Genomic DNA, 57019 nt, shown 5'->3' on the forward strand with positions numbered 1-57019 from the left:
GGCTGGCCTGCGCCGCCGATGAGATCTGGGCCGATACGACCTCGGTGGTGGGCTCTATCGGCGTGATCTCGTCAGGCTTCGGGCTTGATCAGTTCATCGGGCGCCACGGCATCGAGCGCCGCGTGCACACGGCGGGCGGCTCGAAAAGCTTCATGGATCCCTTCCGCCCCGAAAAGGAAGAAGACATAGCCCGGCTCAAGCGGCTGCTTGAAGATATGCATGACAGTTTCAAAGACTACGTCCGTGCCCGGCGTGGCGCGAAACTGGCCAGTGATCGCGACCTTTTCACCGGCGATATCTGGACCGGGCGGCAGGCGCTGGCCGAGGCGACCGGACTGATCGACGGCATCGGCCATGCCGTGCCCAAGCTCAAAGAGCTCTATGGCAAGAATGTCCGTACCGTGGCCTATGCCCCCAAACGCTCGATCTTCCGACGCTTTGGCGCAAGCCTTGGTACCGAGATGGGAGCGGGGGCTTCCGGCGCGCTGATCGACGCCGCCGAAGACCGTGCCCTCTGGGCGCGCTACGGGCTGTAGAGCGATGTTGATCAAAGGCATGACACTGTTTCTGGTGGTGATGATGGTGCTTGCGATGTTCGGCAAGCTCCGCGTCCCCGGACGCAAAGGCACGCCCCGGCTGGCCGCGCGCTGCCAGTCCTGCAAGCGCCCCCTGATCGGGCGCTCCCCCTGCGCGTGCAAACAAGGGAAGCGTTAATGATACTCGATCTCGTGTTGATCGCGATCGGGCTGGGTTTGCTCGTCGTGGCGGGTGACTTTCTGGTCAAGGGCGCCGTGGCGCTCTCTTTGCGGTTTGGCATTCCGGCGCTGATCGTCAGCCTGACGGTTGTCGCCTTCGGCACCTCCGCACCCGAGCTGATGGTCTCGATTGCAGCGGTACTCGATCATGCACCCAGTATCGCGCTGGGCAATGTCGTGGGCTCTAACATCGCCAATATCCTTCTGGTGCTGGGCATTCCGGCGATTATTTCGGCCATTCGCACGGATGAGCATGACACCCGCGAGAGCCTTGTCTTGATGCTCGCCGCGACGGTTTTGTTCATCGTGATCGCCCTGCTTGGGCCGATCCGCTGGCCGCAGGCGCTGATCTTGCTGGCGGGGCTGGGCGCGATCTTGTTCCGACAGATGCGCCAAGCCCTCTCGCACCGCGCCGAGCGCAATGGCACCTCCGATGGCGACGTGCTCGCAGACGACGGTCTTGAGGATGCCGATGCTGAGATGCCGGGCGTGCGCATCGTGCTTTGCCTGCTGGCGGGCCTGATCGGGCTGCCGCTCGGGGCCAACCTGCTGGTCGATGGCGCAAGCGATATCGCCAAGGCGCTGGGCGTCTCGGATGCGGTGATCGGGCTAACGCTGGTGGCCGTCGGCACATCGCTGCCCGAACTGGCCACCTCGATCTCCGCCGCCGTGAAAGGCCGCGCCGATGTGGCGCTTGGCAACGTGATCGGCTCAAATATCTTCAACCTGCTCTGCATCATCGGCGTGGCGGGGCTGTTTGGCACGATCCCGGTGCCGCTGCAAATGCGTCAGCTCGACCTGTGGGTGATGCTGGCCGCCTCGCTCTTGCTGGTGCCGTTCATTTTCGGCCACCGGGTGATCGGGCGTTGGATGGGCATCGCGTTCACCTCGGCCTATCTTGCCTATGTGCTGGCCCTGCTGATCGGAGGATATGTATGAAACGCGCATTGATCACCGGCGGTGCCAAGCGGCTGGGACGCGCGATGGCGCTCTATCTTGCAGGCCGCGGCATCGATGTCGCGATCCATTACAACGGCTCGGCCGAGGCGGCCGAGGCTACGGCGAAAGAGGCGCGCGCTCTTGGCGTGCGGGCCTCCGTCGTTCAAGCCGATCTGCTGGAGGAGGCCGCGACCGCGACGCTCATCGCGCGCGCCTCCGAGAGCCTTGGCGGTCCGCTGGACATCCTGATCAACAATGCCTCGATCTTCGAATATGACACGATCCACAGCGCGACCCGCGAAAGCTGGGACCGGCATTTCGACTCGAACCTGCGCGCGCCCTTTGTGCTGATACAGGATTTCGCCCAGCAGGCGCCGAAAGCCGAGATGCGCGACGGTGAGCCGCGCGCCCGGGCGCTTGTGCTCAATATGCTCGATCAGCGGGTGCGCAAGCTGACGCCGGAATTCATGACCTACACGCTGGCCAAGATGGGCCTGTGGACGCTGACCCGGACCGCGGCGCAAGCGCTCGCCCCCGATATCCGGGTCAATGCTATCGGCCCCGGCCCGACCTTACAGGGCGCGCGGCAATCTGAAGAGCACTTCACGCGCCAGCGGGCAGCGACGATCCTTGAGCGTGGTGCGAACCCCGAGGATATCTGCGCGGCTTTGGGATATTTCCTCGAGGCGCCAGCGGTGACGGGCCAGTTGATTTGCGCCGATGGTGGCCAACATCTTGGCTGGCAGACCCCTGATGTTCTGGGGCCGGAATGACGCGAAACGCGTGGACCCTACGGCAAGTTGTGCACCCTGGAAGAATCAGTCACATGGCCGTCACAAAAGTATTAATACTTTCAATCACTTGGCACGTATTGATTTTTTTATCTTTAAAAATCAAAAGGTTAAAAAGTCGCTCAAAATTTAGGCAAGCCATGGGAAACGTAAGGTACACTGAGCAAAAGCGCGTTCACGGGAATTTGCCAACAGAGTTATCCCCAGTTTTGGTGGACATGTTTTTCCTTGATCCGGCGCGTCTAAGGGTGCAGCCAATCCGAAGAATCGAAGCGTGCTCATGAACGACGATGATGACACACCCGAGATGACCCAGCCGCCCGCCGCGACCCGCCCCGCGCATGGGTTGACGGGCCATGCGCTGATCGCGGATTACCTCAAGCGGCTCGATGGATCGCCGGGCGTCTACCGGATGCTCAACGCCAAGGGCGAGATCCTCTATGTTGGCAAGGCGCGCAACCTCAAGGCGCGCGTGTCGAACTATGCGCGGCCCTCAGGGCATTCGGCGCGGATCGCGCGGATGATCCATGAAACCGCCTCGATGATGTTTCTCACGACCCGCACCGAGACCGAGGCGCTGCTGCTTGAGCAAAACCTGATCAAGCAACTCAAGCCGCGCTACAACGTGCTCGCGCGCGACGACAAGAGCTTCCCCAACATCCTGATTGCGACCGACCACCCCTTCCCCAAGATCTCCAAGCATCGCGGGGCGCGCAAGGATAAGGGCCATTACTTCGGCCCCTTTGCCAGCGCCGGTGCGGTGAACCGCACGCTCAACCATCTTGAGCGGGTGTTCTTGCTGCGCAACTGCTCGGATGCGATGTTCGACAGCCGCACGCGCCCGTGCCTGCAATATCAGATCAAGCGCTGTTCTGGCCCTTGCGTGGGCAAAATCTCGGAGGCCGATTACGACGCGCTTGTCGCCGATGCCAAGCGCTTCCTCGAAGGGCGCTCGACCACGATCCAGCGCGAGCTGGCCGAACAGATGCAAAAGGCCTCGGAAGAAATGGAATTCGAGCGGGCGGCCGCCCTGCGCGACCGGATCAAGGCGCTGACCAATGTCCAGCAAAGCCAGGGGATCAACCCGCGTGGCGTGGCCGAGGCGGATGTGATCGCGCTCCATTCCGAGGGTGGGCAGGCCTGTGTGCAGGTCTTCTTCATCCGCGGCAATCAAAGCTGGGGCAATCACGACTTCTACCCCAAGACGGGCTCGGGTGCCGAGGCCCCCGAGATCCTGCAGGCTTTCATCGCGCAGTTCTACACGCATCGCCCGCCGCCGCGCCTGCTGCTGCTCTCGCATCCGGTCGAGGATACCGAGCTGCTGGCGGAGTTCCTCTCCGAGCGCGCCGAGCGCCGCGTCGAGATCGCCGTGCCACAGCGGGGCGAAAAGGCCGAGCTGGTCGAGAATGCCGCGCGCAATGCCCGCGAAAGCCTTGGACGGAAGATGTCGGAAAGTGCGGCGCAGGCCAAACTGCTCGAAGGCGTGGCCGAGGCTTTCGGGCTCGACGCCCCTCCCAAGCGGATCGAGGTCTACGACAACTCGCATATCCAAGGTGCCCATGCCGTGGGCGGGATGATCGTGGCAGGCCCCGAGGGCTATATCAAAAGCCAGTACCGCAAGTTCAACATCAAGAATATCGACCTCACCCCGGGCGACGATTTCGGCATGATGAAAGAGGTTCTGACGCGCCGTTTCGCGCGGCTTTTGAAGGAAGATCCCGACCGCCAGACCGAGGCATGGCCCGACCTTTTGCTGATCGACGGCGGCGCGGGGCAGGTCTCGGCGGTGCATGAGATCATGGCCGAGATGGGCGTGACCGATATCCCGATGGTGGGCGTGGCCAAGGGCATCGACCGCGACCACGGCAAGGAAGAGTTCCACCGGACCGGCCAGCGCCCCTTCGCCCTGCCCCGCCAAAGCCCGGTGCTTTACTACATCCAGCGCCTGCGCGACGAGGCGCACCGCTGGGCCATCGGCACCCACCGCGCGAAACGCGCCAAGGCACAAATGGCTAACCCGCTCGATGAGGTGCCGGGGATCGGCGCGACGCGCAAACGCGCGCTGCTGTTGCATTTCGGATCGGCCAAAGCGGTCAGCCGGGCCGCTCCCATTGATCTGATGGAAGTCGAGGGAATCTCCGAGGCAATGGCCGAGACGATCCACAATTTCTTCAACGAGAAAGGCTGAGATGACCGATCACAGCCCGCCCGCCCGCGCGCTTACCCGCGTGACCGATCTGGAACGCTCCGGGCTGACCGAGCCGCAGGGGCGCGCCGATCTGGAGCGCGTGGCGCAAGAGTTTCGCATCCGAGTGACGCCCGAGATGCGCGGCGCAATCTCCACGCCCGCCGACCCGGTGGCCGCGCAATTCGTGCCCTCGGCACATGAATTGCATATCCGGCCCGAAGAGCTGGGCGATCCGATCGGGGATGACGCCCATTCCCCGGTGCCGGGCCTGACCCATCGCTACCCTGACCGGGTGATTTTGCACATCACGAAGACCTGCGATGTCTATTGCCGGTTCTGCTTTCGGCGCGAGACCGTGGGCGAGATAGGCCCGCTGCCCGAAGCTCAGTTGGACGCAGCACTTGAATACATTGCCGCCACCCCCGCGATCCGCGAAGTGATCCTGACCGGGGGCGATCCGCTGACGCTCTCACCGCGCAGATTAGGCGCGGTGCTCGATCGGCTGGGCGCGATTGCGCATCTCGACCAGATCCGGCTGCATACGCGGGTGCCGGTGGTTGCCCCCGAGCGGATCACGGAAGCGCTGTGCGAGAGGCTGCGCGCGGCCCCGACGGTCTGGATCGTGCTGCATACGAATGTCGCGCAGGAACTGACGGAGGCGGCCCGCGGTGCTATCGCGCGGCTGGTCGATCACGGCATCCCGTTGCTCTCGCAGACCGTGCTTTTGCGCGGGGTCAATGCGGATCCCGACACGCTTGAGGCGCTGATGCGCGCGCTGACCGCTCTGCGGGTGAAGCCCTATTACCTGCATCACTGCGACCTTGCGCGGGGCACTTCGCATTTCCGCACGACACTGGCGGAGGGGCGCGCCGTGATGGCCGAGTTGGCGCGGCGGTGCTCGGGCACGATGATACCGCGCTATGTGCTCGATATTCCGGGCGGATTTGGCAAAGTCGAGATCACCGCCGATCATGTCGCCCCGACTGGCACCGCAGGCCAATGGCGGATCACGGACCGTCAGGGCCGTGTTCACGATTACGCAGACCCGTCGCGCATATTCGATCCCGAGTGATGCAGCCTCTTCCGCTTTTCGAAACCTGCCGTTAGGTTGCCAGCCATGAGATGGAACCTACCGAATATCCTGACTGTGCTCAGATTGTTGGCAGCCCCCGGCGTGGCTGTCATGTTCTTGTATTTCCATCGCCCTTGGGCCGATTGGTTCGCTTTGGCCCTTTTCGTGGGAGCGGCGGTCACCGACTGGTTCGATGGCTATCTCGCGCGCGCGTGGAAACAGGAAAGCAAGTTCGGTGCGATGCTCGATCCGATTGCCGACAAGGTGATGGTGGTGATCGCGCTGGTCGTGCTGACGGGCTACTCGGGAATGAACCCCTGGCTGATCCTGCCAGCCACGGTGATCTTGTTCCGCGAAGTCTTCGTTTCCGGACTGCGGGAGTTTCTGGGCGCCGATGCGGGCCGCCTGCGCGTCACCAAGCTCGCCAAATGGAAAACCACCGCGCAGATGGTCGCGATTGCAGTGCTGTTTCTGGGCACCGGCCTAGCCTATCTCGAGCAAGGCCGCGCCCCGCGCGCCGGCGAGGGGGACATTCCGCTTGGCCTGAGCCCGGCAGATATCGCGACGCATATCGGACTGATGCTGATCTGGATCGCCGCGATCCTGACCGCGATCACCGGCTGGGACTATTTCCGCAAGGCCCTGCCCTATCTCAGGGAGCCCGGCGATGATTGACGTTCTCTATTTCGCTTGGGTCCGCGAGCGCATCGGCCTGCCGCGCGAGACGCTTGAGACGCAGGCGGCGACCGTGGCCGATCTGGTGACCGAGCTCAAGGCGCGCGAGCCGCGCTACGAGGCCGCCTTTGCCGATCTGTCGGCGTTGCGCGTGGCGCTCGATCAGGAGCTGTCGGAGTTCGACGCCCCGCTCAAGGGCGTGCGCGAGGTGGCGTTCTTCCCGCCGATGACGGGGGGCTGAGATGAAGATCTCGGTGCAAGCCGCCCCCTTCGATCTGGGCGCGGAACTGTCTGAGTTTGGCACCGGACGCGCCGATGTGGGGGCCGTCGTGAGCTTCACCGGGATCGTGCGCGACGATAGCGGGCAGATGCACGCGCTTGAGCTGGAGCATTACCCCGGCATGACCGAGGCCGCGATCACCCGGATTGCGCAAGAGGCCGTGGAGCGCTGGGATCTGGCGGATGCGCTGGTGATCCACAGGCATGGGCGGCTGGCGATTGGCGAGACGATCATGATGGTCGCGACCGCCGCGCGCCACCGCGCCGCAGCCTTTGAGGCGGCCGAGTTTTTGATGGATTACCTCAAATCCCGCGCGCCCTTCTGGAAGAAAGAGCACGGGCCCGGCGGCACCTCATGGGTTGAGGCCAAAGACACCGACGAGGCCGCGCTCAAACGCTGGTGATCAGCGCATCACCACCATCGGGCCAAGCGGACGCCCGGCCAGAATATGCAGATGGAAATGCGGCACTTCCTGCACGCCGTTCTCGCCCGCATTGGTGATCGCGCGATAGCCATCCCCGCCCTCGCCCGGCTCCACGCCAAGCGCGGTACAGATCCGGCCTGCGGTGCGGTGGAAATCGAGGATCTCTGCGTCGGAGGCGGCGTTGCAGAAGTGATCGAAGCTCACATAGGCCCCCTTGGGAATGACCAGCACATGCTCGGGTGCCTTGGGCGCGATGTCGCGAAACGCCAGCGTGTGCTCAGTTTCGAGAACGGTATTATTGGGGATCTCGCCGCGCAGGATCTTGGCGAAAATGTTCTGATCGTCGTAGCTATAGGCCATGGCGCGCCTCCTCAGTCCTTGAACAGATAGTCGAGCTGGGCCAGTTCATGGGCCACAGCGTCGGGGATGTCGAGAGCCCGCGCAAGGGCGCGGGCGTTGTCCTCGGGGCTGCCGTTTTCGCGCATCAGCTCATAATGCTCAAACCCGGCATCGCGCAGGCGCTCACGCTCAAAGGTCATATCGGCCCGGATCGTGGGGAGCACCTTGGCCAGCACATCGGAGGGGGTTTCCTCTCCGGCCAGACCGACCCGGCGCGCATGGCCCGCCAGATAGTCATCACTGAAGCTGCATTCGATCTCGAGAAGCCGCGTTTCGCATTTATCCCCGGTGAAATCCCGGATCACATCGAAGGCAGAGGGATCAAGGCAGATCAGCATCCGGTCCGAGCCCGCATGCTCGAACAGCATCCGCATCAGCACCCGCCGGTGACGGTTGCGCTTGTCCTTGGTTTTCTCGATCCCGCCCAGATCGGGCAGCTCGCACATCTCGTCAAAGACATATTCCATGGCGTGGATCGAGCTGTCGCGGGCGCTCAGCTCTGCCACCAGCCGCTTGGCCACATGCCATTTCTTGCACGCCACGATGAACAAGGTGCGCTCTCGACCCAAAGTCGATTCCGCCTCCCAGAACCGCGGGGCGAACCGGCGCCCGATACGCCCCCGGCCGGTGAGAAACTTATGCAGCGCGCGCCCCTCGTTCGAGATCGCGAACTGCACGTCCTCTTGGGCCCAAAGCGCGCCAAGCCGATTCCTGAGCTCACGCGCCTCAGGGCTGATCTTGCGCGCAAATAGGTAATCTTGACTCAAGAGCAGGTCGTAATGGTCGTTGTAGAAATTCGCGGGCATCCCGTAATCGGTGAACATCAGGAATGTCAGCGTGCGCGCGTGGATCTCGGCCTCGGGGACGACGTGGCGCACGATGGTCTGAAAGAAAGTCTCATCGGGGATCCATGTGGTGCGGAAGAACTTCATCACATCGGGTCGGCTGCGGATGAAATCGAGCACCCATTCAATGGTGCGCCGCCGCAAGCACCACCATTGCGAGCCGATCATCATCTGGATATCGGCGGGCACCTCGCGCGCCATCTTCAGACGCTGCTGCGCGCGGTAGCTTGCGTAGAAACGCTTGGGCTGGGTGCGTTCGTTGAACCAGTGCCGATAGATCAGCCGGTCTTCCTTCAACCCGGTCTTGATCCAGCCTGAGCTGAAGAAGTCGAAGCTCTCGATGTAATCGGCCTCTTCGGCATCGAGAAAATCATGCGCGTAGCGGGCTGTTTTGACCGGCATGCAATCGCCCGACAGCATGTAGAAATGCGTGGCGCGCGGAAAGTCTTCCTCCGCCGCCTTGAGCGCCTCGAGGGTCGCTGCCACAAGGCTCCACTCACCCCAGCCGCATTTTAACCGCTTGCGCGCGAAGGTCACGTTGGGGTTGTCTGACAGCGCCGCGCGCAGTTGGGCAAACTCGCTGGCCTTGGCGCTTGCATCATAGTGGATCGAAACAAAATCGCCGGTTTCCGTCAATCGCTGCGCTTGCGCGATCACCCCTTGGGGATCCTTATGTGTCAACAAAATAAACGCGATTCGTGCCATGCGAAAATCGGGGCCGTGGTTATTTGGGTCACTATCTGCCTTGTTAGCGTCAATTCACGTTGAAAAGACAGCGTTTCTTTGCTCTTAAGAGCATAATTATCGCGCTATGGCCGCCCTGACGGGCCCTGCGCAGTCGGAGGAAAGTGAATGGGGTTTCCCGGAACCTGGATGACGGAAAGCGAAAGCATGGTCTATCGCGTTGTCCCCAAATGCGCGTGCTCGTCGATTGGGCAGATCATGTATTACTCGGATCATGGCCGCTATTTCGACGGAGACATTCACGATTCAACTTCTGGCCTGCACAAATGGGCGCAACCGGAAAGCCAGACGCCGATCACTGAGAATGTCACCGGCCATAAAAGCTATGCCTTCACCTGCGTGCGCAATCCCTATGGGCGGATCCTCTCGTCCTTCTTCGACAAGATCGCGGGCATCCAGCGCAACGGGAAGCGCTATCGCGGCAATCTCGTCCCGAAGCTGGTGCAGAAATACGGGATCGAGGTCGGCTCGCCGGAGGATAACTTCGATTTCGACCAGATCGCCTCGTTCCGCCGCTTCTTGCTGTTTGCACGTGACACCATCCGCTGGCGCCGCCCGATGGATCCCGACATTCACTGGTCCGCCATGTCGGGTCATATCTCGACCTTCATCGTGAATGGTGGGCGCTACGACAACATCTTCTTCACCGAGAAATTCAACGAGGGCATGAAATCCGTGCTCGATGACATCGAGACCCCGGTGAAGATCGATATCGAGAGCGTTCCGCGCTTCAATGAATCCGAAGGGCACGGGCCCAAGCGGGCCCATAAGATCAGCGAATATTTCGACGATCTGTCGCGCCATCTGGTCTGGGAAATCTACAAAAAGGATTTCCAGCTGTTCCAATATGACTTCGATGATCCCGACAATAAAATGCCCATCGGTGAGGTCGATCTCGACGAGGTTCACGCCAAGCTTGGCGATTGAGACCTAATTCGGGGCTTGCAGATTGGCAGATGTACTCTACTTCGAGCGGGTCTGATTCACTCTAGCGGAGCCCTCCCCCATGTCGCTCAGCCCCCGCAAAGCCCGGGCCGTGATCCTGTCACTGGCCCTTGGAACCTTTGGCATCGGTGTGATCGAGTTCGCCTCGATGGGCCTATTGCCATTCTACGCCGCCGATTTCGGCATCAGCGAGGCCCGCGCGGGTCACGCGATCTCGTCTTATGCGCTCGGCGTGGTGATCGGCGCGCCGCTGCTGGCGGTGGCCGGCGCAAAGCTGCCCCGCAAGGGCTTCCTGATCGGGCTGATGGGCTTTTACGCCTTGGCCAATATCGTAGCCGGGTTTGCGCCGAACATGACGACCTTCACCATCGCGCGCTTCTTCTCGGGGCTGCCGCATGGCGCGTATTTCGGCATGGCGATGCTGTTTGCCGCCGATCTGATGCCAAAGGGCAAGCGCGCGCAGGGGATCGCGCTGGTGATCTCGGGGCTCACGGTCGCCAATATCATCGGCGTGCCACTGGCGGGGGCCATCGGGCAGTATTTCGGCTGGCGCTGGGGCTTTGCCATTGTCGCGGTGATCTGCGGCCTCTCGACGCTTCTGATCGCGCGCCACGCACCTGTGGTGCCGCGCGATCCTGATGCCAGCCCCATGCAAGAGCTACGTGCGCTTGCCAACCGCTCGGTCTGGCTGACATTGGCGGTGGGCTCGGTCGGGTTTGGCGGGGTGTTTGCGGTCTATTCCTACCTGTCGGCCACGATGATCGACACGCAGGCCGGGCCAAGCTGGACGATCCCGATCGCACTCTCGGCCTTTGGCATCGGCGGCACGCTGGGCAATATGATCGCGGGCCGCCTGTCGGACTGGTCGCGCTTTGGCGCGGGGGTAATCTTGCTGAGCGGTATGGCGGTGATGACCTTGCTCTATACGATCACCATCGGGCACTGGGAATGGATGTCGGTCGCGATGATCGCGATGGGCACCACCGCCGGGCTGATCATTCCGATGCAGATGCGGCTGATGGAGGTCGCAGGACGCGCCCAGACGCTTGCGGCGGCGCTCAATCACGCGGCCTTCAATTTGGGCAACGCGCTGGGGCCCTTCTTTGCGGGCCTTGCGCTGAGCGCGGGCTATGGCTGGCAGTCGACCGGGATCGTGGGCACCGCGATGGCCTTGGTAGGGCTTGCCTTCCTTGGCATCGCCTATCTCGACTCGCGCCGCCCCGAGCCCCTGCCCGCCTAGGCTTTCTCGATGCGCACCGGCACCCCTTTGGAGCCGGGCGTCTTCGAGAGCTGGTCGTGCAAACCCACCGGGATCAACACGTTGCATTCCGGGTAATAGCCCCCGACCGTGCCGCGCGGCATATCGAACTGGCACAGGCTCAGCCCCGTTTTGATCCGGTCCACGCCATCGCCCATATCGCCGCGCACGGTGATCTCATCGCCGTGCTTCAGCCCAAGATCGGCAATGTCGATCTTGTTCATCAAGAGCACATCGCGCGTGCCCTCGATCCCGCGAAAGCGATCCGAATAGCCGTAGATCGTGGTGTTGAACTGATCGTTCGAGCGCATCGTGATCATCCGGAAACGCCCCGGCGCATCCTCGAATCCCAGCGCGTTAAGCCGGTCCGGCGTGGTGAATTCCAGCTTGCCGCTTTCGGTCTTCCAGACGCGCTCATGGGCGGCATTGCCACGCCAGAACCCGCCCGGCTCATTCATCCGGGCGTTGAAGTCGCGGAAATCGTCGGGATATGTGGCCTCGATCAGATCGCGCACCACCGAATAATCCTTGATCCAGTCCAGCCAGCACAGCTTGTCATTGGGCGCGCAGGCCGCCTGCGCGATGCGACAGGTGATCTCCAGTTCGGATTTCAACGTCTTCGCCGCTGGCGGATGTTTGCCCAGCGAGCCATGGATCATCGAGAAGCTGTCCTCGACGCTCACATATTGGTTGCCGGTCTCTTGCTCATCGACCTCGGAGCGGCTCAGGCACGGCAGGATGTAAGCCACCTCGCCCGGATAGAGATGCGACCGGTTGAGCTTGGTCGAGACCATCACCGTCAGCTTTTGCTGTGGCCAGGCGGCCTCGATACGGTCGGTGTCGGGCAGCGCGCGCAAGAGGTTTCCGCCCATGCTCAGCGTGGCTGATACCTTGCCCTCCAGCATCGCCTGCGCCGCATCGACGATATGCATCCCGTCTTTCTGCGGCGGCTCGAACCCGAAGAGATCGCGCAGCCGATCCATCGGGATCAGCGCGGTCTTCTCGGCAATACCCACGGTGCGCTGGCCTTGCACATTGGAGTGCCCGCGCACCGGGCAGCAGCCCGCCCCCTTGCGCCCGATATTGCCGCGCAGGGCGAGGAAATTCACCAGCATCCCGATATTGGTCGCGCCATGGGCGTGCTGCGTGAGCCCCATCCCGTAGACACCGATCACGCGCTCGGCCTTGATATAGACCTCGGCGGCCTGACGCAGCTCGGTCTCGCTCAGGCCGCATTCATCGCACAAGGCCTGCCACTCGGTGCTGCGGCAGAACCGCAAAAAGCCCTCGTAATCGTTGCAATGCTCGCGCAGGAACGCCCAGTCGATGATCGGCGCGCGGCCCTGCGCCTCGGCTTTTTCATCCGCTTCGATGACGGCCTTGCACAGCCCCGTCAGGGCCGCGATATCCGAGCCTGCCTTGAGCTGGTGATACTGATCGGAGATCTTCGTCTCGCTGCCCGTCAGCATGTCATGCATATTCTGCGGATCGACAAAGCTGATCAGCCCCTGCTCGCGCACCGGGTTGAAAGTGACGATCTTGGCGCCGCGGTCCTTGGCCTCTTTCAACGGATGCAGGAAGCGCGGCGCATTGGTGCCAGGGTTCTGGCCGAAGAAGAAATAGCAATCGGTCTCTTCGAGGTCTTCCCAAAGCACCGTTCCCACCGATGAACCGATCACCTTCTTGAGCCCGACGCTCGTCGTCTCGTGGCACATGTTGGAGCTTTGCGGCAGGTTGTTATTGCCATAGGCCCGCGCCATCAGCGCCCAGAGATAGGAGGCCTCAAGTCCCGCATGGCCCGAGGAGTAGAACACCACCTGCTCGCGCGGCAGATCTTTGAGTGTGGCGCCGATCTCCGCAAAAGCATCGTCCCAACTCACCTCGACATAGCGGTCGCGGGCGGGGTCGTAGCGCATCGGCGCGGTCAGCCGTCCGGTCTTTTCCAGCTCGTGATCGGACCAGTCGCGCAGCCCCGCCACGGTGTGATCCTCCCAAAACTCGGGCGTGCAGCGCGCGCGGGTCATATCCCACAGCGTTGATTTCGCGCCATTCTCGCAAAACTCGAACGGGTGGTAATTGGCCGGTTTGGGAAAGGCGCAAGAGGCACACATATAGCCGCCCGGCTTGTTCTGTCGTTTGAGCGTGCGCACCGCATCTGCCGAAGGCCATGTTTCGCCAAAAATCCGGGTGATCCCTTTGAGCGACCCCCAACCGCCGGAGGGGCCGCTTGTTTCGGGAAGATCATCGGTTTTGGACATGGGCGGCCTCCGGCTGAACATAAAAAAGCACCCCGATCGCGACATATGGCGCAGATCGGGGTGCTATGAGTGATGAGGGATCATTCCCCTCGAACGCGCGGAGGGTTCGGCAGTTCCCTCTTCAACTTAATAGTGATGGTGGTCATGCTCGCTCGTCTTGCCGCGGAACACCCAATAGGCATAGGCGGTGTAGCTCAGGATGATCGGCAGGAAGATCACCGCCCCCACGAAGACAAACATCTGCGATGCGGCACCCGACGCGGCCTCCCGGATCGTGATCGAGGTCGGCACGATATAGGGGAAGATCGACAGGCCCAGCCCGATAAAACTGAGGATGAAGATCCCGATGCCGGACAAATAGGCCACAAGCCCACGATCCGAGCGGATCGCCCACCAGTAGCCATAGCCGCAAAGCAGCAACAGTAAGGGCACCAGAGCGCTCAGCAAGATCCCCGGGAAGGCAAACCAGCGCCGGAAATACTCGGGGTTCAGGAAAGGCGTCGCGAGCGAGGCCAGAAGGATGAACACCAGCGTGATCAAAAGCGCCTTCTCGCCAAAGCGGCGCGCGCGATCATAAAGATCATCCGAGGTCTTGAGCACAATCCACGCAGCCCCCAGCATCACATAGCCCGCGACAAGCGCCAGCGCCGTGCCGAGGCTGAACCAGCTCAGCCAGTCCAGCGGACCGCCCGAGAAGGTGCGCCCGGTCACGCTGGGCCCCTGCAGCAGACCGCCAAGCACCGCGCCCTGTGCCAGCGTGGCCACCAGCGAGCCGCCGAAAAAGGCCTTGTCCCAGAGCGGTCTCCAGCGCCGCGTCTTGCCGCGGAACTCGAAGGCCACACCGCGAAACGCCAGCGCCAGAAGCATCACGATCAATGGCACGTAAAGTGCGTTGAGGATGACGCCATAGGCGAGCGGGAACACCGCCAGCAGGCCGCCGCCCCCCATGACCAGCCAAGTCTCGTTGCCATCCCAGACGGGTGCCACCGAGTTCATCGCCCGGGTCCGGTTGTCATCCGAGCCAAGGAAGGGGAACATGATCCCCACCCCCAGATCGAACCCGTCGAGCACGACATAGGTCAGAACGGCGAAGGCAATGATCGCAGCCCAGATATCGGGCAGGTAATGGGCCAGAGTGCTCATGAGTGGGCCTCCTCTTTATCGGTCACGACATCATCAAGCATCACCGAGGCCAGCCCGCCGGCCCGCTGCGGTGTATTCTCTACAGGCGCTGCACTGCCCGGCCCCTGCCGCATCAGTCGCAACAGGTAGAACGTGCCCGAGCCAAAGAGGAAGGCGTAGACCAGCACGAAACCGATCAAGGCCAGCAAGGCCGTGGTGTGATCGAGATGCGAGACAGAATCCTTTGTCATCAGGTGTCCGTAGACCGTGAAGGGCTGTCGGCCGAACTCGGTCGTGAACCAACCCATGATGATGGCGAGAAACCCGCCGGGCGAGACCACCAGCGCCGCGCGGTGGAACCAGCCCGGCTCATGCAGCTTCTTGCGCAGCATCAGCCAGCCGCCCCAGAAGCCGATCACGGCAAACAGGGCGCCAAGCCCCACCATGATGCGGAAGGTCCAGAACACGACAAGCATCGGCGGACGCTCATCGACCGGGAAATCGCCAAGGCCCGGAACTTCGCCTTCCAGGGAGTGGGTCAGGATCAGCGACGAGGCATAGGGGATCTCGATCTTGTAGGCCGTCCGTTCCTTATCCTGCTCGGGCCAGCCGAAGAGAATGAAAGGAGCCCCCTTCTCGGTTTTCCAATGCCCTTCCATCGCCGCGATCTTGGCAGGCTGATGCTTGAGGGTGTTGAGCCCTTGCTGGTCGCCTGCGAGGATCTGGATCGGGGCGGTCACGAGGATCATCGCCACCGCCATGCGGAACATCACCCGCACCGCGTCATCGGCGGTGCCGCGCAGATGGTGCCACGCGCCCACACCGGCCACGACAAGCGCCGTCGTGAGATAGGCTGCCAGAACCATATGGACAAGACGATAGGGCAGCGAGGGGTTGAAGATGATCTGCCACCAATCCTCGGGGATGAATTGGCCCAGCTCATTGACCGAGAACCCGACGGGGGTTTGCATCCAGCTATTCGCAGCCAAGATCCAGAAGGCCGAGATCAGGGTGCCGATCGCAACCATCAGGACCGCGATGTAGTAGATGATCGGGCGGACACGGTCGCGTCCAAATAGCATGATGCCTAGGAAACCCGCCTCTAGGAAGAAGGCCGTCATGACCTCATATCCCATCAGCGGACCAAGCACCGGACCTGCCTTGTCGGAAAACACCGCCCAATTCAGCCCGAATTCATAAGACATCACGACGCCCGAGACGACGCCCATGCCGAAGACGACTGCGAAGATGTGCTTCCAGAACTCGAAAATCCTCAGATACACATCCTTGCCGGTGATTTTGCGCAAGGTTTCAAGCACCGCCAGAAAACTGGCGGAGCCTATGGAGAGGGCGGGGAAAATAATATGGGCCGACACGACGAAGGCGAACTGAGCGCGAGCGAGATCGAGGGTCGGAATGTCGGACAGTATCATTGTCGGGCAACTTCCTTTTGGTCCGGGGGTGCCACTCAATTAACCGCAAAGCTGCGCGTGGCAAGCGTAGCAACCCTTGTATCATCCCTTCTGTGGCTACATGTCGCAACCTTTTTTCCGAATAAGAAAACCCCGCGCAGATTGACTGCGCGGGGTCGAATTACTCGCAATGCGGGAGGCCTCAGGCCGCCTTATGAAGCTCCGCCTCACGGCAGATGAAGGCGTCGTGAAGGGCCTTGATGACCGGTTTGAGGTCATCGCGCTCAAGCACGAATTGCACGTCCACATTGCGCGGACCCTGCGTCGCACCAAGGCTTTCGAGCCCCGCATCGGCGATGGCCTGCAGCCCGCGCGTCAGCGTCGACAACCCTTTGAGATCACGCCCGATCACGGAAGCCATTGCCAGCATCCGCGCCGAGACCTGAGCCGAGGGATACCGTTTGCAGAGGTCTTTCTCAACTTTCTGCAAAACCTCGATCGGAGCATCAACATAATGCGTAATCGTGTTGGCATTCGACGCTTTCGAGACGATCCGCACATCGTGATGGGTCAAAACCTCGAGAATCGTGGCGTCGTAGCCCTTCACACCGACCATGTCCTGTTCGAACACTTCCAGCGCGATGATCTCCAGCCCGGTGACCATCTCGACGGCGGGTTCATCCGCCGGCTTATCGTCAATGAGCGTGCCCGGATCGCCGGGATCGAAGGCATTTGTCACCCGCAGCGGGACGTCGGCTTGGCGCAGGGTCTTGGCGGCTTTCGGATGGATCGCCTCCATGCCCATATTCGACATCTGATCGGCCACGTCGTAATTCGTGTGGCCCAGCTTGCGCACGCGGCCCTCGCCCACCAGCTTGGGATCGGCGGAGGACAGGTGGAATTCCTTGTGAATGATCGCCTCGCGCGCGCCGGTCAAAGCCGCCATCCGCGAGAAGGTCACTTCGGAATAGCCGCGGTCGAACTCGCGCATGAGCCCTTCGGCGCATTGCGCATAGCCCGTGACGATCGGCATCTCGGTCGCCGGATCGACGTCGTTCATCGCGTTCAAGATCCGCGAGTCGAGATCGTGATCGGTTTCGTCACGCCAGCCCGACAGGTCGACGAGGCGGGCATTTACGCCCTCGCGCTGCAACAGCAGCGTGGTGACATAGGCCGAATGCGCCTCGCCCAGCCCCGAGAGCAATTCGCGGATTTGCAGCATGTGCTGCGACAGCCGGAAATGCCCGTAAGAGCACAGGCGTTGCAGATCGATCAGGCAATTGCGCGCCCCTTCGATCCGCTCGCGCACGAACTCGCTGGCCTGCGCGATGTCGCCCGGATGCTTCAGCACCTTTTCATGGGCTTCCACCATGGCGGTGGCCACGCGGCTCAGTGCCTCGTGCCAGCCATGCTCGCTATCGGCCCGCGCGAATTGCGCATAGACGCCGGACTCGCCGGTCTTTTTATGCTCGAGCAGCAGGTTGGTGATGCCGCCAAAGGCCGACACCACGAAGACACGTCCGTAAAGATCAGCGCCTTTGCGATCCCCGACGAACAGCGTTTCAAGCAGTTCATCGACGCGGCTCATCGAGGTGCCGCCGATCTTCTCGACAGTATGCTTTTGCTGGGTCATATGGGCCCTCACGCTTGCTCCAGATCATCGGCAGGCGCATAGGAACCATCTTCGCGATGGACCTCGTTGCCGGTCACGGGCGGGTTGAAACAGCACGCCATGACAAGATCCTCATCGCCCGCAACAAGGCGGTGATGGTCATGCAGGTTGAGCGCATACATCACGCCCGGCTTGATCTCATGGCGCGTGCCATTGTCCAGCTCGGTGATGTGACCATTGCCCGAGATGCAATAGACGCTCTCGAAGTGGTGCTTGTAGTGGAAGGTGTGGTCGGAGCCCGCCTTGAGCGTCGTGATATGGAACGAAAAGCCCATATTGTCGTCGGCCAGCAGCATCCGCACACTGGTCCAATCTGCGTCGGCCACATCGCGTTCAGTGCCTTTGATTTCGTTGAGGTCGCGAACAATCATATCTTGTCTCCGTCTCTTTTGGTGTCTGAGGGAACGTCCGGATGGCAGCGCCGCGATTACGCGGCGGCCACATGCGCTCCGTCTTCGGCCAGCACTTCGGCGGTGGCCTCGTCAAGGATCGTCAGACCCTTGCGGAATGTCTCCATCGGCGTCGTCAGCGGCGCGAGAACCTTGACCACTTGATCATTGTTCCCCGATGTCTCGATCACGAGGCCTTTCTCAAAGCAGCGACCGCAGATCTTCGAGGCCAGCTCGCCGGTACCCACATCAACGCCCTGCATCAGGCCACGACCCTTGAGGAACGCGCCGGGCACTTTGTCGGCAACAGCCGCAAGACCTTCGCGCAGCACATCGGCCTTCACGGCCAGCTCGCGCTGGAACACGTCATCCGACCAGAATTTTTCAATCGCTACGGTCGCGGTCACGAAGGCATGGGTGTTGCCACGGAACGTACCGTTATGCTCGGCGGGACCGAACACGTCATGCTCGGGGCGCACGAGAACCAGCGCCATCGGCAGACCGAAGCCCGAAATGGACTTGGCTTGCGTGATGACATCGGGGGTCACGCCCATCTCTTCGAAGGAGAAGAACGTCCCGGTGCGGCCACAGCCTGCCTGAATGTCGTCAACGATGAAAAGTGCACCGTGCTTGCGGGCGACTTTCTCGACACCTTGGATGAATTCCGGGCTTGCAGCATTGAGGCCGCCCTCGCCCTGAACCGTCTCAAGCATGATTGCGGCAGGCGCGTCCACGCCACCGGACGCATCCGAGAGCATTTGGTCGAGCAGCGCCACCGAATCGACGCCATCGGCATAGTTGTCATAGGGCAGACGTGTCACGCCATGGGTGTCCATGCCAGCGCCGCCACGGTGATAGCCGTTGCCGGTCGCAGCCAAGGCGCCCATGGTCACGCCATGAAAGCCGTTGGTGAAGGCGATGATATTGGTGCGCCCGGTCGATTTGCGCGCAATTTTCATTGCCGCCTCAACCGCATTGGCGCCGGTCGGGCCGATGAACATCAGCTTATGATCCATGCCGCGCGGGGCAAGGATGTGCTTTTCATAGGCGTTCAGAAACGCCGCCTTGCTGTCGGTATGAAGATCGAGCGCATGGCCCATCTTGTTTTCCAGCAGGTGATTGATCAGCGCCTCTTTCATGTCCGGGTCATTATGCCCGTAGTTGAGCGACGAGCAGCCGGCGAGAAAGTCGATATAGGTGTGACCGTCAGCATCGGTCAGCTCAGAGCCCTGAGCGCTGGTGAAAACGGTATCGAAACCGCGGCAATAGGAACGGGCCTCGGATTCGCGTTTTGTAAAGATCGTCTTGTCCACAGTGGTCGTGGTCATGGGATTCTCCGTCAAATTTGGGGGAAGGAAGGGCGCGCAAGCCAGCCTGTCAGGCGGCGGCGCGGGCCTCTTGCGGGAACGTGATCGTCACCATGTGCTCGGTCGCGGCATGGCCATCGAAATGGTCGTCTTCATGGAAATGCGCCTCATCGGTCAGCTCACCGCCGATCGAGCGCGCGAAAGAGCGGAACAGGCCCCAGCTGGCTTCATTGCTGCGGGTGATCGTGGTCTTGAGCTGGGTGCAGGCATCGGCTTCATCACGCTCGATCAGATGGGTGAGCATGCGCTTGCCAAGGCCGAGGCCGCGCGCATCGGGCGATACCGCGACCTGCCAGACGAAAAAGCTCTCGGGCTCGGAGGGCGCGATATAGCCCGAAATCCAGCCCAACAGCTCGCCGTCACGCTCGACCATCACGCAGGTGTCGCGAAAATGGTCGCACTGCAACAGGTTGCAATACATCGAGTTCTCATCAAGCGGCTTGCAGCGGCGGATCAGCTTCCAGATCTCACTACCATCCTCCGAGTCCGGCTTCCGAAAAACCAGTTCAGACGCTTTTTTGATAGAGCCAAGATGCGACACGATTCCTGTCCTTTCATTTACTTCGGTTGACTAACTAGTAGATCAGATCAGAAATTTCAATAGGCTAACCATCATGTCGGAAAAATGTTCCTCAATCCCTTTAAAATAAGCAAATTAGTCACTATTATCCCTTAGCATGACAAACCATAACCGCTTCACAGACCATAAAACACTTAGCAATACTAAGCGATTGAACGCCCCAGCGCTCTCTGCGATACTGGATCATCTGAACGATGATGAGGTCCGCAGCCTGATGGAACGTGTCGATACCAGCTTGATCGCATTGCGCAGGATCTTGCGCGCCACCGAGATGTTCGGACGCGACCTGGCGAAATCCGCCGGTCTGACGCCCGTGCAGTTTCGCGTGTTGCAGGTTGTGTCGGAAGACGGATGGTCGACGCCAAAGGCGATCGCGACCCGGATGAGCGTCAGCCAAGCCACGATGACCGCGCTGCTCGACAAGTTGGAGCGTAAGAATATGGTGACCCGCAAGCGCTCCGAGCGCGACCGGCGTCAGACCGATATCGTGATCACCCCGGTGGGCCGCGCGGCAATCGACGATGCGCCCGATGCGCTTCAACAGATCTTCGTTCGCCGCTTCGAGGCGCTTGAGGATTGGGAGCAGGCGCAGTTGATCGCCTCGCTTGAGCGGGTCGCAGCGATGTTGGACGCCCATGAGATCGACGCCTCGCCGGTGCTTGATTGGGGCGATATCTCCGGCCGTCCGAGCTAAACGCCGGTCAGGCGCGGGCCGCGCTCACCTCCATGTGCATGCGCCCTGCCCCCCTTGCAACTCGTGCAAGCCGACTCCACTGTGCCTCAAAGCCAGATCGGAGCGCGCCCCATGACGATTGCAAATCCCCCATTCAGCCAACCGGAATATCAGCGGCGCATCAAGCTTGTGCGTCAAGCGATGGTCGAACGCGGGATCGAGGTGCTGTTCGTCACCAACCCCTCCAACCAATTCTGGCTCACAGGCTATGACGGCTGGTCGTTTTACACCCATCAGGGCGTGATCTTACCGTTGGAGGGCGAGCCCTTCTGGTGGGGGCGCTTCATGGATGCCAATGGTGCCCGCCGCACCGTCTGGATGCCCGAGGACAATATCCTCTATTACAACGATATCATGGTGCAGTCGGACGTCTCACATCCGATGGAGGACCTCGCCTCGCGCCTGCGCATCATGGGCTATGGCGCTGCACGGATCGGCGTCGAGAAAGAGACCTATTTCTACACCGCGCGCGCCCATGAGGTGCTGGTCGAAGGACTCCCCGAGGCAGAACTTCTTGATGCCAGCGTGCTGGTGAATTGGCAGCGCCTGATCAAATCGGAAGAAGAGCTGAACTTCATGCGCCGCGCTGCGCGGATCTCCGAGCTGGTGATCGCCCGCGCCATCGACCTCATCGAGCCCGGAATGCGCAAGCACGATCTGGTGGGGGAGCTCTATCGGACCGCCGTGCAGGGCGAAGAGGATAGCTGGGGCGATTACCCCGCCATCGTGCCGATGTTGCCCTCGGGGGCCGATGCCTCTGCGCCGCATCTGACATGGAACGGCGAGGCGTTCAAATCCGGCGAGGCGACCTTTATCGAGCAATCGGGCTGCTATCGTCGCTACCATTCTCCGCTGTGCCGCACGGTGTTTCTTGGAAAGCCGCCCCAGCATGTGATCGACGCCTCCGAGGCACTGACCGAAGGGCTCAATGCCGGGATCGAGGTGGCGCGGGCCGGAAACCGGGCCTGCGACATCGCGCGTGCGCTCAACACCGAATTGCTTAAGGTTGGGATCGAACGGCCCAACCGGGCGGGCTATGCGGTGGGTTGCTCTTATCCGCCCGATTGGGGGGAGCATACCGTCTCGATCCGCGACACCGACGAGACCGTTCTGGAACCCGGCATGACCTTCCATTTCATGCCCGGCCTGTGGATGGACGATTGGGGCATGGAGACGACCGAGACGATCCTGATCCGTGAGGACGGCCCGGCAGAACCGCTCAGCCATATCGAGCGCAAACTGTTCGTGAAAGCCTGAGCCCATGAAGATGCAGCCGACCCTTTCGATCCTGTCCGACCTTGTCGGCTTTCCGACCGTGTCGGCGCAGACCAACCTGCCGATCATCCACTATATCGCCGCGCGGCTTGAGGCCGCCGGTGCCGTGGTCGAGGTGATGACCGATGAGAGCGGCCAAAAGGCCAATCTCTTTGCCACGCTCGGACCTGCGCGCGATGGCGGGCTGGTGCTGTCGGGCCATTCCGACGTGGTGCCGGTCACCGATCAGACATGGGCGAGCGATCCGTTTCGGATGACCGAACGCGACGGCAAACTTTATGGGCGCGGCACCTGTGACATGAAGGGATTTATCGCGGCGTGCTTGGGCTCGCTCGACAGCCTCAAGGCTGCCGCCCAAACGCGCCCGATCCATTTCGCCTTCACCCATGATGAGGAAGTCGGCTGTCTTGGCGCTCAGTCGCTGGTCCGGCTGCTGGCCGAGCGCCCAATCAAACCCGCGCTCTGCCTGATCGGCGAGCCAACCTCGATGCAGGTCTATGACGGCAACAAAGGCTGCTGCGAATATACCGTGCGTTTCACCGGCCTGCCCGGCCACAGCTCAGCGCCAGAGCGCGGCGTGAATGCGGTCGAATATGCCGTGCGCTACATCAACCGCCTGTTCGAGCTGCGCGCCGCCCTGATCGCGCGCTGCCCCAAAGGCTCGCGCTTCGATCCGCCCCAGACGACACTGAACGTGGGCGCCCTGAGGGGCGGCGTGGCGCATAACGTGATCGCGCCCACCGCCGAGCTGCAATGGGAAATGCGCCCGATCAACGCCGCTGATATGCATTTCGTGAAGGGCGAGATCGAGGCGTTCGTCACAGACACGCTGCTGCCTGACATGCGCGCCATCGCACCGCAGGCCGAGATTGCGACCGAGACGGTGGGCGAAGTCGTGGGGCTTGAGCCGATGGATGAGAACGCCGCGCGCGATCTGGTCTTTGCGCTGACGGGGCAAAACCATGCCGGATGCGTCGCCTTCAACACTGAGGCCGGGCTGTTCCAGTCGATCGGTATGGATGCGGTGATCTGCGGCCCGGGCTCGATCGAGCAGGCCCATAAGGCCGACGAATTCGTCTCGCTCGATCAGTTGGAGCAATGCCTGAAAATGCTCGAACGGCTGGGCGCGCGGGGCTAGTGGGACTGCCAATGCCCATCGACGCGGGTGAAGTGAAGCGGGGCGCGCGGGACGAAACGGGTGCTCTCATCGGCCTCAAAACGGGTAATGCTCAGAGCGCGCGCGTCTCCTTCGATCAGATTGAACATGTTGCGCTCTCCGCGCAGACGTGAGGACAGCCCGGTGCCCGCCTGCACGAACAACACCCCCGGCACCGCCGAGAAGGGCGCCGCCGAGGCCGTGTGCAGATGCCCCGAGAGCACCAGATCCGCCCCGCATTCATTGAGCCCTTCAAGCGCCCGGTCGGCCCCGCCCATCAGCTTTTTATCGACATCGGGCCCGTGCTCCAGCGGGTGGTGCATCACCGCGACGCAGAGCTTGTCCTGCGCATCGGAAAACCCCTCGCAAAGCCGCGCGACCGTGTGGCCCGAAACTTTTCCCCGCTGCCAGGCAAAGCGATTGACCGTGTTCACGCCCACCGCACGCAGGTCATCCGTGTCGAAATCCGGCTCGAGATTGCGGTCGATTGCCGCCTTGTAGCGCCCGAAAGGCCGCAAAAAGCGCACGAAGATATTGTCGAGCGGCGTGTCGTGATTGCCCGGAACTGACAGCACCGGCGCATCGAGGCTTTCGACGAAACGCCGCGCCTGCGAGAACTGGCCGCGGCGCGCGCGCTGCGTGAAATCGCCAGAAATGACGATCAGATCGGCGCCCAGCGCATTGACACTTTGCACCAGCGGGCTTTCCAGCGCAGGCAAGGTGCGCCCGAAATGCAGGTCAGAGAGATGGACGATCCGAGTCATGCGGCGTCCTCCGCATCCTCCGGCACCGGCTGCACGATATTGAGCAGATCAGACGACATCTCGAAGTGAAACGGGCTGCGCTCAAAACTCTTCTCGCCATCAAAGGCCAGCAAAGCCCGTCTGCGCCCCGTCGAGATCGAGACGTCGCGGGCCCGGATCAGCTCGTAATCGCGGCCCTCGCGGGCATCGCTCATGACCAGCCGCGCAGCCAGCCGGAACAGATCGGCACGGCTTCCGCCCTTGGCGACGAGCACCGCGAAATGGTCATCGCTGATCGCCCCGGCCCCACGCAGCCCGAACAGTTCAAGCTGATAGGCAGAGCGGGCCACGAAAACGAGCGGCGTGCGATAATTGCGGGTATCCCCATCGGCGGTGATGCGCAGGTTCATCGGGCGCTGAAACCGCAGGAAGGTCTTGATCACGGACCAATGCGCAACCACTCGGCGCCGACCCCAGCGCGCATAGATATCCTCGCGCGCCTTGAGGATCGCGGGGTAGATGCCCAGAGAGGCATTGTTGAGAAAGACCCGCTTGTTGACCTGCCCAACACGGATCGAGCTGGGCGTGCCATCCCGGATCGCCTGCGCGGCCTGCACGGGATCTTCGGAAAGCCGCAACCCGCGCGCGAAGAAGTTGAATGTGCCAAGGGGCAGCACGGCCATCGGCACGCTTTGGCCCAGCATCGACTGGGCCACCGCCATCGCCGTGCCGTCACCGCCCGCTGCCACGATCAGCTCTGCGCCATCTGCAAGTGCGCGCTCGACGGTGTGGGCGATGTCGGTCTCGGGCGTCCAGCGATACAGCTCTGCGCCCGGCCCAAACGCCTTGAGCGCTGCGCCCACGGCGTCTTCATCGCGCGAATTGCGCCCCGAGGACGGGTTGCCAATCACGGCGATAAGGCCGCTCCGCGCGACGGCGGGCGGGTCGGTCGGGGTCGGGGGCGTGGCGGTCTCGTCCATCGGTCCAGATCTCTCCTGCGCCGTCGGGCGCGTTAATTGTGCTGACGTAACGCTCGCGCTGCTAAAATGGTTGCGCTGAAACGGTGAGACATTTACGACATACGTATGTCGGATTCTGACTATTTGGCTAAGAACGCTCGAATAGACTGAACCCTATAACGCTCTGCCCGCGGATCTGCGCGGGCAAAAGGGTCGCATCTGCGGTGGCAGCCCGCGCGCCCCATCCAACAAAAAGCTGCATCCAACGGGAGAACACGCATGAAGAAATCCACACTAGCCAGTCTGTTTCTGGCCTTGCCGCTGAGCGTCCTTGCCGCGCCAGCCGCCTTTGCCGCAGATGGCGAATGCGGATCAGTCACCGAAGCTGAGATGAACTGGGCCTCGGCCGGTGTTGCCGCCTGGGTCGACAAGATCATTCTTGAAAACGGCTATGGCTGCGATGTGACGCTGGTTACCGGCGACACGATGCCCACCTTCACGTCGATGGATGAAAAGGGTGAACCCGACATTGCGCCCGAGCTTTGGGTCAACGCGGTCAAGCTGTCGCTCGACAAGGCGGTCTCCGAGGGTCGGCTGGTGATTGCGGCCAATATCCTCAAAGATGGCGGCGTCGAAGGCTGGTGGATCCCGAAATACATCGCCGAGGAACATCCCGACATCAAAACCGTCGAGGACGCGCTCAAGCATCCCGATCTGTTCCCCGATCCCGAAGATCCGTCGAAAGGTGGCATCTACAACTGCCCGGCGGGCTGGAACTGCCAGATTTCGACCGCCAATCTCTACCGCGCCTATGATGCCAAGGCGAAAGGCTTCGAGCTGGTCGATACCGGTTCAGCCGCCGGGCTCGACGGCTCGATCGCGAATGCCTATGAGCGCAAGCAGGGCTGGCTGGGCTATTACTGGGCACCCACCGCGATTTTGGGCAAATACCCGATGGTCCGCCTCGATGCGGGTCCGAACAACAAGGAAAACTGGGACACCTGCACCTCGCAGCCCGATTGCGCCAATCCGGTCCCGAATTCCTACCCGACCTCTGACGTCTATACCGTTGTGACCAAAGCGTTTTCCGAGAAGAACCCGATCGCGATGGGCTATCTCAAGAAGCGGGAATGGTCCAACGAGATCGTCGGCAAGTTCCTCGCGTGGCAGTCGGACAATCAGGGCACCAACGAAGACACCGCCTATCATTTCCTCGAGACGTACCCGGACGTGTGGAAGGCTTGGCTCTCGCCGGAGGTTGCCAAAAAGGTCGAGGACGCGCTCTGATCGCGCTCTGACCTTTTCTCTTCGCGCGCGCGGGCCGGACCTGCGCGCGCGTTTCCTATTTCGCGGGCCCGGCCCGCTCTCCACCAAAGGACCTCACCGATGGCATCTTGCTGGGGCTTGCCCGAAATGCTGTGCGATTTTCCCGCACTTCCGAACAAGGACATGCGACATATGCGCATGTGGATCGACGATGGTTTCCGGGGCATCGTGCGCCATTTCTCCGCGCAGATCGACGCCGCGACGCAACCGCTGCAATGGTTTCTCAACACGCTCGAAAACCTGTTCACCAACACGCCGTGGATCGTCATTTTGCTGGCAATTCTCGCGGTGGTCTGGCTGGGATCGCGCAGCGTCAAAATCGTGATCGGATCGATCATCGGCATGTGCCTGATCGGGGTATTCGGCCTGTGGGAAGACACGATGACCACGCTTGCGATGGTCACGGTGGCTACGCTCATCGCGATCATCCTCGGTTTGCCCATCGGGATCGTGATGGCTCGCTCGAACCGGATGCAATCGGTGATGACGCCGGTGCTCGACGTGATGCAGACCATGCCCTCCTTCGTCTATCTGATCCCGGTCGTCGTGATCTTCGGGATCGGCAAGGTCCCGGGCGTGATCGCGGTCGTGATCTATGCCGTGCCGCCGATGATCCGCCTGACCAATCTAGGTATCCGGCTGGTCGACAAAGAGGTCATTGAGGCCGCGGATGCCTTTGGGGCCAATCCGCGCCAGAAGCTCTGGGGCGTGCAACTGCCGCTCTCGCTGCCCACGATCATGGCGGGCGTGAACCAGACGATCATGATGGCGCTGGCGATGGTCGTCGTGGCCTCGATGGTGGGCGTTGGCGGTCTGGGCAAGAACGTGTTGCAGGCGATCAACAACCAGTTCTTTACCATCGGCTTCCTCAACGGCTTTGCGCTGGTCGCCATCGCGATCATCTTCGACCGCACGAGCCAAGCCTTCGGCAAACGTCTTCAGAAACATTCGGAGGTCGGTCATGACTGATAGCACGACCCAAAGCGCCGAGACCCGCTCGGGCGTCGAGATCCGCGATCTCTACAAGATTTTCGGGTCCAACCCGAAGCGCTATATTGATGCGGTCAAGAACGGGATGACCAAGACCGAACTGAACGACAAGCATAACCACGTGCTGGGCCTGCAAAATATCAATCTGGAGCTGCCACCGGGGCAGATCTCGGTGATCATGGGGCTATCTGGCTCGGGCAAGTCGACTTTGATCCGCCATATCAACGGGTTGATCATGCCGACCGCCGGGCAAATCCTCTATAATGGGCGCGACGTCGTGCAGATGAACGAGCAGGAATTGCGCGAGTTCAGACGTCACGAAACGGCGATGGTATTTCAGAAGTTTGCGCTCTTGCCGCATCGCACGGTGCTTCAAAATGTCAGCTACGGGCTGGATGTGCAGGGCATCGCGCGCTCCAAATCTGAACCCATCGCGCGCAAATGGATCGAGCGTGTGGGCTTGGCGGGCTATGAGGACAACTACCCCGCGCAGCTTTCGGGCGGAATGCAGCAGCGCGTGGGCCTGGCCCGGGCGCTGGCCAATGATGCCGATATCTTGCTGATGGATGAGGCGTTTTCCGCGCTCGATCCGCTGATCCGCATGGATATGCAAAAGGTGCTGCTCGATCTGCAATCCGAGTTGAAGAAGACAATCATCTTTATCACGCATGACCTCGACGAGGCGTTGCGGCTTGGCGACAAAATCGCGATTCTGCGTGATGGCGCGCTCAGTCAGGTCGGGACGGGCCAACAGATCGTGCTCAACCCGGCCAATGACTACATCGCGGAGTTCGTGCGCGAGGTGAACCGGGGTCGCGTCATCAAGGCCGAAACGGTGGCGACCCCGCTGCCCGAGGGCGATGCGCCGTTGCCGGAGTTCAAGATCAAGGGCGGCAGCACGCTTGAAAAAGCCGCGCGCCGCTTGGCCGAGCACGATCAGCGCAAGGCCACGGTTGTCGCGCGCGACGGGCGCCCGATCGGCACGATCGACATGCACACGATGCTCACCGCGATGGTGACGCCCGCCACGGTCGACGATGAGGATGCGGCCTAAGCGCGTCTTGATAAGGAAAGGGCGGCCAGATCGGCCAAGGCCATGATCTGTCCGCCCATCGATGCGCCGGAGCCTGGGTTCCCCGATCGCCACCCGCTCTGTTAGGATGCGGGCCTATGCGAGAAAGATAGGATCAAGCGAGCGCCTCAGGAAGAGACCTCGCTGGATGGTGAACAGCCCAGCTGCGCCTACCAACCTGGGCCGCGCCGCGACAGACGCTTCATATTGGCCTTGGTCCGACGCCCGATCGGCGCCATTGAGGCCGCAACGGCGCGATCCGCACCTTGCCCGCGTGCCAGCGCCCAGAAGGCCGCCTGACCGGCCTCGATGGCCGCGGCTTGCTTTTCCTGCACCATACGGGTGTTTTCATTGGCCGGAACGTTCCAGGCACCGAAGGCGCCCGCCAAACGCATCGCGATCACCGATTGCGCCTCGATGCAGATCCGGGCCGCGTCAATATTCATTTGCAGCAGTTGCAGGGGATTCATCGCACGACCTTTTCTCTGTGAGAGCGAGCGTGCCTTTCATCAAGACGCGCATCGCCAGTCAAAGAGTTGGCGCGGGCGAGAAGGATTGGTAGCACGAAAATGTATATCTGCCGCGCATGTTACAAGAATCACACAATCTTAACCCAAGGCTTAACCCAGGGTCGCCGTGCTTTTACGGCCACAGTTTGCGGTTCCATCCCTTGAAGTCACAATTCTGTGCGCCACGTTAGAGGCCTTGAGTATTCGGCCAATTGACACGATTGCCCGAAATGTGAACCAAGTAGTTCAACGCCCCCGGGCGACGCAGGAACATCGCGCCGAAACAGGTGCAGCAAGGACAGTGACGGAACGATTATGATCAAACGCCTCCTTATCGCTATCGTAGTACTAATTCTCGTCGTCGGCGGCATCGTCGGCTTTAACCTGTTCCGCACGAAGATGATCGGGCAGTTCTTTGCGAATATGAAGCCGCCGACCGTCGCAGTGTCGGTCAGCGAAGTGAAAGAGCGCTCGTGGACCCCCGGCTTGGAAGCCATCGGCACAGCCTCTGCCGCGCGCGGGACCGATCTTGCGGTTGAGACGGGCGGCACGGTCAAGGAAATCGACTTCAAGTCGAATGACGCGGTCAAGCAAGGCCAGCTTCTGATCCAGATCGACGACAGCTCGGAACGTGCGGATCTGCAAGCCTCTAAGGCCGCCCTCGAGCTGGCCGAAACCAATCTCACGCGCGCGCGTCAGCTCTCGCAGCGCGGCGTCTCTGCGACATCCAATCTCGATCAGGCAGAGGCCACCGCACAAGAGGCCCGCGCCAGCGTCGCCAAGCTCGAAGCTGTGTTGCAGAAAAAGCGCCTCACCGCGCCTTTCAGCGGCGTGATCGGCATTCCGCAGGTCGAGGTTGGCCAATATGTGGCGACCGGTACGGCCTTTGCCACCTTGCAAGACAGCGACCATATGCGCGTGGATTTCACCCTGTCCGAGCAGCAGGCCCGCAAAGCCAAGGTCGGTCAGACGGTCGAAATCACCACCGAGGACGGCACGCTCAAGCTTGAAGGTAAGATCACCGGTGTCGAGCCCAAGATCGACCCGAATTCCCGCCTCGTCACCCTGCGCGCAGATGTCGAGAATGATGACCACAGGCTCTCGCCTGGCCAGTTCACCCATGTCCGCGTCGTGCTACCCACCGAACAGGGCGTGATCGCCTTGCCACAAACCGTTGTCAGCTCGAGCCTTTATGGCGATTCCGTCTATGTAGTCCGCGAGAAAACGCCCGAGGGCGCAGATGCGCCGCAGCTGACCGCCGATCAGGTGTTCGTCACGCTGGGACGCCGCTCTGGCACGCTCATCGAGGTCACAAAGGGCCTGAAAGCGGGCGATCTCGTTGTGAATGCAGGGCAGAACAAGCTGACGCCCGGCGCGCCCGTGAAGATCGACAACACGATTTCTCCCGACCCCAACGCGCCCACGACCGAACAGGTGAATGCGGACGCAGGCATGGGCTCAGCGCCTGCGAAAGACACTGCCGGTTCGGATCAGAAAGACGCGACTTCGGACGGTGACAGCGCCGCCTCCAGCGCGCAGTAAGGCTCACTCATGAACATCTCAGAGATTTTCATCCGCCGCCCTGTTCTGTCGATGGTTCTGGGCGCTTTCATGCTCCTGATCGGCGCACAGGCCTATTTCAACCTGCCGGTTCGGCAATATCCGGAGGTCGAGGAAACGGTTGTGACGATCACGACCGCCTATCCCGGTGCCTCGCCCGAGCTGATTCAGGGCTTCATCACCTCGCCAATCGCGGCGGCGGTGGCCACGACCGAAAATGTCGATTACGTCACGACGCAGTCGCGCCCCTCGGCCTCGGTGATTTCGGTCCATATGAAGCTTGGCTCGAACTCCGATGCCGCGATGACCGAGGTTCTCTCCAAGGTTCAGCAGGTTAAGGGCGAGCTCCCGCCAGAAGCAAAGGACCCGGTGATCGTAAAGGGTACCGGTCAGCAATTCGCGCTGATGTATCTTGCGGCGCAAAACCCCAACATGACGCCCGAGCAGCTCACCGAGTATCTGAACCGGGTCATCAAGCCGCGCATGTCCACGATCCCCGGCGTGGCTCAGACGCAGATCATCGGCGCGTCCGATTATGCGATGCGTGTCTGGCTTGATCCCGACAAGCTCGCGGCGCGCCAAGTGACGGCCTCTGAGGTGCTCAACGCGATCCGCGCCTCGAACTTCCTGTCGGCCCCCGGCAAGACCAAGAACGAATACGTCACGCAATCGATCACACTACAGTCGACCCTGCAGACCCCCGAAGCCTTCGGCAAGCTGCCGATCCGCTCGAACGGGGATGAGGTCGTGCGCCTGCGCGACGTGGCCAAGATCGAGCTGTCGAAAGCCGCCGACAACGAAATCGTCACCTTCGAGGGGACGCAGGGCACGTTCATCGGGGTCTTCCCGACCCCCTCGGCCAACCCGCTCGACACGGCCGCAGCTGTGACGAAAGAGCTGCCCTCGATCAATGCCTCGCTGCCCGAAGGCATGAAGATCGATCTCGTCTACGATTCCACCGAGACGATCTCGGCCTCGATCCATGAGGTGTTCAAGACAATCGGCGAGGCCGTGGCCATCGTGGTTGTCGTGATCTTGCTGTTCCTGGGCTCCTTCCGCTCGGTTGCAATGCCGATCGTGACGATCCCGCTCTCGCTGATCGGCGTGCTGGGCGTGCTGATGGCTCTGGGCTACTCGATCAACCTGCTGACCCTGCTGGCGATGGTTCTGGCCATCGGGCTTGTGGTCGATGACGCAATCGTGGTGGTGGAAAACATCCACAGACATATCGAGGACGGGATGAAGCCGATCCCTGCCGCTGTGCAGGGCATGAAAGAGATCACCGGCCCGGTCGTCGCGATGACGATCACGCTCGCCGCCGTTATGACCCCGCTTGGCTTTACGGGCGGGCTCACAGGGCAGCTGTTCCGAGAATTTGCCTTCGCGCTGGCAGGCTCTGTGATCTTGTCGGGGGTGATCGCGCTGACCATCACGCCGATGATGGCTGGCCGGATTCTCAAACATGGCGATTCCAAGGGCTTTCAGGCTTTCATCGACCGCAATTTCGACCGGCTGTCGAATTTCTACGGACGCCGGGTCTCGGGCTCGCTGGATGTGCGCCCGGTCACGCTGCTGATCGTCGTGGCGCTGGTCGGGGTGACGGGCTTCATGCTCCAGAACACCTCAACCGAGCTTGCGCCTGAAGAAGATAGCGGCGCGCTCTTTGCGATCCTCAACGGCCCGCGCTACGCGACAAACGAATACACCCAGAAATATATCGACCAGATCGGCAAGGATACCGCCGACATCCCCGAGGTGCGCACCGATTTCTCGATTGCAGGCTTTGGCGGCGACAGCTCGCAGGGGATTTATATCTGGGCGCTCAAGGACTGGGCCGATCGCACGCGCAGCCAAAAGCAGATCCAGCAGGAGATCCAGACGAAACTGGACAAATCCACGGGTCTCAAAGGCTTTGCCTTCGCGCCCCCGTCCCTGCCCGGGACCGGTGGTGGTCTGCCGATTTCGGTGGTGCTGCAATCGATCCACTCGTCCAAACGCGTGGCCGAGGTGGCCGAAGAGATCAAGAACAAAGCCCAAGCCTCGGGCAAGTTCATCATCGTGCAGAACTCGCTCAACTATGACAGCCCGCAGGTCGACGTGACCATCGACCGCGACCGCGCGGCGGCGCTGAATGTGCCGGTCTCTGATATCGGGGCCACGCTGAGCTTGCTGGTTGGCGAGGCCTCCGTGGCCCAGTTCGACCGCGATTCCAACAGCTATGACATCATCCCGCAGGTGCCGCAGAAGTTCCGCGAGAACCCAGAAGAGCTGGGCCGCTATTTCGTGCGCTCGGCCTCTGGCGCGATGGTGCCGCTATCCTCGCTGGTCAGCGTCTCTGTCGGGGCGGACACCGCGTCGATCGAGCAGTTCAACCAACTCAACTCGGCGACGATCACGGCGCTGCCGCTGCCCGGCCAGTCCACCGGCGAAGGGCTCCAGACGATCACCGATATCGCCCAGCAGGTCATGCCCGACGGGTTCTTCCTCGATTACTCGGGCCAGTCCCGGATCGAGCAGAGCCAAGGCAACACGATTCTGATCGCCTTTGCCGCAGCCGTTCTCGTGATCTACCTTGTGCTCGCGGCTCAGTTCGAGAGCTTCCGCGATCCCTTCATCATCATGATGACAGTCCCGCTAACGATCTTTGGGGCGGTGCTGCCGCTTAACCTCGGGCTGGGAACGCTGAACATCTACTCGGAGGTTGGGCTTATCACACTGGTCGGGTTGATTACGAAACACGGCATTCTGATCGTGGAATTCGCCAACCAGCAACGCGAACAGGCGGGGCTCACCCGGCGACAAGCCATCGTCAAATCGGCCCAGATTCGTCTGCGTCCGGTCTTGATGACAACTGCCGCGATGGCGCTGGCGGTGGTGCCGCTGATCCTGGCCGAAGGCGCAGGTGCTGCGGCGCGGGCCGCCATGGGTCTGGTGATTTTCTCGGGGCTGCTGATCGGGACGATATTCACGCTCTTCGTGGTGCCGATGTTCTACAGCTTCATCTCGCCGTCAGATGAGGCCTACGAGGCCGCGCGCAAGAAACGGGAAGCGGCGGGCTAACCGGCCCCCGCAGCGCCGGGGGTTTTGCACCCCCGGACCCCCGCAGGATATTTAGATCAAGAGGAAGGGGAGTTGCCCTTCCTCTTGATCCATAAATCCAAGGGATAAGCCTGGGTCATTCCCGCGCGACCACTCCGGAAAAACCAAGGCCTTTGGGCTTGCCCCGGGCCGTCTGCGTCCTTTCTATGGGCCGACGCCACCTTGGAGTGAGATGTGACCGCCTACCGCTTCTTGACCTATATTTTCGCACTGCCGGTGCTGATCGCACTTGTCTGGCGGGTGTCGCGCCGGTCCGAAAGCTGGGTGCATCTGCGCCAGCGGTTGGGCGGCGGCGCTCCGGTCGAAGGCGCGTTATGGCTGCATGCCGCCTCGAATGGCGAGCTGACCTCGGCGCGCGCGCTGATCGAGACGCTGCTGGCCGAAAACCCGGAGCGGCGCGTATTGGTCACGACCAATACGGTGAGCGCGCAGGATCTGGCCGTTGGCTGGGGCGATCCGAGGATCATCGCGCGGTTGGCCCCGCTGGATCATGCGCTGGGACTGCGCGGCTTTTTGCGGCGGCACAAACCGCATGCGCTGCTCATTGTGGAAAACGAGCTTTGGCCGAACCGGATCGCTTTGGCCCGGCGGCGCGGCATCCCGGTGATCGTGATCGGCGCACGGATGTCGCAGCGCTCGGCTGCGCGGTGGGCGAAGCTGTCGCTCGCGCGGCAGATCATGGCGCAGATCACTGCTGTGTCGGCGCAGGACGCAGAGTCGGAGGCGCGGTTTGTGGAGCTAGGGCTTGCGGAGAGCCGGCTGTTGCCACGGATCAACCTCAAGACCGCGCCGCAGGCTCGCAGTGCAGCCCCGCTCGGCTGGCCGCGCGCCAGCACGATCTTGGCCGCCTCGACCCATGAGGGCGAGGATGCGCCCGTGCTTGAGGCCTTCGCGCGCGCGCACGCCGCGCGGCCCGAGCTGCGGCTGATCCTTGCGCCCCGCCACCCCCGCCGGAGCGCCGAGATCGCGACCCTGATCGCACGGACGGGCCTGCGGCATGCCACGCGCTCGATGGGGGACCCGCCTGATGTCGAGGTCTATCTGGCCGATACTTTGGGCGAGATGGACAATTGGTATGCAAGCGCGGGCCTGTGTTTCATCGGCGGTTCGCTTGTCGATAAGGGCGGGCACACCCCCTTTGAGCCCGCAGCCCATCACTGCGCGATCCTGCACGGTCCTTATGTGTCGAATTTCACCGCCGCCTATGGCGCGCTGGACGCGCAAGGCGGGGCGATTTTGTGCCGGAATGCAGCAGGTTTGGCAGAGGCGATGCGCGATTTGGGCGTGGCCGAGCAGACCCAGATGGCGCAAGCGGCCCGCGATGCGCTTGGTCCGCCTGAGGATCTGGAACGGTTGACAGAGGCGATGCGCCGATGGCTCTGAACCGCTCATCCCCCTTGCATCGCGCCCGCGATTGCTTATTTCAAAGAGAGGGTTTGACAGGGTTTCCAGCATGATCCGCTACATGTTGCAATGCGAGAAAGGCCACCGTTTCGAGAGCTGGTTTCCTTCGGGCGACGGGTTCGATGCTTTGGTGCGCGCCGGTCAGATCGATTGCCCCGACTGCGGATCACGCGAGATCAGCAAATCCCTGATGGCGCCCGCTCTCGCCTCAAACACCCGCAAATCGTCAGAACAAACCCGGGCGCAGAACGCTCATCCGCTCTCGACACCGCGCAATGCCCGCGAAGAGGCATTGGCCGCGATGCGCCGTGCGGTTGAGGAAAATTCCGATTACGTCGGCATGAAATTTTCCAGCGAGGCACGCAAAATGCATGCCGGAGAGATCCCCGCGCGGACGATCCATGGCGAGGCAAAGCTTGAAGAGGCCCGCGAGATGATCGAAGAAGGCATCGCCGTGATGCCGCTTCCTTTCGTGCCCGGGCGCAAGACGAACTGAGCTTGCAATCGGGCGCTGGCCTCACCCCCTCGCGCCTTTAGGAGATTCCATGCTGAGCCCCGCAGACGACGCCTTCGCAACCCGACTTGCAGAGGCCGTCCCCGGTTTGCGCATCGGTGCGCCCGAGCCGCGCCACCTTGAAGAGCCGCGCGGGCGCTATCATGGTTTGGGCGGGCTTCTCGTGCGCCCCCGCTCCACTCAAGAAGTTGCTGCGATCGTAGCACTCTGCCACGCGGATCGGGTCGCCATCGTGCCCTATGGCGGAGGAACCGGGTTGGTTGGCGGCCAGATCCTAGAGAGTGGCCCGCCGCCGGTTCTTCTGAGCCTTGAGGCGCTGCGCTCCGTGCGCGCCGTCACCCGCCATGTGCTTGAAATCGAAGCAGGCGCGAGCCTGCAGGATGCCCATGACGCCGCCGATGCCGAGGGGCGGCTTTTTCCGCTGACCATCGCGAGCCAAGGCAGCGCGCAGATCGGCGGCGTGCTTGCGACCAATGCGGGCGGGGTGAATGTGCTGCGCTACGGCAATGCGCGCGAGCTGTGTCTGGGCGTTGAGGCGGTTCTGGCCGATGGCACGGTGATCTCGGGGCTCAAACATCTGCGCAAGGACAATACCGGCTACGATCTCAAGGATCTGCTGATTGGCTCGGAGGGCTCGCTCGGGATCATCACCGCCGCCACCTTGCGCCTGCATCCGCGCCCGGCCACCCAAGGCACTGCGATGATGGTGGTGCGCGATCCCGCCGCGGCACTTTCGCTGCTCGAGCTGGCAGAGGCGCGCATGCCCGGCTGCATCTCGGCGTTCGAATTGATCTCGGGGCAAGGGTTGGGCTTTTTGCGCGATGTCGGCCCCGAGGTGCATCAGCCTTTTGCCGAACCGCCCGAATGGATGGTGCTCACCGAGATCGGGCTGCCCGACGGGATCGCCCCGGAAGAGGCGTTGACGGACCTGTTTGAGGCGGCGGGAGAGCTGGTGCAAGACGGGGTGATCGCAAGCTCGCAGGGGCAGCGCAACCAGATGTGGACGCTGCGCGAAAGCCTGCCCGAGGCCAATAAGCGGATCGGCTCGATCTCAAGCCATGACATTTCACTGCCGCTGCCCAAGCTGGCCGAGTTCATCGACACCGCGCGGGCCCGGATCGCAGCGCTCGGAGATATGCGGATCAATTGCTTTGGCCATGTCGGCGACGGCAATCTGCATTTCAACGTGTTTCCCGCCAAGGGGCGCGAGCGTTCCGAATATGAGGCGTTGCGCAAAGACGTGGCCGCGCTGGTCTATGATCTTGTCGACACCTTCGGCGGGTCGATCTCGGCTGAGCATGGGATCGGGCGGCTCAAGGTTGCTGATCTGGTGCACTATGGCGATCCGGGCAAGCTGGCCGCGATGCGCGCGATCAAGGCGGCCCTCGACCCCGAGGGCATTCTCAACCCCGGCGCCGTGCTTGCCGCGCAGTGACCCCGCCCCCTGAGGCCAATAAAAAGCGCCTCGCTTGGGGGAAAGCGAGGCGCTGCACATTGGTTCACGTGTTTGCAAGCAGCTGAACCGTTTGGCCTTCACAGGTTTTCGCGATTCCGGTTGAGAAAGTCTTAAGCGCCGTCGAATTCGCAAAGAACACTCACATTCATCCCGAGGCTCTCCAAAAGCCTCCGCCCGCCCAGCTCGGGCAGATCCACGATGAACGAACAGCCGACGATCTCGCCACCCACCCGTTCCAGAAGCTGGATACCCGCCTGCGCGGTGCCGCCCGTGGCCAGAAGATCATCGACCAAAAGCACCTTTTCGCCCGGCTGGATCGCGTCCTCATGCATCTCCATCACGGCCTCGCCATATTCCAGCGTATAGGCCTGACTGATGGTCTGGCCGGGCAGTTTGCCCTTCTTGCGGATCGGCACGAAGCCCTTGGACAGCTGATGCGCAATCGCGCCCCCAAGAATGAAACCGCGCGCCTCGAGCCCCACGACCTTGTCGATCTTCTGGCCCGCCCAAGGGTGCAAAAGCTGGTCGATCGCCATGCGAAAGCCGCGCGGATCGGCAAAGAGCGTCGTCACATCGCGAAACAAAATCCCCTCATGCGGAAAATCCGCGATCGTGCGAATATAGTCTTTGACGGTCTTGCTCTGAGGGCTCATGGCGTGCTCGCTTCGTTGGAAATGTCTGTCGGAACGGCTTGGGCCGGGCTCACAGCCCCCGCCCCGCCACGGTTTGAAGCCTGTGGATCATCTCGGGATCACGCTTGCCGGGCGCGGTCATCACGGCGCAGTCGAGCGCCGCACCGCAGCCTGTCGCGCATGTCTCCTGCGGGCCTGCGATCAGCTCTGGCAAAGCGCTCAGCAGGTCGCGCGCCTTGGCCGCGTTTTTCTGGGCCACCGCGATCACCTGCGCCACATCGACCGCGTCGTGATCGGGATGCCAGCAATCATAATCGGTGATCATCGCGATACAGGCGTAATGCAGCTCGGCCTCGCGGGCGAGCTTGGCCTCGGGCATGCCGGTCATCCCGATCACATCCGCGCCCCAGCTCCGATAGAGCTCACTCTCGGCCTTGGTCGAGAATTGCGGCCCCTCCATCGCGACATAAGTACCGCCCTCATGCACGGTGAGGCCGGTCGATTTCGCCGCCTGCGCACATAGAGCGGCAAGATCGGCGCACACCGGATGGGCCACCGAGACATGCCCGACCAGCCCCGGCCCGAAAAAGCTTTTCTCACGCGCAAATGTCCGGTCGATATATTGGTCGACGATCAGGAAATCGCCCGGCGCATAGGCCTCCTTGAGTGAGCCCACTGCCGAGACCGCCACCACATCGGTTACGCCAAGCTGCTTGAGCGCATCGATATTGGCGCGGTAAGGGACGGAGCTGGGCGTGTGGACATGGCCGCGCCCGTGACGCGGCAGAAAGGCCATCTTCACGCCGGAAAGCCGCCCCGTGAGGATTTGATCGGATGGCGCGCCCCAGGGAGTCTCAAGGCTCACCCAAGCGGGCTCTTCCAGCCCCGCGATATCGTAGAGGCCCGAGCCGCCGATCACGCCGATCATCCTGTCCATCCGATTGCTCCTTTGCCGAAGTCGCTGCACCGCCGCGAGACTAGGACGGCACGGGCGCGGAAGAAAGACCTATTGCTGCGCCCTGCCCTGCGCGGTATCGCATTGAGGGGACATGCGCCGGAGGGGAGCCTGCGAGATGGAAAACACACGAGGCTCGGTTCTGATGGTGGCAGCGATGGCCGCCTTCGCGATGGAGGATATGTTCGTCAAATCCGCTGCGCGTGAGGTCTCGGTCGGGCTGGTGCTGATGCTGTTCGGTCTGGGTGGTGCGGCTGTGTTTGCCTGCCTGATCAAAGGCCGCGGCCAGCGCCTGCTGCACCCCGCACTGACCTCGGCGCCGATGCTGACCAAGCTCAGCTTCGAGGTGGTCGGGCGGCTGGGATATACGCTCGGGATCGCGCTGACGCCGCTGTCGAACGCCTCGACGATCCTTCAGGCCACGCCGCTTGTCGTGGTCGCCGGGGCCGCGCTGGTGTTTTCCGAGCGGGTCGATGCGAAACGCTGGTTTGCCATCGGCATCGGGTTTCTGGGTGTATTGATCGTGCTGCGCCCGGGGCTGGACGGATTCGTGCCCGCAGCCCTTTGGACCGTGCTGGGGATGTTCGGCTTTGCCGGACGTGACCTTGCGACCCGCGCCTGCCCACCGGTTCTGTCGAATTTCCAGCTGAGCCTTTATGGCTTTGCGATGCTGATCCCAACGGGGGCGCTGATCATGGTGATCACCGGGGGCACCAGCGGCGCGCTCGACGTGGTCGCGCTGCGCGATGTCGCGGGGGCCGTGTGCTTTGGCAGCTTTGCCTATTGGGCGCTGACAAAGGCGATGCGCATGGGCGAGGTCTCGGTAATCACTCCGTTCCGCTACACCCGCCTGATCTTCGCGCTGATCCTCGGCGCGATGGTCTTTGGCGAGCGACCGGATGGCGCGATGATCCTCGGCTCCGTGCTGATCGTGGCGAGCGGGCTCTACACCCTTCTGGAGCAGCGCCGCGCCCGCCGCAGTCTGGCTTAATCGGGCCGCTGCATCTCGAAGAGATCGCTCACGGCCGCGTAGTCGAAATATCCGAGCCGCGAGAGGCGATCTTCCGGCAGGTAGCGCCCGTCCTTGAGGCAAGCGTCATTGATATGAATGCCGGTCACCTCGCCATGCACGAGAAAAGCCGACTCGCCCAGCAGCTTGATCACCTGCACGACGCGGCATTCAAGGCTGGCAGGCGCTTGTGCGACACGCGGGCAGTCGATGGTCTCGCAGGCGGCCTTCTCGATCCCGCAAGCCTCGAACTCGTCGATACCGGCTGCGAAATTCGCGCAGCTCGCATTCATCTGATCTTTCAGCGCCGAGGTCACGAGGTTGACGCAAAACACCCCCGATTCGCGCAGCTGCGCGACGCTGTCCTTGGTGTCATCGCGGTCGGGCTTCACCCCGGTCGAGGAAAATATCACCTGCGGCGGCGTATAGGCCACGGCGTTGAAAAACGAATAGGGCGAGAGATTGTCCCCCATCGTCCCACGCGTCGAGATCCATGCAATCGGACGCGGCGCAACAATGGCATTGAAGGGGTTATGCGGCAGACCGTGACCGTCTTTGGGTTCGTAAAACATTGAGCCTCCTGTTTGATCCTGAGTTTAGCGCGTGCTACCGCGTCTGACAGGGTAAAAGGGCGCAGATGATGTATCAGCTCGAGGAAGAGACCGCCGAGGACTGGTGGGAAGTGGAAGCGCTCTATGACCTGTGCTTTGCACCGGGGCGCACTGCGCTGTCCTCTTACCGCCTGCGTGACGGCGTGGCCAAGGTCGCACCGCTTTGCCTGACACTGCGCCAAGGCGGCATTCTGGCCGCTGTGATCCGCTACTGGCCGGTGAAGGTGTCGGGCAACCGCGTGCTGCTTTTGGGGCCGATTGCCGTGCACCCGACGCGTCAGGGCGAAGGGCTGGGCGGGATGTTGATGTATGAGAGCCTCGCGCGCGCCGAGCGGCTGGGCTGGGAGCGCGTGCTCTTGGTGGGCGATGCACCCTATTACTCGCGCTTTGGCTTTTCCAAGCTCGACGATGTGGAGATGCCGCCCCCCACCAACCCCGACCGCGTGCTGGGCCTCGCACTCGTGCCCGGCGCATGGGATGGCGTGACAGGATCGGTCGAGAAAGCCAGCTGATTGCCCAAACCGACCCACCATCCCATATATGGGAGAACGATGGAGGCTTGGATGGCAGAAATTCTTCCCCCGGTGAGCGATCCCGATCTGCTTTCGCAGATTGATGCGCTGGCCAAACGGCACCGCGAGGCAAGCGGCGTCGTCATGCAATTGATCGGCTATATCGGCGGCTCCGCCGAGGGGCTGCTGGGCAAGCTGCCCGCCCCTGTGCGCAACGGGCTGGACGGGGCGACGGAGCGGGCCCTGATGGGGGCTATGGGGGCGGCCGAGCGCTCTCGCGGGATCGTGTCGGACCGTCCCGACTGGGTCAACCGCACCCTGACCACCATGATGGGCGCGGCCGGTGGCGCAGGTGGGCTTGGCAGCTCGCTCGCCGAGCTGCCCTTCACCGTGACGATGCTACTGCGCGCGATCCAAGGCATTGCCGCCGAGCACGGGTTCGATCCGGCCTCGCGCGAGGTGCGGTTGGAGTGCCTGCGGGTTTTCGCCTCTGCCGGACCGCTTACGCGTGACGACGGTATGGATCTGAGCTTTCTCACCGCGCGCACCACGATCACCGGACCGAGCCTCAGATCGCTTGTCGCCAAGGTCGCACCGCGCCTCTCTGCGGTGCTAGGCCAGAAGCTGGCAGCCCAAGCGGCCCCGATCCTTGGCGCTGCTGCCGGGGCTGCGGTGAATTATTCCTTTACCAGCTACTATCAGGAAATCGCCCGCGTCCATTTCGGCCTGAAACGACTGGCGCGTGAGAGCGGAACCGATGAGGGGCTTTTGCGCGAGGAGCTTGTGGCGCGCTTACAAGGCTAGATCCACCGCCGCGCCGGTAGCTCCGGGCGGGAGCCTCCGGCGGGGATACTTGGATCAAGAGGACGCCAGATCCTAGAGATGCGCGAGATAGCTTGTGACGGCAGGTCGCACCAAATTCTGCCCCTCATTGCGCGCGCTTTGGATGACCTGGCGCAGCTCATTGAGATTGGCCCGACGGATGAGATGTTTGACCGGGCCGATCGAGGCCGGGCGCATTGAAAGCGTGCGGATGCCAAGCGCTGCGAACGTCAGTGCCTCGATCGGACGGCCCGCATCCTCGCCGCAAAAGCTCAGTTGCGTTTTTGAGACCGCGCAGCGCGCGATGATCCGCTCAAGGAAGGTCAAAAACGCGCTGTCGAGCGTGTCATAGCGCCGACGTACCCGCTCGTTCTCACGATCCGCGGCAAAGAAGAACTGTTTGAGGTCATTCCCGCCAATCGAGATGAAATCGCAATCCGCATAGAATTGGTCGGTCGCAAAGCCGAGGCTCGGCGTCTCCAGCATCGCGCCGATTTTCAGCTCTTCGGGGACGGTTCGGCCTAGCTGCGCCTCGCGGTCGCGCACCCGCCACAGGATATCGCGCGCGGCGTAAAATTCCTCGGGGCGTGCGATGAAGGGGAACATGATCGACATCGGCCGACCGTTTCCGGCGCGCAGCAGCGCCTGTAGCTGCATGCGCAGCACACCGGGCTTGTCGAGCCCGACGCGGATCGCGCGCCAGCCCATCGCCGGGTTGGGCTCGTCTTGCGGCTTCATATAGGGCACGACCTTATCCGACCCGATATCCAGCGTGCGGAAGACCACGGGCTTGCCGTCGGCGGCGTCCATCACGCGGGCGTAAAGCGCGGCCAGCTCGCCGCGGCGCGGCACCCGCGTCCGGGTCAGAAATTGCAGCTCGGTGCGAAACAGCCCCACCCCGTCGGCCCCCGAGCCGTAGAGCGAGGGCAGATCGGCCATCAGGCCCGCATTCATCATCAGCGAGACTTCCTGCCCCGACAGGTCCTGCGCCGGAAGGTCGCGCAGATCCGCATAGCGTTTCTGGGCCTCGGCCTGCATCGCGATCTTGTCGCGAAACGCATGGGCCACGCTTTCTTCGGGCCGCAGATGCACGACGCCCTGATCGCCATCGACCAGAATCGGATCGCCATTGAGCGCCTCGGAGGTGATCCGTCCGGCATGGATCACCAGCGGGATCGAGAGCGCGCGGGCCACGATCGCGGCATGGCTGCCGACCGACCCCTCTTCGAGCACCACGCCTTTGAGCTTGCGGTCGTAGTCGAGCAGCTCAGCCGGGCCGATATTGCGCGCCACGAGAACCGGATTGTCCGGCAGTTCCGCGCCGGTATCGGTGCCCTGCCCGGTCAGAATGCGCAACAGCCGGTTCGACAGATCGTCGAGATCGTTGAGCCGTTCGCGCAGATAGGGATCGGGCGCCATCTGCATCCGGGCCCGCGCCGAGCTTTGCTCTTTCTCGACGGCGGCCTCGGCGGAGAGACCGGCGGCGATGTCCTCGCTCATCCGGCGTTTCCAGCCTTTCGACGCGGCCAGCATCCGAAAGGTCTCAAGCACCTGTCGCTGATCCTTGTCGATGATCGCGGTCTGGGCCAGCATCTCGTCAATCCGCTCGCGCAGATCGGAGATGCCGGTCTCAAGGCGTTCCTGTTCGGTCTCGGGGTCTTCGCCCACAGGGTTGGTCACCACCACGCGGGGTTCGTGCAGCCAGACCCGGCCCTCGGCCGCACCCTCTTGTCCGGTGGCGCCGCGAAACATCACCGGGAAGCGGTGGGTGGTGCCGATCTCCGCATTCTCGCCGCCAACGAAGGCACCCAGCTCGGTCATCTCGGCCAGAACCATCGCGACCACGTCAAGGCCGTAGAGCTCGTCTTCGGTGAAGGAGCGCTTTTCCTTGGATTGCACGACCAGCACGCCCAGCTTCTCGCCCACGCGCTGGATCGGGACACCAACGAAGCTGGAATAAATCTCCTCGCCGGTCTCTTCCATATAGCGAAAGCCCGGCTCGGAAGGGGCATCGGCGGAGTTGATCGGGCGACCCGACCGGGCCACGCGGCCCACAAGCCCCTCGCCCAACCGCATCCGGGTGCGGTGCACAGCGGCTGGGTTGAGCCCTTCGGTCGCGCAAAGCTCAAGCGTTTCGGGATCGCGGAACAGATAGATCGAGCACACCTGAGTGCCCAGCGAATCCGCGATCAGATGGGTGATCCTGTTCAGCCGGTCCTGACCATCACCATCGGTGGCCAGCGTATCGCGCAACCGCTTGAGCAGTGTTCGACTGTCGCTATCGCTGTATTCCACCATGGGCGAATTCGCGCCTCCGTTCGAAGGCCTGCAAGAAAGTAATCAGGCTTTGTCTAAATCGAACACATCATGCAGGGCCTGAACCGCAAGTTCCAGATATTTACGGTCCACGAGCACCGAAATCTTGATCTCGGACGTCGCAATGACCTTGATGTTGACGTTTTCAGCAGCCAGCGCCTTGAACATTTGCGCAGCGACCCCCGCATGCGAGCGCATGCCGATGCCCACGACCGAAATCTTCGCCACGTCCTGATCCACGACCAGATCGTCGAAACTGATTAAGCCGGCGGCGCGCGCGTCCTCCATCGCCTTGCGCGCCCGCGCGACCTGATTGATCGGGCAGGAGAAGGTCATGTCGGTGACTTTCTCGGCGTGCTGGGCCTGATGTTCGGAGATATTCTGAACGATCATGTCCACATTCACACCCGCATCGGCCAGCGGGCCGAAGATGGCGCTTGCGATGCCGGGACGATCCTCGACCGTCACGAGGGTCATTTTCGCTTCGTCGCGCGAGAAGGCAACGCCGGAGACAACTTTCGATTCCATGATTTGATCCTCGTCGCAGACCAGAGTGCCCGAATTATCGTCGGTTTCCTCGAAGGAGCTTAGCACGCGCAGCGGCACTTTATAGCGCATCGCAAGCTCCACCGACCGGGTTTGCAGCACCTTCGCGCCAAGCGATGCCAGCTCGAGCATTTCCTCAAAGGCGATGCGGTCGAGCTTGCGCGCCTTGTCCGACACCCGCGGGTCGGTGGTGTAGATGCCATCCACATCGGTGTAGATATCGCAGCGCTCAGCCTCGAAGGCGGCGGCGAAAGCCACGGCGGTGGTATCCGAGCCGCCGCGCCCGAGCGTGGTGATCCGGCCCTCGGGCGAGAGGCCCTGAAAGCCCGCGATGACCGCAACCTTGAAGCCTTCGGAGAATTTCGCGTCGAGATTGTCGCGCGGGATCGATTCGAACCGCGCGGCACCATGCGCCGAAGTGGTGTTGATCGGCACCTGCCAGCCCTGCCAGCTGCGCGCCGAGACGCCCATCTCTTGCAGGCGCATCGCCATCAGCCCCGCCGTCACGTTCTCGCCGGAGGAGACGACAGCGTCATATTCGCGGGCATCATAGAGCGGCGAGGTCGTCTCGACCCAGTTCACCAACTCATTGGTGCGCCCCGACATCGCCGAGACGATGACGATCACATCATAGCCGCGTTCGACCTCGCGCTGGACCTTGGCGGCTGCGTTGGCGATCCGGTCGAGATCGGCCACCGACGTTCCGCCGAATTTCATCACCAGAATTGGCATCGAAACCCCCTTGGGCATAATCGCGCCTCTGCTAGCGTGAAGCGCGCGCGCACGCAAGGGAATTGGCGCGCGCGGACGGCGGATGATCGCGCGCTCTCAACGGTTTGGCAAAAATGTCCCGACCCTCGGGCTCAGCCGACATCCGTGCGCCCGCGCCGGTCCGAGCGCAGGTTGGAATAGAGCACATGGTTGCGCCAGCGCCCGTTGATTTGCAGATAGCTTTGCGCAACGCCCTCATATTTGAAGCCCGATTTCTCCAGCACCCCGCGCGAGGCGGCGTTTTCGGGCAGGCAGGCGGCCTCGATCCGGCTGAGATCGAGCGTGGTGAACGCGTAATGCACCACCGCCTCGATCGCCTCGCGCATATAGCCCTGCCGCGCATAGCGCTGTCCGACCCAATAGCCCATCGAGCCCGCCTGTGCGGGGCCGCGCCGGATATTGTCGAGCGTGAGCGCGCCCAGCACCGTCTGCGCGCGCCGGTCGATCAGAAAGACCGGGATCGCGGTCCCGTTGGAGACCGCGCGCGCGGCCCAATAGACGCGGTTCGAGAAGGCCTTGCGGCTGAGATGATCGGGCGACCAGCTTGGCTCCCACGGCACAAGGAACTCCCGCCCCTCCTGCCGCAGATTGGACCATGCCGCGAAATCGCCATGTTGCGGCGGGCGCAGCGTCATGCGCTCCGTCTCGATCCGCAACTGCCGGCGACGCTGGAACATTATGCCGCGAGCCTTTCGCGCACGGCCTCCAGTTCAGGGGCATCAGAGACCGGGCCGTAGAGCGCGAGCGCCGTACGACCGCTGCCCGCCAGACGTCCGGCAAAGCTGCGCACGGCCTCGACGGTCACGCCATCGACGCGGGCGGCGGCCTCTTCGATATCGGGAACGCGGCCCCAGACATGCAGGCTGCGCGCCATCCGCTCGGCGCGCGCGGACGCGCCCTCAAGCCCCATCAGCATCCCCGCCTTGAGCTGCGCACGCGCGCGGGCCACCTCGGCCTCGCTCATATCGTCGGCGGCGCGTTTCATCTCGTCGATGGTCAGATCCGACAACCCGCGGATCTCATCGCCCGAAGTGCCCGCATAGATCGTGAACATGCCGGTATCCTCATAGGCGCCTGCCTGCGAGAAGATCGTGTAGCACAGCCCGCGCTCTTCGCGGATCTTCTGGAACAGGCGCGAGGACATGCCCCCGCCCATCGCGGTCGAATAGACCTGCACCGTATAGAGATCGGCATCGCGATAGCTCGGAGCCTCAAACCCCAGAGCGAAATGGGCCTGCTCAAGCGTTTTGACCTCGCGCCGCTCATGGCCCGACCAGACCGAGCGCTCCGGCGCGGGGTTGAGCGAGGGGGTCATGTCGCCAAAGATCGTCTCGGCGCGTTTCACGATATCGGCGTGATCGACCGCGCCCGCCGCCGAGAGGATCATCTGATCGGGGCCGTAATGCTCGCGCACAAAGCCCGACAGGTCGTCGCGCCCAAAGCCGCGCACCCGCTCGGCGGGACCAAGGATCGTGCGGCCCATCGGCTGGTTCGGATAGGCCGCTTCCTGCAGCCAATCGAAGATCACGTCATCGGGCGTGTCGAGCGACTGGCCGATCTCTTGCAAGATCACGCCGCGCTCCACTTCGATCTCGCGCTGGTCGAAAACCGGGTTGAGCAGAATGTCCGAAATCACATCGAGCGCGAGCGGCACATCGGCCTCCAGCACGCGCGCGTAATAGGCGGTCATCTCGCGCGAGGTATAGGCGTTGATATAGCCGCCCACATCCTCGATCGCCTCGGCAATCTGCAAAGCGCTGCGGGTCTTGGTGCCTTTGAAAGCCATATGTTCGAGGAAATGGGCGATGCCATTTTGCTCGGGGCGTTCATGACGACCGCCCGCCGTGACCCAGATCCCGAGCGAGGCGGAAACAAGCCCCGGCATCTTCTCGGTCACGACACGCAGGCCGTTTTTCAAAGTGGTCATTTCGATCATGTACGGCGTCTTTCACGGATCAGCGCCTCTAGGGCGTCAAGGTCATTGGGAACGCGCGTCACGCGCTCTTCGCGGTCGAACAGGTCGGCCATGCGCGGCGGCAGTTCCGGCCGGATGCCCGTGGCCTTCTCGACCGCATCAGGGAATTTCGCGGGATGGGCGGTGGCCAGCGTCACCATCGGCGTGGCCGGGTCGCGTGCCAGCGCCTGCTTGCCCACGCTCACGGCGATGGCGGAATGCGGGCAGAGCAGCTCGCCCGTCTCGTTCAGACTGTCGGTGATCTCGGCAAGCGTGCGGGCCTCGCTCGCCATGCCGCTGTCATAGACCGCGCGCAGCGCGCCGATGGCGTTTTGCGAGACGGTGAAGGAGCCTTCGGTCTTCAGCTCGTCCATCAGCGCCGCAATCGCCGCGCCATCCTTGCCATAGGCCCAGTAAAGCGCGCGCTCGAAATTGGAGCTGACCTCGATATCCATCGAGGGGCTGATCGAGGGCGTCACGCCCTGCTTGGTGTAATCGCCGCGCTCAAGGCAGCGATGCAGGATGTCGTTCTGGTTCGTGGCGATCACCAGCCGCTCAATCGGCAGCCCCATCTCGCGCGCCAGAAAGCCCGCGAAGATATCGCCGAAATTGCCGGTGGGCACGGTGAAGGAGATCTTGCGCTCAGGCGCACCAAGGCTCACCGCGGCAGTGAAGTAATAGACGATCTGCGCCAGCACACGGGCGAAGTTGATCGAGTTCACCCCCGCCAGCCCGACCTCATCGCGGAAGGTGAAATCGTTGAACATATCCTTCAGCTTGGCTTGGCAATCGTCGAAATCGCCATCCATCGCGAGCGCATGGACATTGCTCTCAACCGGCGTGGTCATCTGGCGGCGCTGCACCTCTGAGACGCGGCCATGCGGGAAGAGGATGAACACATCCACATTGTCGAGCCCGCGAAACGCCTCGATCGCGGCAGAGCCGGTATCGCCAGAGGTCGCGCCGACAATGGTGATCTTTTGTTGGCGGCGCTCCAGCTCGATCTGGAACAGCTGCCCGATGACTTGCATCGCGAAATCCTTGAAAGCCAGCGTCGGCCCGTGGAACAGCTCCAGCAGGAAGTGGTTCGGCGCAAGCTGCACCATCGGCGCGCGCGCCACATGGCCAAAGCCCGCATAGGCCCGGGTGATCGCGCCGCGCAGCTCCTCTTCACTGAATGTCTCGGAGACGAAGGGCTTCATCACACGGAAGGCCACCTCTTCATAGGAGAGGCCCGCAAGGGCTGCGATCTCGGTCTGGCTCATCTGCGGCACGGTTTCGGGCACGTATAAACCGCCGTCCCGCGCCAGCCCCGTGAGCATCGCATCGCCAAAATTCAGAACCGGGGCCTGCCCCCGGGTGGAAACATAACGCATCGTCAATCCTTAGATCGGTTGGCGCCTGATACGCCAGAGAAGAAAGATTGTCATCCCGGCCCAGACGATTGCGAGCAAAAACCAAGTGATCGCATATCCGAGATGGTCATTGGGGATGCCCGAGATGGTGACCGGCTCGGGCGAGATGCCCTGCGCATCCCCCTCGACATGGCGCGCGACAACCATGACCGGTTCAGTGCCAAGCTGCTTTGCCATCGCGGGCACGTCGCGGGCAAACCACAGTCCCGTCTTGGGATCTGGCTCCGGCGTGAAGGCGTCGCTCTCGCGCGGCCAGTGCAGATTGCCCGTCACGATCAGCGCGGTGGGAGGGCGCGGCCGGCCCTTATCTGCCTCGGGAAGAAACCCGCGATCCAGCAGAATGCTGCGACCATCGCCGGTCTCGAACGCGTCGATCACGCGATAGCCCGCGCCCACGCCCTTCTGCCCCGAAAGCACAAGGATCTCTTGCCCCGTCGTGCCGCCTGCGATCTCGACCGGCTCATATTTCAGAGCCTCGGTATCGGTCCCCTCGGGCGGCAGCTCCTGCGGCACGCCGTCGATCTTGGCCGAAATCTCGGCCAGCATCGCGCGTTTCCACTCAAGCCGCTGCACCTGCCAGACGCCAAGCGAGATCAGGATCGCGCAGCCGACGACGCCCAAAAGCAGCGGAAAGATAAAGCGAGCCATGGTTCCTCCCAAGGAAACGGCGCGGAGGTTCCCCCCCGCGCCGCTCAAAAGCCGTGTGGTGAGGCGCGCCTACGCGCTGCCCCAGATATAGATCGAGGCGAACAGGAAGAGCCAGACCACATCGACGAAATGCCAATACCAAGCAGCCGCCTCGAAGCCGACATGGCGGTCTTGCGTCATCTGCCCCGCCACGATCCGCATCAGGCAGACCAGCAAGAAGATCGTGCCGATGATCACATGCGCGCCATGAAAGCCGGTCGCCATGAAGAAGTTCGCACCGTAGATATTGCCCGAAAGGCCGAAGGCGGCGTGGGTGTACTCATAGGCTTGCAGCACCGTGAAGGACGCGCCCAGCACGACCGTCAGGATCAACGCCTGCCGGACGGCCTTGCGATCATGGTCATGCACCAGCGCATGGTGCGCCCAAGTGAGCGTCACGCCCGACAGAAGCAGGATCACGGTGTTGATCAGCGGCAGGTGCCACGGATCGAAGGTCGCGATGCCCTCGGGCGGCCAAACTCCGTCTTGCAGGGGGCTCATCGGCCCCATCGGATACATCGCGTGCTTGAAGAAGCTCCAGAACCAAGCCGCGAAGAACATCACTTCGGACATGATGAACAAGATGAACCCGTAGCGCAGCCCAATGGCGACGACGGGGGTGTGATCCCCTGTCTCACCCTCATGGATCACGTCGGTCCACCAGCCATACATCGTGTAGAGCACGACAAGCAGGCCTGCGAAAAAGACGTAATGCGTTGTCCCATTCATCCACAGAACCGCGCCGAACAGCATGATAAAGCCACCCAACGCGCTCAGGAATGGCCAGATCGAGGGTGGTAGGATGTGGTAGTCGTGGTTCTTTGCGTGCGCCATGGTCTCCCTCCGACGGCTTAGTCGACCGTTCCCGCCCCCATATCCGGCGAGGCCGAAGCATGTTGCTCGGGCAGATCGGTTTCGTAGAATGTGTAGCTTAGTGTCAGCGACTTAATCCGCTTCGCATCCGCATCCTCGACAATGCCGGGATCGACGAAAAAGCTCACCGGCATCTGCACCCTCTCCCCAGGCTGCAGGACCTGCTCGGTAAAGCAGAAGCATTGGATCTTGTCGAAGTAATACCCCGCCACATCGGGCGAGACATTATAGCTGGCCGTGCCCGCGATCGGACGATCCGTCGGGTTATAGGCCTCGTAAAACGCCAGCCCGTTCTGCCCGATCTTGAGCTTCATCTCGGTCTGAACGGGTTTGAATTCCCACGGCATGTCGCGCGCCACATTGGCGTCGAAACGCACGGTTATCTCGCGGTCGAGCACGTGATCGGGCAGTTTGTCGGCCACGCTGGTCGTGCCGCCATAGCCCGTGGTCTTGCAAAACCAGTTGTAGAACGGCACCGCGGCCCAGGCCCCGGCCCCCATCACCACGATCACCGCGAGCAGGCTCATCAGCACGCGCGTGTTCGACCGGTTATGCGGGCGTGGTTCGGGACCGTCCTGACTCATTGCGCGGTGCCCTCCTTGGCGGGATCCGCAGGCGCGGGCGGCAGCACCGAGGTCCGGGGCTGATGGTCATAGGCTTCCATCTTATCGCCGCGCTCGACTTTGGCGATGGTCAGGCCGAACACGATCCCCACAAAGGCCAACAGCACGAGACCCAGCCCCGCATTGCGCGAGAACCGGCGGATATGAAGGTCGCTATCTCGTGTGATGGCCATGCGTTACCAGACTCCCAAACCGATATGGCTCAGTCCCGCTTCGGCCAGCAAGGCTGCGAAATGCGCAAAGAGGTAGATGAGCGAGAAGTAGAAGAACCGCTTTTCGACCGCGTATTTATCGGCCTCGGCCTGAACCTCGGTCCGGCTGTAGATCGCGATGGCGCCCTTGATGAACAGCGCGTTCATCACGATGGCCGTGGCAAGGTAAAGCGGCCCGCCGATCGAGGTAAAGCCCGTCGCAACCGCGAGCGGAGCCAGCACCAAAGTGTAGACCAGCACGTTCTTGCGCGTCACCCGGCGACCATGGGTCGAGGTGAGCATCGGCACTTTCGCCTCGTCGTAATCGGCCTTCATGAACAGCGCCAGCGACCAGAAATGCGGCGGCGTCCAGAGGAATACGAGCAGGAACATCGCAACCGATTCCACCGAGATCCCGCCGGTCGAAACCGCCCATCCGATCATCGGAGGAAACGCGCCCGCGGCCCCGCCGATGACGATGTTCTGCGGCGTCGCGCGCTTGAGCCACATCGTGTAGATCACAACGTAGAAGAAGATGGTGAAGGCAAGAAACAGGCCCGAGAAGATATTCGTGGCCAGCGCCAGCATCACGCAGGAAATGCCCGACAGCACGAGCCCGAAGGCCAGCGCCTCGCGCTCTGAGATCCGACCTTCGGGAATCGGGCGCGACTGGGTGCGGCGCATGATCCGGTCGATATCGGCATCATACCACATGTTGAGTGCGCCCGACGCCCCGCCGCCCAGCGCGATGAACAAGATCGCGACAAAGCCCACGAAGGGATGGACCGGGTCGGGTGCGACGACCAGCCCCACGAAGGCAGTGAAGACCACCAGCGACATGACGCGCGGCTTCAGAAGCGCGATATAATCGCCGAATCTGGCCTCTTTGTCGTGTTGGACGTAACTGATATCGGTCATCAAACTTGCCTTTCGGGTGGCTGGGTCACGCGTGCTCAGTTCTGCGCAACTTGAACCACCCCGTCGGCCTCGACCGACGCGAAGTCATTCTTCGCGCGCTCAAGCCAATTAGCGTAAACCTCAGGGGAGACAACCTTCACCACAATCGGCATATACGCATGGTTCGTGCCACACAGTTCCGAGCACTGGCCGAAATACACACCTTCTTGATCGGCTTTAAACCACAATTGCGCGATCCGGCCCGGAACGGCGTCTTGTTTCACCGCGAAGGCAGGCACGGTCCAGCTATGGATCACGTCTGCACCGGTGACCTGAACCACGACGGTTTTGCCGACCGGCACCACCATCGCATTGTCGGCGGCCAGCAGATATTCATCCGGCGCATAGCCGTGATCCGCCAGCTCATCCTTGGTGAGCATGATCGCATCGAAGCTCACATCCTCATCGGGATATTCATAGCCCCAATACCACTGATAGCCGGTCACCTTGACGGTGATATCGCCCTCCGGGATCTCTTGCTGGTTCCACAAAGCGGGCAGCGAGAACGCCCCAATCACCACGAGAATCGCCACCGGGACAAGCGTCCAGGTGATCTCGATCGGCGTATTATGGGTGAAGCTGCGCGGCGTCGGATTGGCGCGGCTGTTGAAGCGCAGCAGCGCGTAGAAGATCAGCGCGAAGACGAAGACACAGATCAACGCGATGATCACCAGCAGCATGTGATCGAGCCATTGCTGATCCTCGGCAAGGCTCGACGAGGCGGGCTGGAACCCGACACCGCCCAGATGTGGCTTTCCGATCACCGGCAGGCCCTTGATCATATCCTGAGCCTGCGCCTGAACGACTGTCAGGGCATGTAGACCGATAAATGTGACAGCGGCCGCGAGACCGCGGCTGATGCTTGCAAAACGCATTATTCCCATATCTCCCTTGCAGCGGCTCACTTTTTCCGCCTCACGAGAATCCGGCACTCCCATACCCGACCCCGTTGTATGATCTCCGTTTAAAATCATATTAGGATGAGATCGCAAGCAAAAGCTTCGCGAAAACGTGAGAATTGATCACCGAATGGAGAGCAGATGAGCCAGCCAGACCGTTTTTCGCCCTTCGAGACCGCTCTCGATCGGGACACCGCGCTGCGCCATCTGCGCGCGGCGACAACCGGGGCCGACGATGGCGAACTGTTTCTCGAACAGCGCCGCTCCGAGGCGCTGGTCTTTGATGACGGGCGCATCAAGACGGCCTCTTACGACGCCTCCGAGGGCTTTGGCCTGCGCGCGGTGAAGGGGGAGGTCGCAGGCTATTCCCATTCGACCGAAATCTCCGAGACCGCGCTTGCCCGCGCCGTCGAGACCGCCCGGCTCGCGGTCGGCGAGGGGGGCGGCACAATGGCAGCCCCTCCCAAAGGCACCAACCGACATCTCTACAGTGATACCGATCCGGTTTCGGGCACGCCCTTTGCCGCCAAGATCGACATTCTGCGCGAGATCGACGCCTATGCGCGCGATCTCGATGCCCGCGTCGTGCAGGTCTCGGCCAGCATGGCGGCGAGCCTGCAAGAGGTCTTCATCCTGCGCCCCGAAGGCGAGCTTGTCAGCGACATCCGCCCGATGGCGCGGCTAAATGTCGCGGTCATCGTGGAAGAGGCGGGCAAGCGCGAATCCGGCAATGCCGGTGGCGGCGGGCGATTCGGGCTGACCGGGCTGATCGATCCGACCGCGTGGAAGCCCGTGGTGGCCGAGGCCCTGCGAATCGCGCTGGTCAACCTGAGCGCCGAGCCCGCCCCTGCCGGGGTGATGGATGTCGTGCTCGGTCCGGGCTGGCCGGGCGTCCTGCTGCATGAAGCGGTGGGCCACGGGCTTGAGGGGGATTTCAACCGCAAGAAAACCTCGGCCTTCGCCGGGCTGATGGGCCAGCAGGTCGCAGCCCGCGGAGTGACCGTGCTGGATGACGGCACGATCCCCGACCGGCGCGGCTCGATCACGATTGATGATGAGGGCACCCCGTCGGGCAAGAATGTGCTGATCGAGGACGGCGTGCTCGTGGGCTATATGCAGGACCGCCAGAATGCCCGTCTGATGGGGGTCGAGCCAACCGGCAACGGGCGGCGCGAGAGCTTTGCCCATACCCCAATGCCGCGCATGACCAACACCTATATGTTGGGGGGAGAGGCCGACCCGGCCTCGATCCTCGCCGATCTGTCGGACGGGATTTATGCGGTGGGCTTCGGCGGCGGTCAGGTCGACATTACCAATGGCAAATTCGTGTTCAACTGCACCGAGGCCTATCGAGTGAAGAACGGTGTCGTGGGCGCGCCGGTGAAAGGCGCCACCCTGATCGGGGACGGGCCGACTGCGATGCGCCAGATCCGCGCGATCGGCAACGATCTCGCGCTGGATCCGGGCATCGGCAATTGCGGCAAGGCCGGGCAATGGGTGCCTGTGGGCGTTGGTCAGCCGACGCTGATGATCGGCGGGCTGACCGTGGGCGGTTCTGCCGCGCGCTAAACTCGGCGCCTATCAACAACCAAGGCTAATCGCGGATGGCGGCGCTCTCTTCCCAGGGCGCCGCCATTATCATTATTGGGCATGGCTCAAAGGTGCGAAAAATTTTCCCGAAATGCGCGGGACCCCCGGATTTGGTAACCACTTATTAAGACTAACAGCTCACAAATAAGTCATCGTTTGAGGCGGAGGACTGGATGAAAGCAGATCTGTTTTCCTACCCCACCCCCTTCACCCCACCCACCACGGAAGATGATGATCTGTCGGTGCTCCGCCTCACACGATCTCGTCGGGTTGGCCCGGCAACCTTTCACCGCATGATGCAGGAACACGGCACGGCACGGGCGGCACTCGCAGCCCTACCTGAGGTCGCGAAAGCCGCCGGTGTCGTGGAATATACGCCCTTTCCAGAAGAGGCGGCGCGGGCCGAGATCAAGGCGGGACGGCGCGCGGGGGCCACACTCATCTGCTTTGGCAGCCCCGCCTATCCGCGCCTTCTGGCTCAGATCCCCGATGCGCCGCCGCTGCTATGGGCGCTTGGCGATACATCTTTGCTTCATCGACCGATCATCGCTTTGGTGGGCGCGCGCAATGCCTCTTCGCTGGGGCTGCGCATGGCGCGCCGCATGGCCGAAGAGCTGGGGGCGGAAGGTATCACCATCGCCTCGGGGCTCGCGCGCGGCATTGATGCGGCAGCCCATACCGCCGCGCTCCCCACCGGAACGATTGCAGTGCAGGCGGGCGGCATCGATGTGATCTATCCGCGCGAGAATGAAACGCTCGCCGCACAGATCGCGCAATCCGGGCTGCGCCTCTCGGAACATCCCCCCGGACAACAACCGCAGGCGCGCCATTTCCCGCAGCGCAACCGGATCATCTCGGGGCTTGCAAGCGCAGTGGTGGTGATCGAGGCTGCGACAAAGTCGGGCAGCCTCATCACCGCGCGCGACGCGCTCGATCAGGGCCGGGACGTGATGGCCGTGCCCGGTCACCCGATGGATGGGCGCGCGGGCGGATGCAACATGCTAATCCGCGACGGCGCGACACTGGTGCGCGGGGCGCAGGATGTGCTGGCATCCCTCGCAGCCGTCCCCACGCCAGTTGCGCAAAGCCAGTGCGCGGCGCCGGCATCGCTCCGCGCGCCCCGCAACGCCCGCGACGAGGCCGGGGCAAAGGCCAGCGCGGATGCGATTGCGGCACAGATCACCACTTGCCTTGGCCCCAATCCCGTGGCCGAAGATCAGGTGATCCGCGATCTCTGCGTCGATGCGGCCCGCTTTGCCCGCGCGCTCGTCACGCTCGAGATCGAGGGGCGGGTGCAGCGCCATCCCGGCGGGTTGATCAGCCTGCCCGCTTGAAGATTGCGGACAACAGTGGGGCGCACCCAGGCGCGGCGTCGTGCCCGTGCCCCCAGATCCGCCGCTCAAAGCCCCCGCCCAGCCCGAGATTTCCGCCCAATCGTGCCCGCCTCTCTCGCAATCGGCTGGGGCGCGCCATAAAGCCCCCGCCCAGCCCGAGATTTCCGCCCAATCGTGCCCGCCTCTCTCGCAATCGGCTGGCGCGCGCCATAAGTAGGCGAAAGAAGGCTGGGCCGGTCAGACCTCCCCCGCAGGCTGCATTGACATTCGCCCGCAAACACCCACATGGTCCGCGCCCATAGCGTGTGCCGCAATTTTTATGAGGATCTCCCATGGCCGTTGTCGTCGTCGAATCTCCTGCTAAGGCCAAGACGATCAACAAATATCTGGGGTCCGATTACACCGTTCTGGCGTCATTCGGCCATGTCCGCGACCTGCCTCCCAAGGATGGATCGGTCGATACGGACAATGATTTTGACATGAAATGGGAAGTCGCGAGCGACTCGAAAAAGCACATCAAGGCGATCACGGATGCGCTCAAGGATGACGACACGCTGATCCTCGCAACGGACCCTGATCGCGAGGGCGAGGCGATTTCGTGGCACCTGCAAGAGGCGCTCGAGAAGAAACTCAAGGGCAAGAATGTCTCTCGCGTGACCTTCAACGCGATTACCAAAACGGCGATTTTGGAGGCGATGAAACATCCCCGGCAGGTCGATGCGCCGCTGGTCGAGGCCTATCTGGCCCGCCGCGCGCTCGATTACCTCGTGGGCTTCAACCTCTCGCCCGTGCTGTGGCGCAAACTGCCCGGCGCGAAATCGGCGGGCCGGGTGCAATCGGTCTGCCTGCGGCTGATCGTCGAGCGCGAGATGGAGATCGAGGCGTTCGATGCGCGCGAATATTGGAGCGTGGTGGCCCGCCTTGAGACCCCGCGCGGACAGGATTTCGAAGCCCGGCTCAGCGTGCTGGGCGGCAAGAAGCTTGAGAAATACGATCTCGCCAACGAGACCGCCGCCGAAATGGCGGTGCAGGCGGTCAGTGCCCGCGCCCTCAAGGTGACCTCGGTCGAGGCCAAGCCTGCCTCGCGCAACCCCTACCCGCCTTTCATGACCTCGACGCTGCAACAGGAAGCCAGCCGCAAATTCGGCATGGGTGCGAAGGCTGCGATGTCTGCCGCCCAGCGTCTCTATGAGGCCGGTCACATCACCTATATGCGGACCGATGGCATCGACATGGCCCCCGAGGCCGTGACCGCGGCGCGCGAGGCGATCAAGGACAAGTTCGGCGCGAAATATGTCCCTGACAGCCCGCGCATCTACAAGAACAAGGCGAAGAACGCGCAAGAGGCGCATGAGTGTATTCGCCCCACCGACATGGCCAAAAGCCCGGACCAGCTCAAGCTGGCCGATGA

54 protein-coding genes (1 of these 54 cut by a window edge) are annotated in these 57019 nt (G+C 62.4%); 28 read left to right on the plus strand and 26 right to left on the minus strand.

Annotated elements, in window-relative coordinates; genetic code table 11:
* The 9 genes from DL1_RS13980 to DL1_RS14020 form a co-directional block, all read left to right on the plus strand.
* Positions 1–536 (plus strand): S49 family peptidase (locus DL1_RS13980; protein WP_038067497.1); only part of this gene is annotated, 536 nt, incomplete at its 5' end.
* Positions 537–555: 19 nt separating this feature from the next.
* Positions 556–714 carry a hypothetical protein gene (locus DL1_RS21825; RefSeq protein WP_162178758.1) on the plus strand — a complete coding sequence of 53 codons (159 nt, stop codon included), beginning with the start codon at positions 556–558 and terminating at the stop codon, positions 712–714.
* Positions 714–1694, plus strand: coding sequence for a calcium/sodium antiporter (locus tag DL1_RS13990; protein WP_038067502.1), 981 nt, complete (start codon positions 714–716; stop codon positions 1692–1694). The genes DL1_RS21825 and DL1_RS13990 overlap by 1 nt, the downstream gene beginning before the upstream one ends.
* A complete protein-coding gene (locus DL1_RS13995; RefSeq protein WP_038067505.1) occupies positions 1691–2467 on the plus strand; it encodes an SDR family oxidoreductase in 777 nt (258 codons plus the stop codon). The genes DL1_RS13990 and DL1_RS13995 overlap by 4 nt, the downstream gene beginning before the upstream one ends.
* Positions 2468–2792: 325 nt before the next feature.
* On the plus strand, positions 2793–4673 hold the full coding sequence (uvrC, locus tag DL1_RS14000; protein WP_051693577.1) for an excinuclease ABC subunit UvrC: 1881 nt from the start codon (positions 2793–2795) through the stop codon (positions 4671–4673).
* 1 nt (position 4674) lies between these two features.
* Entirely contained in the window at positions 4675–5745 is a 1071-nt protein-coding gene (locus DL1_RS14005; protein WP_038067507.1) for a lysine-2,3-aminomutase-like protein, read from the plus strand.
* Positions 5746–5790: 45 nt separating this feature from the next.
* Positions 5791–6420 (plus strand): CDP-diacylglycerol--glycerol-3-phosphate 3-phosphatidyltransferase, encoded by a 630-nt coding sequence (pgsA, locus tag DL1_RS14010; protein WP_038067509.1) that lies wholly within the window; start codon positions 5791–5793, stop codon positions 6418–6420.
* The gene (gene moaD / locus DL1_RS14015; RefSeq protein ID WP_038067512.1) at positions 6413–6661 is read left to right on the plus strand and encodes a molybdopterin converting factor subunit 1; all 249 of its coding nucleotides are present in this window, start codon (positions 6413–6415) and stop codon (positions 6659–6661) included. The genes pgsA and moaD overlap by 8 nt, the downstream gene beginning before the upstream one ends.
* Position 6662: 1 nt before the next feature.
* A complete protein-coding gene (locus DL1_RS14020; RefSeq protein ID WP_038067515.1) occupies positions 6663–7103 on the plus strand; it encodes a molybdenum cofactor biosynthesis protein MoaE in 441 nt (146 codons plus the stop codon).
* Here DL1_RS14020 and DL1_RS14025 read toward each other — a convergent pair whose 3' ends face one another.
* Positions 7104–7484, minus strand: a complete 381-nt coding sequence (locus DL1_RS14025) for a histidine triad nucleotide-binding protein (protein ID WP_038067517.1) — start codon at positions 7482–7484, stop codon at positions 7104–7106.
* An 11-nt stretch (positions 7485–7495) separates the two neighbouring features.
* Positions 7496–9073, minus strand: a complete 1578-nt coding sequence (locus DL1_RS14030; RefSeq protein ID WP_038067520.1) for a DUF5928 domain-containing protein — start codon at positions 9071–9073, stop codon at positions 7496–7498.
* 147 nt (positions 9074–9220) lie between these two features.
* Between DL1_RS14030 and DL1_RS14035 the strand changes: the two genes are divergently transcribed.
* Together DL1_RS14035 and DL1_RS14040 are read left to right on the plus strand one after the other, a co-directional pair.
* Positions 9221–10039 carry a sulfotransferase family protein gene (locus tag DL1_RS14035; protein ID WP_038067524.1) on the plus strand — a complete coding sequence of 273 codons (819 nt, stop codon included), beginning with the start codon at positions 9221–9223 and terminating at the stop codon, positions 10037–10039.
* A gap of 79 nt (positions 10040–10118) precedes the next feature.
* Positions 10119–11297 carry an MFS transporter gene (locus tag DL1_RS14040; RefSeq protein ID WP_038067526.1) on the plus strand — a complete coding sequence of 393 codons (1179 nt, stop codon included), beginning with the start codon at positions 10119–10121 and terminating at the stop codon, positions 11295–11297.
* Here DL1_RS14040 and DL1_RS14045 read toward each other — a convergent pair.
* The 7 genes from DL1_RS14045 to ectA form a co-directional block, all read right to left on the minus strand.
* Positions 11294–13573 carry an FdhF/YdeP family oxidoreductase gene (locus tag DL1_RS14045; RefSeq protein WP_038067529.1) on the minus strand — a complete coding sequence of 760 codons (2280 nt, stop codon included), beginning with the start codon at positions 13571–13573 and terminating at the stop codon, positions 11294–11296. The genes DL1_RS14040 and DL1_RS14045 overlap by 4 nt on opposite strands.
* A gap of 126 nt (positions 13574–13699) precedes the next feature.
* On the minus strand, positions 13700–14707 hold the full coding sequence (gene cydB, locus DL1_RS14050) for a cytochrome d ubiquinol oxidase subunit II (protein WP_425441843.1): 1008 nt from the start codon (positions 14705–14707) through the stop codon (positions 13700–13702).
* A 5-nt stretch (positions 14708–14712) separates the two neighbouring features.
* Positions 14713–16128: a cytochrome ubiquinol oxidase subunit I gene (locus tag DL1_RS14055; RefSeq protein WP_038067536.1), complete on the minus strand. Its 1416-nt coding sequence runs from the start codon at positions 16126–16128 to the stop codon at positions 14713–14715.
* 181 nt (positions 16129–16309) lie between these two features.
* Complete coding sequence (locus tag DL1_RS14060) at positions 16310–17740, minus strand: aspartate kinase (protein WP_038067539.1); 1431 nt, start codon at positions 17738–17740, stop codon at positions 16310–16312.
* Positions 17741–17748: 8 nt separating this feature from the next.
* Positions 17749–18150, minus strand: coding sequence for an ectoine synthase (locus DL1_RS14065; protein ID WP_038067544.1), 402 nt, complete (start codon positions 18148–18150; stop codon positions 17749–17751).
* A 56-nt stretch (positions 18151–18206) separates the two neighbouring features.
* Positions 18207–19496: a diaminobutyrate--2-oxoglutarate transaminase gene (ectB, locus tag DL1_RS14070; RefSeq protein WP_038067546.1), complete on the minus strand. Its 1290-nt coding sequence runs from the start codon at positions 19494–19496 to the stop codon at positions 18207–18209.
* 49 nt (positions 19497–19545) lie between these two features.
* Entirely contained in the window at positions 19546–20076 is a 531-nt protein-coding gene (gene ectA, locus DL1_RS14075) for a diaminobutyrate acetyltransferase (RefSeq protein WP_051693572.1), read from the minus strand.
* 253 nt (positions 20077–20329) lie between these two features.
* Here ectA and DL1_RS14080 point away from each other — a divergent pair, with 253 nt between their 5' ends.
* The 3 genes from DL1_RS14080 (at position 20330) to argE (ending at position 23261) form a co-directional block, all read left to right on the plus strand.
* The gene (locus tag DL1_RS14080; RefSeq protein ID WP_038067548.1) at positions 20330–20809 is read left to right on the plus strand and encodes a MarR family winged helix-turn-helix transcriptional regulator; all 480 of its coding nucleotides are present in this window, start codon (positions 20330–20332) and stop codon (positions 20807–20809) included.
* A 111-nt stretch (positions 20810–20920) separates the two neighbouring features.
* Entirely contained in the window at positions 20921–22105 is a 1185-nt protein-coding gene (locus DL1_RS14085) for a M24 family metallopeptidase (protein WP_038067550.1), read from the plus strand.
* A gap of 4 nt (positions 22106–22109) precedes the next feature.
* Positions 22110–23261, plus strand: coding sequence for an acetylornithine deacetylase (argE, locus tag DL1_RS14090; protein WP_038067555.1), 1152 nt, complete (start codon positions 22110–22112; stop codon positions 23259–23261).
* Here argE and DL1_RS14095 read toward each other — a convergent pair.
* Complete coding sequence (locus DL1_RS14095; protein WP_038067556.1) at positions 23258–24043, minus strand: metallophosphoesterase family protein; 786 nt, start codon at positions 24041–24043, stop codon at positions 23258–23260. The genes argE and DL1_RS14095 overlap by 4 nt on opposite strands.
* On the minus strand, positions 24040–25002 hold the full coding sequence (locus DL1_RS14100; protein WP_038067559.1) for a diacylglycerol/lipid kinase family protein: 963 nt from the start codon (positions 25000–25002) through the stop codon (positions 24040–24042). The genes DL1_RS14095 and DL1_RS14100 overlap by 4 nt, the downstream gene beginning before the upstream one ends.
* A 258-nt stretch (positions 25003–25260) precedes the next feature.
* Here DL1_RS14100 and DL1_RS14105 point away from each other — a divergent pair, with 258 nt between their 5' ends.
* The 3 genes from DL1_RS14105 to DL1_RS14115 all read left to right on the plus strand — a co-directional run bounded on the left by DL1_RS14105 (position 25261) and on the right by DL1_RS14115 (position 28351).
* Entirely contained in the window at positions 25261–26268 is a 1008-nt protein-coding gene (locus DL1_RS14105) for an ABC transporter substrate-binding protein (protein ID WP_038067561.1), read from the plus strand.
* A gap of 99 nt (positions 26269–26367) precedes the next feature.
* Positions 26368–27276, plus strand: a complete 909-nt coding sequence (locus DL1_RS14110) for an ABC transporter permease (protein WP_038067562.1) — start codon at positions 26368–26370, stop codon at positions 27274–27276.
* Positions 27269–28351 carry a quaternary amine ABC transporter ATP-binding protein gene (locus tag DL1_RS14115; protein WP_051693573.1) on the plus strand — a complete coding sequence of 361 codons (1083 nt, stop codon included), beginning with the start codon at positions 27269–27271 and terminating at the stop codon, positions 28349–28351. Before DL1_RS14110 ends, DL1_RS14115 begins: the two co-directional genes overlap by 8 nt.
* A gap of 188 nt (positions 28352–28539) precedes the next feature.
* Here DL1_RS14115 and DL1_RS14120 read toward each other — a convergent pair whose 3' ends face one another.
* The gene (locus tag DL1_RS14120; RefSeq protein ID WP_038067564.1) at positions 28540–28839 is read right to left on the minus strand and encodes a hypothetical protein; all 300 of its coding nucleotides are present in this window, start codon (positions 28837–28839) and stop codon (positions 28540–28542) included.
* A 354-nt stretch (positions 28840–29193) separates the two neighbouring features.
* Between DL1_RS14120 and DL1_RS14125 the strand changes: the two genes are divergently transcribed.
* From DL1_RS14125 to DL1_RS14145, 5 genes are all read left to right on the plus strand, one after another.
* Positions 29194–30420, plus strand: a complete 1227-nt coding sequence (locus DL1_RS14125; RefSeq protein WP_051693574.1) for an efflux RND transporter periplasmic adaptor subunit — start codon at positions 29194–29196, stop codon at positions 30418–30420.
* A gap of 9 nt (positions 30421–30429) precedes the next feature.
* A complete protein-coding gene (locus DL1_RS14130) occupies positions 30430–33498 on the plus strand; it encodes an efflux RND transporter permease subunit (protein WP_038067567.1) in 3069 nt (1022 codons plus the stop codon).
* Positions 33499–33711: 213 nt separating this feature from the next.
* Positions 33712–34920, plus strand: coding sequence for a 3-deoxy-D-manno-octulosonic acid transferase (locus DL1_RS14135; protein WP_038067568.1), 1209 nt, complete (start codon positions 33712–33714; stop codon positions 34918–34920).
* Between the two features lie 70 nt (positions 34921–34990).
* The gene (locus tag DL1_RS14140; protein WP_038067569.1) at positions 34991–35437 is read left to right on the plus strand and encodes a DUF1178 family protein; all 447 of its coding nucleotides are present in this window, start codon (positions 34991–34993) and stop codon (positions 35435–35437) included.
* A 49-nt stretch (positions 35438–35486) separates the two neighbouring features.
* Positions 35487–36890, plus strand: coding sequence for an FAD-binding oxidoreductase (locus tag DL1_RS14145; protein WP_038067571.1), 1404 nt, complete (start codon positions 35487–35489; stop codon positions 36888–36890).
* A gap of 131 nt (positions 36891–37021) precedes the next feature.
* Here the strand turns inward: DL1_RS14145 and DL1_RS14150 are convergent, their stop codons facing one another.
* On the minus strand, positions 37022–37564 hold the full coding sequence (locus DL1_RS14150; protein ID WP_038067572.1) for an adenine phosphoribosyltransferase: 543 nt from the start codon (positions 37562–37564) through the stop codon (positions 37022–37024).
* A gap of 49 nt (positions 37565–37613) precedes the next feature.
* Positions 37614–38480 (minus strand): S-methyl-5'-thioadenosine phosphorylase, encoded by an 867-nt coding sequence (locus DL1_RS14155; RefSeq protein WP_038067576.1) that lies wholly within the window; start codon positions 38478–38480, stop codon positions 37614–37616.
* A gap of 136 nt (positions 38481–38616) precedes the next feature.
* On the opposite strand from DL1_RS14155, the gene DL1_RS14160 reads away from it, so the two are divergent.
* Positions 38617–39489, plus strand: coding sequence for a DMT family transporter (locus DL1_RS14160; protein WP_038067579.1), 873 nt, complete (start codon positions 38617–38619; stop codon positions 39487–39489).
* Here the strand turns inward: DL1_RS14160 and DL1_RS14165 are convergent.
* Complete coding sequence (locus DL1_RS14165) at positions 39486–40079, minus strand: flavin reductase family protein (RefSeq protein WP_038067581.1); 594 nt, start codon at positions 40077–40079, stop codon at positions 39486–39488. The two genes, DL1_RS14160 and DL1_RS14165, sit on opposite strands and share 4 nt — an antisense overlap.
* Before the next feature lie 68 nt (positions 40080–40147).
* Between DL1_RS14165 and DL1_RS14170 the strand changes: the two genes are divergently transcribed.
* Positions 40148–40630 carry a GNAT family N-acetyltransferase gene (locus DL1_RS14170; RefSeq protein WP_038067582.1) on the plus strand — a complete coding sequence of 161 codons (483 nt, stop codon included), beginning with the start codon at positions 40148–40150 and terminating at the stop codon, positions 40628–40630.
* Positions 40631–40681: 51 nt separating this feature from the next.
* Positions 40682–41434 carry an EcsC family protein gene (locus tag DL1_RS14175; RefSeq protein ID WP_038067658.1) on the plus strand — a complete coding sequence of 251 codons (753 nt, stop codon included), beginning with the start codon at positions 40682–40684 and terminating at the stop codon, positions 41432–41434.
* 72 nt (positions 41435–41506) lie between these two features.
* Here DL1_RS14175 and ptsP read toward each other — a convergent pair whose 3' ends face one another.
* The 11 genes from ptsP to coxB form a co-directional block, all read right to left on the minus strand.
* Complete coding sequence (gene ptsP, locus DL1_RS14180; RefSeq protein ID WP_038067584.1) at positions 41507–43750, minus strand: phosphoenolpyruvate--protein phosphotransferase; 2244 nt, start codon at positions 43748–43750, stop codon at positions 41507–41509.
* A gap of 42 nt (positions 43751–43792) precedes the next feature.
* A complete protein-coding gene (locus tag DL1_RS14185) occupies positions 43793–45046 on the minus strand; it encodes an aspartate kinase (RefSeq protein ID WP_038067660.1) in 1254 nt (417 codons plus the stop codon).
* A 131-nt stretch (positions 45047–45177) separates the two neighbouring features.
* On the minus strand, positions 45178–45762 hold the full coding sequence (locus DL1_RS14190) for a GNAT family N-acetyltransferase (RefSeq protein ID WP_038067587.1): 585 nt from the start codon (positions 45760–45762) through the stop codon (positions 45178–45180).
* On the minus strand, positions 45762–47021 hold the full coding sequence (locus DL1_RS14195) for a M16 family metallopeptidase (RefSeq protein ID WP_038067590.1): 1260 nt from the start codon (positions 47019–47021) through the stop codon (positions 45762–45764). Before DL1_RS14195 ends, DL1_RS14190 begins: the two co-directional genes overlap by 1 nt.
* Positions 47018–48415, minus strand: coding sequence for a threonine synthase (thrC, locus tag DL1_RS14200; protein WP_038067593.1), 1398 nt, complete (start codon positions 48413–48415; stop codon positions 47018–47020). Before thrC ends, DL1_RS14195 begins: the two co-directional genes overlap by 4 nt.
* 9 nt (positions 48416–48424) lie before the next feature.
* Positions 48425–49102, minus strand: a complete 678-nt coding sequence (locus tag DL1_RS14205; RefSeq protein WP_038067596.1) for an SURF1 family protein — start codon at positions 49100–49102, stop codon at positions 48425–48427.
* Positions 49103–49171: 69 nt separating this feature from the next.
* Positions 49172–49975, minus strand: coding sequence for a cytochrome c oxidase subunit 3 (locus DL1_RS14210; protein WP_038067604.1), 804 nt, complete (start codon positions 49973–49975; stop codon positions 49172–49174).
* Positions 49976–49992: 17 nt separating this feature from the next.
* Entirely contained in the window at positions 49993–50598 is a 606-nt protein-coding gene (locus DL1_RS14215) for a cytochrome c oxidase assembly protein (protein WP_038067607.1), read from the minus strand.
* Positions 50595–50810, minus strand: coding sequence for a hypothetical protein (locus DL1_RS21260; RefSeq protein WP_038067609.1), 216 nt, complete (start codon positions 50808–50810; stop codon positions 50595–50597). The genes DL1_RS14215 and DL1_RS21260 overlap by 4 nt, the downstream gene beginning before the upstream one ends.
* 3 nt (positions 50811–50813) lie before the next feature.
* Positions 50814–51746, minus strand: a complete 933-nt coding sequence (gene cyoE / locus DL1_RS14225) for a heme o synthase (protein WP_038067612.1) — start codon at positions 51744–51746, stop codon at positions 50814–50816.
* A 35-nt stretch (positions 51747–51781) separates the two neighbouring features.
* Positions 51782–52660: a cytochrome c oxidase subunit II gene (gene coxB / locus DL1_RS14230; protein ID WP_038067613.1), complete on the minus strand. Its 879-nt coding sequence runs from the start codon at positions 52658–52660 to the stop codon at positions 51782–51784.
* A 165-nt stretch (positions 52661–52825) separates the two neighbouring features.
* Here coxB and tldD point away from each other — a divergent pair, with 165 nt between their 5' ends.
* The 3 genes from tldD to topA form a co-directional block, all read left to right on the plus strand.
* The gene (tldD, locus tag DL1_RS14235; RefSeq protein ID WP_038067616.1) at positions 52826–54253 is read left to right on the plus strand and encodes a metalloprotease TldD; all 1428 of its coding nucleotides are present in this window, start codon (positions 52826–52828) and stop codon (positions 54251–54253) included.
* A 194-nt stretch (positions 54254–54447) separates the two neighbouring features.
* Complete coding sequence (dprA, locus tag DL1_RS14240; RefSeq protein WP_038067619.1) at positions 54448–55608, plus strand: DNA-processing protein DprA; 1161 nt, start codon at positions 54448–54450, stop codon at positions 55606–55608.
* Positions 55609–55940: 332 nt separating this feature from the next.
* Positions 55941–57019, plus strand: partial view of a type I DNA topoisomerase gene (gene topA, locus DL1_RS14245; RefSeq protein ID WP_038067626.1) — the start only. It continues 1660 nt past the right edge of the window; 1079 of the gene's 2739 nt are visible here — the first part of the coding sequence; its start codon is at positions 55941–55943; its stop codon lies off the right edge, out of view.

It is taken from the genome of Thioclava dalianensis, from assembly GCF_000715505.1.
GTDB classification, from domain to species: Bacteria; Pseudomonadota; Alphaproteobacteria; order Rhodobacterales; family Rhodobacteraceae; genus Thioclava; species Thioclava dalianensis.

Excerpts from the sequence above, each read along its gene's own strand:
- DL1_RS21825 (WP_162178758.1), top strand. The coding sequence starts at position 556 with ATGACACTGTTTCTGGTGGTGATGATGGTGCTTGCGATGTTCGGCAAG.
- DL1_RS13990 (WP_038067502.1), top strand. The coding sequence starts at position 714 with ATGATACTCGATCTCGTGTTGATCGCGATCGGGCTGGGTTTGCTCGTC.
- DL1_RS13995 (WP_038067505.1), top strand. The coding sequence starts at position 1,691 with ATGAAACGCGCATTGATCACCGGCGGTGCCAAGCGGCTGGGACGCGCG.
- uvrC (WP_051693577.1), top strand. The coding sequence starts at position 2,793 with ATGACCCAGCCGCCCGCCGCGACCCGCCCCGCGCATGGGTTGACGGGC.
- DL1_RS14005 (WP_038067507.1), top strand. The coding sequence starts at position 4,675 with ATGACCGATCACAGCCCGCCCGCCCGCGCGCTTACCCGCGTGACCGAT.
- pgsA (WP_038067509.1), top strand. The coding sequence starts at position 5,791 with ATGAGATGGAACCTACCGAATATCCTGACTGTGCTCAGATTGTTGGCA.
- moaD (WP_038067512.1), top strand. The coding sequence starts at position 6,413 with ATGATTGACGTTCTCTATTTCGCTTGGGTCCGCGAGCGCATCGGCCTG.
- DL1_RS14020 (WP_038067515.1), top strand. The coding sequence starts at position 6,663 with ATGAAGATCTCGGTGCAAGCCGCCCCCTTCGATCTGGGCGCGGAACTG.
- DL1_RS14025 (WP_038067517.1), bottom strand. The coding sequence starts at position 7,484 with ATGGCCTATAGCTACGACGATCAGAACATTTTCGCCAAGATCCTGCGC.
- DL1_RS14030 (WP_038067520.1), bottom strand. The coding sequence starts at position 9,073 with ATGGCACGAATCGCGTTTATTTTGTTGACACATAAGGATCCCCAAGGG.
- DL1_RS14035 (WP_038067524.1), top strand. The coding sequence starts at position 9,221 with ATGGGGTTTCCCGGAACCTGGATGACGGAAAGCGAAAGCATGGTCTAT.
- DL1_RS14040 (WP_038067526.1), top strand. The coding sequence starts at position 10,119 with ATGTCGCTCAGCCCCCGCAAAGCCCGGGCCGTGATCCTGTCACTGGCC.
- DL1_RS14045 (WP_038067529.1), bottom strand. The coding sequence starts at position 13,573 with ATGTCCAAAACCGATGATCTTCCCGAAACAAGCGGCCCCTCCGGCGGT.
- DL1_RS14055 (WP_038067536.1), bottom strand. The coding sequence starts at position 16,128 with ATGATACTGTCCGACATTCCGACCCTCGATCTCGCTCGCGCTCAGTTC.
- DL1_RS14060 (WP_038067539.1), bottom strand. The coding sequence starts at position 17,740 with ATGACCCAGCAAAAGCATACTGTCGAGAAGATCGGCGGCACCTCGATG.
- DL1_RS14065 (WP_038067544.1), bottom strand. The coding sequence starts at position 18,150 with ATGATTGTTCGCGACCTCAACGAAATCAAAGGCACTGAACGCGATGTG.
- ectB (WP_038067546.1), bottom strand. The coding sequence starts at position 19,496 with ATGACCACGACCACTGTGGACAAGACGATCTTTACAAAACGCGAATCC.
- DL1_RS14080 (WP_038067548.1), top strand. The coding sequence starts at position 20,330 with ATGGAACGTGTCGATACCAGCTTGATCGCATTGCGCAGGATCTTGCGC.
- DL1_RS14085 (WP_038067550.1), top strand. The coding sequence starts at position 20,921 with ATGACGATTGCAAATCCCCCATTCAGCCAACCGGAATATCAGCGGCGC.
- argE (WP_038067555.1), top strand. The coding sequence starts at position 22,110 with ATGAAGATGCAGCCGACCCTTTCGATCCTGTCCGACCTTGTCGGCTTT.
- DL1_RS14095 (WP_038067556.1), bottom strand. The coding sequence starts at position 24,043 with ATGACTCGGATCGTCCATCTCTCTGACCTGCATTTCGGGCGCACCTTG.
- DL1_RS14100 (WP_038067559.1), bottom strand. The coding sequence starts at position 25,002 with ATGGACGAGACCGCCACGCCCCCGACCCCGACCGACCCGCCCGCCGTC.
- DL1_RS14105 (WP_038067561.1), top strand. The coding sequence starts at position 25,261 with ATGAAGAAATCCACACTAGCCAGTCTGTTTCTGGCCTTGCCGCTGAGC.
- DL1_RS14110 (WP_038067562.1), top strand. The coding sequence starts at position 26,368 with ATGGCATCTTGCTGGGGCTTGCCCGAAATGCTGTGCGATTTTCCCGCA.
- DL1_RS14115 (WP_051693573.1), top strand. The coding sequence starts at position 27,269 with ATGACTGATAGCACGACCCAAAGCGCCGAGACCCGCTCGGGCGTCGAG.
- DL1_RS14120 (WP_038067564.1), bottom strand. The coding sequence starts at position 28,839 with ATGAATCCCCTGCAACTGCTGCAAATGAATATTGACGCGGCCCGGATC.
- DL1_RS14125 (WP_051693574.1), top strand. The coding sequence starts at position 29,194 with ATGATCAAACGCCTCCTTATCGCTATCGTAGTACTAATTCTCGTCGTC.
- DL1_RS14130 (WP_038067567.1), top strand. The coding sequence starts at position 30,430 with ATGAACATCTCAGAGATTTTCATCCGCCGCCCTGTTCTGTCGATGGTT.
- DL1_RS14140 (WP_038067569.1), top strand. The coding sequence starts at position 34,991 with ATGATCCGCTACATGTTGCAATGCGAGAAAGGCCACCGTTTCGAGAGC.
- DL1_RS14145 (WP_038067571.1), top strand. The coding sequence starts at position 35,487 with ATGCTGAGCCCCGCAGACGACGCCTTCGCAACCCGACTTGCAGAGGCC.
- DL1_RS14150 (WP_038067572.1), bottom strand. The coding sequence starts at position 37,564 with ATGAGCCCTCAGAGCAAGACCGTCAAAGACTATATTCGCACGATCGCG.
- DL1_RS14155 (WP_038067576.1), bottom strand. The coding sequence starts at position 38,480 with ATGGACAGGATGATCGGCGTGATCGGCGGCTCGGGCCTCTACGATATC.
- DL1_RS14160 (WP_038067579.1), top strand. The coding sequence starts at position 38,617 with ATGGAAAACACACGAGGCTCGGTTCTGATGGTGGCAGCGATGGCCGCC.
- DL1_RS14165 (WP_038067581.1), bottom strand. The coding sequence starts at position 40,079 with ATGTTTTACGAACCCAAAGACGGTCACGGTCTGCCGCATAACCCCTTC.
- DL1_RS14170 (WP_038067582.1), top strand. The coding sequence starts at position 40,148 with ATGTATCAGCTCGAGGAAGAGACCGCCGAGGACTGGTGGGAAGTGGAA.
- DL1_RS14175 (WP_038067658.1), top strand. The coding sequence starts at position 40,682 with ATGGCAGAAATTCTTCCCCCGGTGAGCGATCCCGATCTGCTTTCGCAG.
- ptsP (WP_038067584.1), bottom strand. The coding sequence starts at position 43,750 with ATGGTGGAATACAGCGATAGCGACAGTCGAACACTGCTCAAGCGGTTG.
- DL1_RS14185 (WP_038067660.1), bottom strand. The coding sequence starts at position 45,046 with ATGCCAATTCTGGTGATGAAATTCGGCGGAACGTCGGTGGCCGATCTC.
- DL1_RS14190 (WP_038067587.1), bottom strand. The coding sequence starts at position 45,762 with ATGTTCCAGCGTCGCCGGCAGTTGCGGATCGAGACGGAGCGCATGACG.
- DL1_RS14195 (WP_038067590.1), bottom strand. The coding sequence starts at position 47,021 with ATGATCGAAATGACCACTTTGAAAAACGGCCTGCGTGTCGTGACCGAG.
- thrC (WP_038067593.1), bottom strand. The coding sequence starts at position 48,415 with ATGCGTTATGTTTCCACCCGGGGGCAGGCCCCGGTTCTGAATTTTGGC.
- DL1_RS14205 (WP_038067596.1), bottom strand. The coding sequence starts at position 49,102 with ATGGCTCGCTTTATCTTTCCGCTGCTTTTGGGCGTCGTCGGCTGCGCG.
- DL1_RS14210 (WP_038067604.1), bottom strand. The coding sequence starts at position 49,975 with ATGGCGCACGCAAAGAACCACGACTACCACATCCTACCACCCTCGATC.
- DL1_RS14215 (WP_038067607.1), bottom strand. The coding sequence starts at position 50,598 with ATGAGTCAGGACGGTCCCGAACCACGCCCGCATAACCGGTCGAACACG.
- DL1_RS21260 (WP_038067609.1), bottom strand. The coding sequence starts at position 50,810 with ATGGCCATCACACGAGATAGCGACCTTCATATCCGCCGGTTCTCGCGC.
- cyoE (WP_038067612.1), bottom strand. The coding sequence starts at position 51,746 with ATGACCGATATCAGTTACGTCCAACACGACAAAGAGGCCAGATTCGGC.
- coxB (WP_038067613.1), bottom strand. The coding sequence starts at position 52,660 with ATGCGTTTTGCAAGCATCAGCCGCGGTCTCGCGGCCGCTGTCACATTT.
- tldD (WP_038067616.1), top strand. The coding sequence starts at position 52,826 with ATGAGCCAGCCAGACCGTTTTTCGCCCTTCGAGACCGCTCTCGATCGG.
- dprA (WP_038067619.1), top strand. The coding sequence starts at position 54,448 with ATGAAAGCAGATCTGTTTTCCTACCCCACCCCCTTCACCCCACCCACC.